The 57,671-nt window shown below is 39.3% G+C and carries 58 protein-coding genes and 2 pseudogenes (2 of these 60 cut by a window edge); 30 read left to right on the plus strand and 30 right to left on the minus strand.

Annotation, left to right across the window (positions count from 1 at the left end; all coding sequences use genetic code 11):
* The 3 genes from H6G68_RS13315 to H6G68_RS13325 form a co-directional block, all read right to left on the minus strand.
* Nucleotides 1-1,149, minus strand: partial view of a pyridoxal phosphate-dependent aminotransferase gene (locus H6G68_RS13315; RefSeq protein WP_190907077.1) — the 5' portion only. Its footprint begins 33 nt before the window's first position; only the first 1,149 of its 1,182 coding nucleotides appear in the window; it begins with the start codon at nt 1,147-1,149; its stop codon lies off the left edge, out of view.
* 40 nt (nt 1,150-1,189) lie between these two features.
* On the minus strand, nt 1,190-1,528 hold the full coding sequence (locus H6G68_RS13320) for a carbon dioxide-concentrating mechanism protein CcmK (protein WP_190907078.1): 339 nt from the start codon (nt 1,526-1,528) through the stop codon (nt 1,190-1,192).
* 85 nt (nt 1,529-1,613) lie between these two features.
* Nucleotides 1,614-2,225, minus strand: coding sequence for a DUF3318 domain-containing protein (locus H6G68_RS13325; protein ID WP_190907136.1), 612 nt, complete (start codon nt 2,223-2,225; stop codon nt 1,614-1,616).
* Between the two features lie 409 nt (nt 2,226-2,634).
* Here H6G68_RS13325 and H6G68_RS13330 point away from each other — a divergent pair, with 409 nt between their 5' ends.
* Nucleotides 2,635-2,886, plus strand: a complete 252-nt coding sequence (locus H6G68_RS13330) for a hypothetical protein (RefSeq protein ID WP_190907137.1) — start codon at nt 2,635-2,637, stop codon at nt 2,884-2,886.
* A gap of 135 nt (nt 2,887-3,021) precedes the next feature.
* Here H6G68_RS13330 and H6G68_RS13335 read toward each other — a convergent pair whose 3' ends face one another.
* The 5 genes from H6G68_RS13335 to H6G68_RS13355 all read right to left on the minus strand — a co-directional run bounded on the left by H6G68_RS13335 (nt 3,022) and on the right by H6G68_RS13355 (nt 8,795).
* Nucleotides 3,022-4,644, minus strand: coding sequence for an iron uptake porin (locus H6G68_RS13335; RefSeq protein ID WP_190907079.1), 1,623 nt, complete (start codon nt 4,642-4,644; stop codon nt 3,022-3,024).
* A gap of 143 nt (nt 4,645-4,787) precedes the next feature.
* Entirely contained in the window at nt 4,788-5,381 is a 594-nt protein-coding gene (locus H6G68_RS13340) for a Crp/Fnr family transcriptional regulator (RefSeq protein WP_190907080.1), read from the minus strand.
* A gap of 577 nt (nt 5,382-5,958) precedes the next feature.
* On the minus strand, nt 5,959-6,627 hold the full coding sequence (phoU, locus tag H6G68_RS13345; RefSeq protein WP_190907081.1) for a phosphate signaling complex protein PhoU: 669 nt from the start codon (nt 6,625-6,627) through the stop codon (nt 5,959-5,961).
* 30 nt (nt 6,628-6,657) lie between these two features.
* Nucleotides 6,658-7,989 carry a sensor histidine kinase gene (locus tag H6G68_RS13350; RefSeq protein WP_190907082.1) on the minus strand — a complete coding sequence of 444 codons (1,332 nt, stop codon included), beginning with the start codon at nt 7,987-7,989 and terminating at the stop codon, nt 6,658-6,660.
* Nucleotides 7,990-8,042: 53 nt separating this feature from the next.
* On the minus strand, nt 8,043-8,795 hold the full coding sequence (locus H6G68_RS13355; protein ID WP_190907083.1) for a winged helix-turn-helix domain-containing protein: 753 nt from the start codon (nt 8,793-8,795) through the stop codon (nt 8,043-8,045).
* Nucleotides 8,796-9,302: 507 nt separating this feature from the next.
* On the opposite strand from H6G68_RS13355, the gene H6G68_RS13360 reads away from it, so the two are divergent.
* Both H6G68_RS13360 and H6G68_RS13365 read left to right on the plus strand, forming a co-directional pair.
* On the plus strand, nt 9,303-10,286 hold the full coding sequence (locus H6G68_RS13360; RefSeq protein ID WP_190907084.1) for a coiled-coil domain-containing protein: 984 nt from the start codon (nt 9,303-9,305) through the stop codon (nt 10,284-10,286).
* 95 nt (nt 10,287-10,381) lie between these two features.
* Nucleotides 10,382-11,473 (plus strand): hypothetical protein, encoded by a 1,092-nt coding sequence (locus H6G68_RS13365; protein WP_190907085.1) that lies wholly within the window; start codon nt 10,382-10,384, stop codon nt 11,471-11,473.
* A 268-nt stretch (nt 11,474-11,741) separates the two neighbouring features.
* Here H6G68_RS13365 and hisA read toward each other — a convergent pair whose 3' ends face one another.
* From hisA to H6G68_RS13380, 3 genes are all read right to left on the minus strand, one after another.
* Complete coding sequence (gene hisA / locus H6G68_RS13370; RefSeq protein ID WP_190907086.1) at nt 11,742-12,515, minus strand: 1-(5-phosphoribosyl)-5-[(5-phosphoribosylamino)methylideneamino]imidazole-4-carboxamide isomerase; 774 nt, start codon at nt 12,513-12,515, stop codon at nt 11,742-11,744.
* An 81-nt stretch (nt 12,516-12,596) separates the two neighbouring features.
* The gene (locus H6G68_RS13375) at nt 12,597-12,887 is read right to left on the minus strand and encodes a DUF3593 domain-containing protein (protein WP_190907087.1); all 291 of its coding nucleotides are present in this window, start codon (nt 12,885-12,887) and stop codon (nt 12,597-12,599) included.
* Nucleotides 12,884-13,219 (minus strand): DUF2499 domain-containing protein, encoded by a 336-nt coding sequence (locus H6G68_RS13380; RefSeq protein ID WP_190907088.1) that lies wholly within the window; start codon nt 13,217-13,219, stop codon nt 12,884-12,886. The genes H6G68_RS13375 and H6G68_RS13380 overlap by 4 nt, the downstream gene beginning before the upstream one ends.
* A 92-nt stretch (nt 13,220-13,311) precedes the next feature.
* On the opposite strand from H6G68_RS13380, the gene csaB reads away from it, so the two are divergent.
* The 3 genes from csaB to H6G68_RS13395 all read left to right on the plus strand — a co-directional run bounded on the left by csaB (nt 13,312) and on the right by H6G68_RS13395 (nt 15,670).
* On the plus strand, nt 13,312-14,358 hold the full coding sequence (gene csaB / locus H6G68_RS13385; protein WP_190907089.1) for a polysaccharide pyruvyl transferase CsaB: 1,047 nt from the start codon (nt 13,312-13,314) through the stop codon (nt 14,356-14,358).
* Between the two features lie 45 nt (nt 14,359-14,403).
* A complete protein-coding gene (locus H6G68_RS13390; RefSeq protein WP_190907090.1) occupies nt 14,404-14,856 on the plus strand; it encodes a hypothetical protein in 453 nt (150 codons plus the stop codon).
* A 235-nt stretch (nt 14,857-15,091) separates the two neighbouring features.
* The gene (locus tag H6G68_RS13395) at nt 15,092-15,670 is read left to right on the plus strand and encodes a Uma2 family endonuclease (protein WP_190907091.1); all 579 of its coding nucleotides are present in this window, start codon (nt 15,092-15,094) and stop codon (nt 15,668-15,670) included.
* A 184-nt stretch (nt 15,671-15,854) separates the two neighbouring features.
* On the opposite strand, the gene pgeF is transcribed toward H6G68_RS13395, so the two are convergent.
* A complete protein-coding gene (gene pgeF / locus H6G68_RS13400) occupies nt 15,855-16,634 on the minus strand; it encodes a peptidoglycan editing factor PgeF (RefSeq protein WP_190907092.1) in 780 nt (259 codons plus the stop codon).
* A 77-nt stretch (nt 16,635-16,711) separates the two neighbouring features.
* Here pgeF and H6G68_RS13405 point away from each other — a divergent pair, with 77 nt between their 5' ends.
* Both H6G68_RS13405 and H6G68_RS13410 read left to right on the plus strand, forming a co-directional pair.
* Nucleotides 16,712-17,524 (plus strand): biotin--[acetyl-CoA-carboxylase] ligase, encoded by an 813-nt coding sequence (locus H6G68_RS13405; protein WP_190907093.1) that lies wholly within the window; start codon nt 16,712-16,714, stop codon nt 17,522-17,524.
* Between the two features lie 92 nt (nt 17,525-17,616).
* Nucleotides 17,617-19,290 carry a M23 family metallopeptidase gene (locus tag H6G68_RS13410; RefSeq protein WP_190907094.1) on the plus strand — a complete coding sequence of 558 codons (1,674 nt, stop codon included), beginning with the start codon at nt 17,617-17,619 and terminating at the stop codon, nt 19,288-19,290.
* A gap of 187 nt (nt 19,291-19,477) precedes the next feature.
* On the opposite strand, the gene H6G68_RS13415 is transcribed toward H6G68_RS13410, so the two are convergent.
* On the minus strand, nt 19,478-20,155 hold the full coding sequence (locus tag H6G68_RS13415) for a riboflavin synthase (protein WP_190907095.1): 678 nt from the start codon (nt 20,153-20,155) through the stop codon (nt 19,478-19,480).
* 338 nt (nt 20,156-20,493) lie between these two features.
* Here H6G68_RS13415 and H6G68_RS13420 point away from each other — a divergent pair, with 338 nt between their 5' ends.
* From H6G68_RS13420 to H6G68_RS13440, 5 genes are all read left to right on the plus strand, one after another.
* A complete protein-coding gene (locus tag H6G68_RS13420; protein ID WP_190907096.1) occupies nt 20,494-20,991 on the plus strand; it encodes a bifunctional nuclease family protein in 498 nt (165 codons plus the stop codon).
* A gap of 110 nt (nt 20,992-21,101) precedes the next feature.
* Nucleotides 21,102-22,232, plus strand: coding sequence for an aldo/keto reductase (locus H6G68_RS13425; protein ID WP_190907097.1), 1,131 nt, complete (start codon nt 21,102-21,104; stop codon nt 22,230-22,232).
* Nucleotides 22,233-22,802: 570 nt separating this feature from the next.
* On the plus strand, nt 22,803-23,471 hold the full coding sequence (locus H6G68_RS13430) for a hypothetical protein (RefSeq protein WP_190907098.1): 669 nt from the start codon (nt 22,803-22,805) through the stop codon (nt 23,469-23,471).
* A gap of 38 nt (nt 23,472-23,509) precedes the next feature.
* On the plus strand, nt 23,510-25,417 hold the full coding sequence (locus H6G68_RS13435; protein ID WP_190907099.1) for an ATP-binding protein: 1,908 nt from the start codon (nt 23,510-23,512) through the stop codon (nt 25,415-25,417).
* A 2-nt stretch (nt 25,418-25,419) separates the two neighbouring features.
* On the plus strand, nt 25,420-26,895 hold the full coding sequence (locus tag H6G68_RS13440) for a DUF1802 family protein (protein ID WP_190907100.1): 1,476 nt from the start codon (nt 25,420-25,422) through the stop codon (nt 26,893-26,895).
* Here the strand turns inward: H6G68_RS13440 and H6G68_RS13445 are convergent.
* The 6 genes and pseudogenes from H6G68_RS13445 to H6G68_RS13470 all read right to left on the minus strand — a co-directional run bounded on the left by H6G68_RS13445 (nt 26,892) and on the right by H6G68_RS13470 (nt 30,445).
* Complete coding sequence (locus tag H6G68_RS13445) at nt 26,892-27,161, minus strand: ribbon-helix-helix domain-containing protein (protein WP_190907101.1); 270 nt, start codon at nt 27,159-27,161, stop codon at nt 26,892-26,894. The genes H6G68_RS13440 and H6G68_RS13445 overlap by 4 nt on opposite strands.
* Before the next feature lie 71 nt (nt 27,162-27,232).
* Nucleotides 27,233-27,595: pseudogene (locus H6G68_RS13450) on the minus strand (aspartyl protease).
* On the minus strand, nt 27,592-27,903 hold the full coding sequence (locus tag H6G68_RS13455; protein WP_071187914.1) for a hypothetical protein: 312 nt from the start codon (nt 27,901-27,903) through the stop codon (nt 27,592-27,594). The pseudogene H6G68_RS13450 and the gene H6G68_RS13455 overlap by 4 nt, the downstream one beginning before the upstream one ends.
* Nucleotides 27,904-28,029: 126 nt before the next feature.
* Nucleotides 28,030-29,616 carry a glucose-6-phosphate isomerase gene (locus tag H6G68_RS13460; protein WP_190907102.1) on the minus strand — a complete coding sequence of 529 codons (1,587 nt, stop codon included), beginning with the start codon at nt 29,614-29,616 and terminating at the stop codon, nt 28,030-28,032.
* A gap of 325 nt (nt 29,617-29,941) precedes the next feature.
* Nucleotides 29,942-30,202 carry a cytotoxic translational repressor of toxin-antitoxin stability system gene (locus H6G68_RS13465; protein WP_190907103.1) on the minus strand — a complete coding sequence of 87 codons (261 nt, stop codon included), beginning with the start codon at nt 30,200-30,202 and terminating at the stop codon, nt 29,942-29,944.
* A 45-nt stretch (nt 30,203-30,247) separates the two neighbouring features.
* Nucleotides 30,248-30,445, minus strand: coding sequence for a hypothetical protein (locus H6G68_RS13470; RefSeq protein ID WP_190907104.1), 198 nt, complete (start codon nt 30,443-30,445; stop codon nt 30,248-30,250).
* An 8-nt stretch (nt 30,446-30,453) separates the two neighbouring features.
* On the opposite strand from H6G68_RS13470, the gene H6G68_RS13475 reads away from it, so the two are divergent.
* The 6 genes and pseudogenes from H6G68_RS13475 to H6G68_RS13500 all read left to right on the plus strand — a co-directional run bounded on the left by H6G68_RS13475 (nt 30,454) and on the right by H6G68_RS13500 (nt 33,327).
* Nucleotides 30,454-30,645 (plus strand): hypothetical protein, encoded by a 192-nt coding sequence (locus H6G68_RS13475; RefSeq protein WP_190907105.1) that lies wholly within the window; start codon nt 30,454-30,456, stop codon nt 30,643-30,645.
* Between the two features lie 85 nt (nt 30,646-30,730).
* Complete coding sequence (locus H6G68_RS13480) at nt 30,731-31,864, plus strand: branched-chain amino acid ABC transporter permease (protein ID WP_190907106.1); 1,134 nt, start codon at nt 30,731-30,733, stop codon at nt 31,862-31,864.
* Nucleotides 31,865-31,924: 60 nt separating this feature from the next.
* On the plus strand, nt 31,925-32,698 hold the full coding sequence (locus tag H6G68_RS13485; protein WP_190907107.1) for an ABC transporter ATP-binding protein: 774 nt from the start codon (nt 31,925-31,927) through the stop codon (nt 32,696-32,698).
* Nucleotides 32,699-32,896 (plus strand): annotated as a pseudogene (locus tag H6G68_RS13490) (ABC transporter ATP-binding protein C-terminal domain-containing protein); the annotation flags it as partial.
* Nucleotides 32,880-33,110: a type II toxin-antitoxin system HicA family toxin gene (locus tag H6G68_RS13495; protein ID WP_190907108.1), complete on the plus strand. Its 231-nt coding sequence runs from the start codon at nt 32,880-32,882 to the stop codon at nt 33,108-33,110. The pseudogene H6G68_RS13490 and the gene H6G68_RS13495, both read left to right, overlap by 17 nt.
* Complete coding sequence (locus H6G68_RS13500; RefSeq protein WP_016950201.1) at nt 33,103-33,327, plus strand: type II toxin-antitoxin system HicB family antitoxin; 225 nt, start codon at nt 33,103-33,105, stop codon at nt 33,325-33,327. The genes H6G68_RS13495 and H6G68_RS13500 overlap by 8 nt, the downstream gene beginning before the upstream one ends.
* Nucleotides 33,328-33,419: 92 nt before the next feature.
* Here H6G68_RS13500 and H6G68_RS13505 read toward each other — a convergent pair whose 3' ends face one another.
* A complete protein-coding gene (locus H6G68_RS13505) occupies nt 33,420-34,706 on the minus strand; it encodes a glutamyl-tRNA reductase (RefSeq protein WP_190907109.1) in 1,287 nt (428 codons plus the stop codon).
* A gap of 122 nt (nt 34,707-34,828) precedes the next feature.
* A complete protein-coding gene (glpX, locus tag H6G68_RS13510) occupies nt 34,829-35,866 on the minus strand; it encodes a class II fructose-bisphosphatase (protein ID WP_190907138.1) in 1,038 nt (345 codons plus the stop codon).
* A 275-nt stretch (nt 35,867-36,141) separates the two neighbouring features.
* Between glpX and H6G68_RS13515 the strand changes: the two genes are divergently transcribed.
* From H6G68_RS13515 to H6G68_RS13535, 5 genes are all read left to right on the plus strand, one after another.
* Nucleotides 36,142-40,116: a Calx-beta domain-containing protein gene (locus tag H6G68_RS13515; RefSeq protein WP_339327860.1), complete on the plus strand. Its 3,975-nt coding sequence runs from the start codon at nt 36,142-36,144 to the stop codon at nt 40,114-40,116.
* A gap of 300 nt (nt 40,117-40,416) precedes the next feature.
* Complete coding sequence (locus tag H6G68_RS13520) at nt 40,417-41,082, plus strand: hypothetical protein (RefSeq protein ID WP_190907111.1); 666 nt, start codon at nt 40,417-40,419, stop codon at nt 41,080-41,082.
* Between the two features lie 45 nt (nt 41,083-41,127).
* Entirely contained in the window at nt 41,128-41,451 is a 324-nt protein-coding gene (grxC, locus tag H6G68_RS13525; RefSeq protein WP_190907112.1) for a glutaredoxin 3, read from the plus strand.
* A gap of 65 nt (nt 41,452-41,516) precedes the next feature.
* Nucleotides 41,517-42,008 (plus strand): tRNA adenosine(34) deaminase TadA, encoded by a 492-nt coding sequence (tadA, locus tag H6G68_RS13530; protein WP_206757408.1) that lies wholly within the window; start codon nt 41,517-41,519, stop codon nt 42,006-42,008.
* Between the two features lie 114 nt (nt 42,009-42,122).
* A complete protein-coding gene (locus tag H6G68_RS13535) occupies nt 42,123-42,890 on the plus strand; it encodes a lysophospholipid acyltransferase family protein (protein WP_190907140.1) in 768 nt (255 codons plus the stop codon).
* Nucleotides 42,891-42,978: 88 nt separating this feature from the next.
* On the opposite strand, the gene H6G68_RS13540 is transcribed toward H6G68_RS13535, so the two are convergent.
* Together H6G68_RS13540 and queG are read right to left on the minus strand one after the other, a co-directional pair.
* On the minus strand, nt 42,979-43,614 hold the full coding sequence (locus H6G68_RS13540) for an HAD-IA family hydrolase (protein ID WP_190907113.1): 636 nt from the start codon (nt 43,612-43,614) through the stop codon (nt 42,979-42,981).
* On the minus strand, nt 43,589-44,563 hold the full coding sequence (gene queG, locus H6G68_RS13545) for a tRNA epoxyqueuosine(34) reductase QueG (protein WP_190907114.1): 975 nt from the start codon (nt 44,561-44,563) through the stop codon (nt 43,589-43,591). The genes H6G68_RS13540 and queG overlap by 26 nt, the downstream gene beginning before the upstream one ends.
* Nucleotides 44,564-44,873: 310 nt before the next feature.
* Between queG and H6G68_RS13550 the strand changes: the two genes are divergently transcribed.
* Both H6G68_RS13550 and H6G68_RS13555 read left to right on the plus strand, forming a co-directional pair.
* Nucleotides 44,874-45,392 (plus strand): orange carotenoid protein N-terminal domain-containing protein, encoded by a 519-nt coding sequence (locus H6G68_RS13550; protein ID WP_190907115.1) that lies wholly within the window; start codon nt 44,874-44,876, stop codon nt 45,390-45,392.
* A 236-nt stretch (nt 45,393-45,628) separates the two neighbouring features.
* The gene (locus tag H6G68_RS13555; protein ID WP_190907116.1) at nt 45,629-46,078 is read left to right on the plus strand and encodes a nuclear transport factor 2 family protein; all 450 of its coding nucleotides are present in this window, start codon (nt 45,629-45,631) and stop codon (nt 46,076-46,078) included.
* Here H6G68_RS13555 and H6G68_RS13560 read toward each other — a convergent pair.
* From H6G68_RS13560 to H6G68_RS13575, 4 genes are all read right to left on the minus strand, one after another.
* Complete coding sequence (locus tag H6G68_RS13560) at nt 46,075-46,515, minus strand: hypothetical protein (RefSeq protein WP_190907117.1); 441 nt, start codon at nt 46,513-46,515, stop codon at nt 46,075-46,077. The genes H6G68_RS13555 and H6G68_RS13560 overlap by 4 nt on opposite strands.
* Nucleotides 46,516-46,806: 291 nt before the next feature.
* On the minus strand, nt 46,807-47,232 hold the full coding sequence (locus H6G68_RS13565; RefSeq protein WP_190720059.1) for an ATP-binding protein: 426 nt from the start codon (nt 47,230-47,232) through the stop codon (nt 46,807-46,809).
* Nucleotides 47,233-47,235: 3 nt separating this feature from the next.
* Complete coding sequence (locus tag H6G68_RS13570) at nt 47,236-48,909, minus strand: SpoIIE family protein phosphatase (protein ID WP_190907118.1); 1,674 nt, start codon at nt 48,907-48,909, stop codon at nt 47,236-47,238.
* A 172-nt stretch (nt 48,910-49,081) separates the two neighbouring features.
* Nucleotides 49,082-49,801 (minus strand): response regulator, encoded by a 720-nt coding sequence (locus tag H6G68_RS13575; RefSeq protein ID WP_190907119.1) that lies wholly within the window; start codon nt 49,799-49,801, stop codon nt 49,082-49,084.
* An 857-nt stretch (nt 49,802-50,658) separates the two neighbouring features.
* On the opposite strand from H6G68_RS13575, the gene H6G68_RS13580 reads away from it, so the two are divergent.
* On the plus strand, nt 50,659-51,426 hold the full coding sequence (locus H6G68_RS13580; protein WP_190907120.1) for a WecB/TagA/CpsF family glycosyltransferase: 768 nt from the start codon (nt 50,659-50,661) through the stop codon (nt 51,424-51,426).
* Between the two features lie 198 nt (nt 51,427-51,624).
* Nucleotides 51,625-52,374 (plus strand): cell division ATP-binding protein FtsE, encoded by a 750-nt coding sequence (gene ftsE / locus H6G68_RS13585; protein WP_190907121.1) that lies wholly within the window; start codon nt 51,625-51,627, stop codon nt 52,372-52,374.
* Between the two features lie 459 nt (nt 52,375-52,833).
* On the opposite strand, the gene H6G68_RS13590 is transcribed toward ftsE, so the two are convergent.
* Nucleotides 52,834-53,580, minus strand: coding sequence for an armadillo-type fold-containing protein (locus H6G68_RS13590; RefSeq protein WP_190907122.1), 747 nt, complete (start codon nt 53,578-53,580; stop codon nt 52,834-52,836).
* Between the two features lie 529 nt (nt 53,581-54,109).
* Between H6G68_RS13590 and H6G68_RS13595 the strand changes: the two genes are divergently transcribed.
* Entirely contained in the window at nt 54,110-55,006 is an 897-nt protein-coding gene (locus H6G68_RS13595; RefSeq protein ID WP_190907123.1) for an alpha/beta fold hydrolase, read from the plus strand.
* A gap of 117 nt (nt 55,007-55,123) precedes the next feature.
* Here H6G68_RS13595 and H6G68_RS13600 read toward each other — a convergent pair whose 3' ends face one another.
* Nucleotides 55,124-55,657, minus strand: a complete 534-nt coding sequence (locus tag H6G68_RS13600; RefSeq protein WP_190907124.1) for a DUF4330 domain-containing protein — start codon at nt 55,655-55,657, stop codon at nt 55,124-55,126.
* A gap of 334 nt (nt 55,658-55,991) precedes the next feature.
* Between H6G68_RS13600 and H6G68_RS13605 the strand changes: the two genes are divergently transcribed.
* Nucleotides 55,992-56,846, plus strand: a complete 855-nt coding sequence (locus H6G68_RS13605) for a M48 family metallopeptidase (protein ID WP_190907125.1) — start codon at nt 55,992-55,994, stop codon at nt 56,844-56,846.
* Nucleotides 56,847-56,910: 64 nt separating this feature from the next.
* Here H6G68_RS13605 and H6G68_RS13610 read toward each other — a convergent pair whose 3' ends face one another.
* Nucleotides 56,911-57,671, minus strand: partial view of a metallophosphoesterase family protein gene (locus tag H6G68_RS13610; RefSeq protein ID WP_190907126.1) — the 3' portion only. 1 nt of this gene lie beyond the right edge of the window; the window shows 761 of its 762 coding nt (coding positions 2-762); its start codon straddles the right edge of the window (only 2 of its three bases are visible, at nt 57,670-57,671); the stop codon is at nt 56,911-56,913.

Below are 57,671 nucleotides of genomic sequence, written 5' to 3' on the forward strand. Positions count from 1 at the left end.
TAAACCCTTGACTAATCTTTCTATCCCTGCTTTTGCGGTGTCTTGTTGCAATGCACCATAAGCAACTCGTAAATAACAACCATCTTCCATCCCAAATGTTGTCCCAGGGATAACGGCTACTTGATGTTCTTGAATCAATTGTTTCACTAATTCAAAAGCATCCATTTGGGTATGCACTTTTAAGAAAAAATAGAATGCGCCATTTGCTGGTGTAACAGTGCATAATCCTTGCAGTTGCTTGAGTTCATTCACAACTACTTGCCGAACTTGTGCGATCGCTCTAATATTATCTTTTAAGTAGTCTTCTTTTGCCTTTAACGCCCCTACCGCAGCATATTGGGAAACCACAGGAGGACAAATCAAAATCGTATCTTGCACTTTTTTGACAGCATTTAGCAGGTGTTGGGGAATTACCATATAGCCAATACGCCAACTTGCAAAACCATAAGCTTTAGAAAGGCTATAAAGGGAAATTGTGTATTCACTACTTCCCGGAAATGCACCAGGAGAAATGTGCTTCACTCCATCATAAGTGAAATATTCATAAGCCTCATCACTAATGTGGTAAATACCCTTTTCTCTACAAATTTCATTAACTTGATGTAATGCTGTTTCTGAATAAACTACACCTGTAGGATTATTAGGAGAAATGGTTACTATAGCGCGGGTTTTGGTTGTAATAGCTTGGGCTATAGCTTCAGGACGTAATTGATAATTTTCATCTGTTCCCACTAATATAGGACAACAACCCGCCATTTTAATCGCCATTTCATGATTAAAATAGTAGGGTATATTTAATATAATTTCGTCACCAGAACAAGTAATCGCTAAAATAGCATTCATAAACCCCATATTGCTGCCGGCTGTGACAACAATACAATTTTCGTTATTAATATCAATGCCGTTAAATATGGATAATTTTGTAGTTAATTCGCTTAATAATTGGGGAATTCCTACAACTGCTTGGTAAAGATGATTATTGGCTTCAGCCAGAAATTTTGGTAAAATTTCTATTGCTTCCGGTGGTGGGCTATAGTGAACTACACCTTGTCCGAGAGAAATTGTACCAGGAAAGTGTTTAATTAATTCCCCAACAACGGGAATAATCGGCGATTGTACCGCATTCATTCGAGATAATTCGTAATTCATAAAATGGGCTGATTTATTTTAATTTTTCAGGTTAAAAGCTTTAATTACTCAACGGTGGAGGAAAACGAATATCAGCATTGAAACGAGGAATATTTGCACTTTGATGAATGGGTAAAACAGATTCTAAATTTTCATGGGGACGAGGAATAATATGATGCGAAAGTATCTCGCCACCATTAACTTTTAAAACTGATTCTAGTCCCTGATCTATTGCCATATTCACTTCACCCACCTCACCACGAATCAATATTGTAATTCTTCCTAAATCAGTGTTTTCATAACCAACAAAAGTGATACGGGCTGCTTTACACATTGCGTCAGCTGCTTCCACTGCTGCGGGAACGCCGTATACTTCTATCATGCCCAGTGCTAATGTCAATGTTGTTTTTCTCCAATTCAAAATTAATAATTTTTTTTTATTAAAAATCTTTACCAATCACCAATTACCAATCACCAATTACCAATCACCCATTACCTATCTCCCGTTCAGGTATACCCACTGGTGACAAAAGTGCTATTGCTCTCAGGTTTTGACAACGAATTAATTCGCTAAAATCTAACCCAGTACGTCCTTCAATTTTGGCTACTGTCTCAATGGCGGTTAACAAATGCTGTGCTGCTTCCGTTTCTGAGTAACCCCGGCGTTGGGCGACACGAATGGCGGCTACATCAGCGTTTAACTGTGACTCTTGTGATTGGTTACTGCGCCAAATGCGAATAGCCGCTAAAGTACTTAATCCCCCAGCTATCACTACACCCACTAAATCAGACTGAGTGGCTTCCACTATTCCACCTAACAACCCTGCTAACACCACACCCTGATAGATATCTGGTTGCAGCCACTTTACTCCTGTTAACCAACTAACCTGATGCAACAGCAGTAAATCTCGTTGCGGTTTCGTCAAGCGTCGCCATAAATCAAAATTAATATAAATCGGTCTTTCCTGATTCCAGGGTAAGGGAAAATCAGCATTTATGACCTTTTTTTGCTCTACTTTACTGACGATTTTCGTCATCATCCGCCCAGAAGCAGGCATTACATCTAACAAACGGCGAATTTCAATATTTGGCTCCATCATATTAATTATTAGGCATAATCTCTAAAAAATTTTAAGAAAAAATTTTAAGTCTCGTAGGGTGGGCATTGCCCACCTTAGCAAGGATTTGGTGCAGGCGAAACCCATCTTATCAATAAAGGCAAAGTATTCTCAATAACGGCTAAAATATTTGCATCAATGCCTATTTATTGACAATACTTTACTCCATCACTATGACTCTGAAAAAATCAATCAAACGATAAATTCGGATTTCTTAGTCAATACATTAAAACTGTATTTTGTTAATCAGATTTAGATGTGTTTCCCCTGGGGTTTGGTGGGCAATGCCCACCCTACATATATTTCAAAAATCAAATATTATTCCTATAATAGTATGTATATTAAATTACTACTAAGGTTAGACTTTTATTATTTACATATAATTTACATGGATGCTTTTGCTCCCACTCCGCCAGAATGGACAAATCAGGCATTTCACGCCTATGAGTTTTGCTGTCCCAAATGTCACTCAACTAGTCGAGAAGCTGTAGAGGTTTGGCTAAATAGGCGATCGCCTGTAACAACAGCAGATCATCGTCGCAAGTGGCAAGAATTCTACCATTGTCATTGTGGTTGTGCTTGGTGGGCATGGAGTAGCGATCGCCCTACCCCCCCAACGAATTTGTCTGAACAAAAATGAGCCTTTAAACAACAATGTAGAGACGTTTTATGAAACATCTCTACATCTGTAAAGGTAATGTAAGATTGCATCTACACAAAAAACCTAACTATACCTTAGTTTGTGTAGATGCGAATTTTATTCGCCTAAGCAATCTTAGAAACTGAAGGTGGTACGAAGTGTACCAACGTAAATTGCGCTATTATTATCGTTGTTTTCAGGGTTGAGAATTACCAACAAACCGGGTGTAACAAGAATGTTGTCAGAAATCTTCATCTTGTACAGACCTTCTATATGGTAAGAAGTGCCGTCTTCTTCTTGAATACCATTACTACCACCAGTAACTCTAGGTGGTTGACCGAACATCAGACCTAAAGTGTTGCCTTCTCTACCGAAGTCTTTCACAGCCACGTTAGCAGCCCAGTAAAATAGGTCTGCATCTTGATTATCAATTTCACTTTGTGCAGTGGTATAACCAACCCAACCGCCAAGAGTCAATTTGGAGCTAGGGCTGAACGCAGCTTGTAAACCGTAGTTGTCAGATGTGGTAGCGTCATTACCAAATGGTCTACGGGCATTAACAGTTCCTGTGCTACTACCAGTACTACCAAAAAGGTCTACTGAACCACCCCGTTGATAAGTCCGAGCGTAGGTTAAACCAACATTGAAAGCTTTGTTAGGTTTGAAGGCTAACTGACCAAAAATGGTACTATTACCATCAAAAATCCCATTCTTGTCTGTAGGTATATTAGGCCCAAAATCATTCCCATTGGATAATTCACCACTGGGAGCTAAATAAGCGGCACTCAAGCTAAATGCACTGCTAGGCTTAAATTCTACAGTCAGACCAGCACCACCTGAACCTTGGCGATAGATGGGGCTGAAACGTCCGTAACGGGAGATAGAACCTGAACCACTGCTCCTAAAGTCAGGGTTGAAAACATCAGTGTTTTCGTACAACTCAGCACCTGTAGCATCAACCTTGACGCGAATCTTTTCACCAAAGTTGAAAGCGTAGTTGACTTTATCAATTTCCACACTGTTTCCAGTGTCTTCTGCAAAGGCCAAACGGGTCATTCTTGTGCCGGTTGTACCGTTATTTTGGACGATATTTCCTGAGTTTAAACGAATTTGCAACTTGTCTGTACCCATGAAGCTGCTCTCTAAACTCAACCGCACTCGATTAGAGAAAGTTGTATTTGCGTCCAAGTCAGCACCGTTGTCTGCTCTCTTATCACCAAAAGCTTGCTCTACAGCAAAAATCGCTTCACCCTTCAGCTTGGTGGTGGTGGAAAATTGATTAGCTTCTAGTTCACTGGTACGAGCTTCTAGTGCGTCTACGCGACCACGCAGAGTTGCTAATTCAGCAGAAAATTCTTCTTGCAAACGCTGTAAGGTAGCCAAGTCTTGCTTGTTTATTATGTCAGCACTAGCTGTAGCAATCAGTTCATTAACCCGGTCTAAGCAGGCATTCAAACCAGCTGCAAATTCATACCGAGTCAAGGCACGATTACCACGGTATGTACCGTTAGGATAACCAGCAATACAACCGTAGCGTTCAACTAAAGACTGTAAAGCTTGGAACGCCCAGTCTGTGGGTTGCACGTCGGAAAACTGAGAAACGGATGTTACCTGACCAATGTTGTTAGCTTCTTGGGATAACTGAGCAACGCTTGTTGCTTGTTCGTTAACTTCACCAGCCAAAGCGCTGTTAGCAGACAGGAAAGTGGCTGCAATAACTGGACTGACCTTCAGAACATTCCAAAATAGTTTGGTCATGTTTTTAATCTCTCTCACACCTAAACAAACTCAAAGTTATGATAAAGTCTCTCTTCTATCAGAGAATTTACACATAAATTTTCTGTAGCTACTATACAATATCCTTCCTAGTTAGCACAACCCCCTCCGCTAACCTTTAATACTCAATGCTTGGTTAATTGAGTAGGTAAATTCAGCACGATACTACGTTTATGACGTAATATCTTTCCTTCTTCTTCAAATTTCTGCAACAGACGTGTTATTGTGACTCGCGTTGTGTTGAGAACTTCCGAGATATCCTGATGAGTAACATTCAAATCAATTAATTTACCCTGTTCTAAATCCCGACCAAATTTTTCACTTAACCAGACTAAAAATTGCCATAATTTTAGTGATGTTGGTTTACGATGTAATATGCTTAAAAGTTCTTCGGCTTGCTGGATATGGCGTAATAAAGCATCGATATCTTCATGCCAAAGATGAGGAGGAAGAATGGTTGCTTCCACACTTGTTAAGCATTCTATTTGATAGGGATTAACTGTTGATAAAGGATAGCCAACAATATCACCTAAGCCCCAATAACCCAAGGTAATTGATGTTCCATCTTCACTCCAGGTTAAGGTACGAACTATTCCTCGCTCAATACGCCACAGTACATCCTTTCGGACTGGAATAACTGCTCGACGAGTGAATAAATGTTGGGTTAACTGCTTGTTTATAGTGGATTTTAGGGTGTGATTTGTAGTAGAATACGTCATTTTAATGTTAGATAAATAATAAATTGAAATGAAGTATCCTCATAATTAATCATTAGGCAACATCGTTAACATAATTCGTAATTGATAATAATGCCGACCGGAGGCTACCGCCAACGTAATTCGTAGTTACAATCAATGGGGGCTTGAACCCTCTTTAATTACGAATTACGAATTACGAATTATGAATTAGTAATTATTTGGTTAACTGATTTAAGCTAAGTATCTCAATTTATCAAGACAATAAGATGTGTTAGCAAGAAAACTTGTAACACACAGTCAACTGAGAATCATACTTACTTTCAGCCTTTTAGGGTAGCCATGGACGCAAGGACTATACTAAGCCTAAAAAGATTTTGTGTTTAACTAAGTTGAGTTACTTATATTTTGATACTTTAATGGTGAAAGTTTAAGAATAGGTAAGCTTTTAGTGAAATGTATGTTGGTTAACTTATTAGTTTGAATTATATGTTATTATTAATACGTTGGCTATAAAGGGGAAAAAGTAGTCAACAGTAAAAAATTAAATTCAGTGAACAGACTGATAATTGATCACTGAATAACTTTTCACTGATAACTGTTAATGGCGTTGACCGGTGACGATATAAGCCACTCGTTGACCAATATTAGTAGCATGATCTGCCATACGCTCTAGGCAACGAATTGCTAATGTTAAGAGTAGAATTGGCTCAATCACGCCTGGGACATCTCGCTGGTATGCTAAAATTTGATACAATTTGTCGTAAGCATTATCTACAGTATCATCTAAGTATTTGATCCGTAGCCCACTAACTTCATCTAAATCCGCCAAAGCTACTAAGCTAGTTGCTAACATTGCCTGGGCATGGTAAGACATGAGGGCAATCTCTGGTAAAGAAGCATGAGGTGGATAAGGAAAAATTTTTATTGCTATCTTCGCTAAATCTTTGGCGTAATCCCCGATCCGTTCTAAGTCTCGTACTAACTGCATGAAAGCACTTAGACAACGCAAATCTTGAGCCGTAGGTGCTTGGGATATCATAATCGATGTACAGTCAGATTCTATTTGTCTATAAAAGCGATCAATTTTTTTATCTAATCGGGGAAGTTCCTCAGCCGCTGTCAAGTCGCGGGCAAATAATGCTTGGTGACTAAGACGGAATGATTGTTCCACCAAAGCTCCCATACGCAACACATCACGTTCTAATCGCCTGATGGCGCGATCTGGCTGTGCTTTTTCAGGATTGGGATTATGAACAACAGCTTTCACACTTGTAATCTCAAAATAGAATATATTTTTTTAACTATAGTCTTGCCGGGATGAGTTTGCCATGACTCCAGGGAGTTGGATTTGCATCCAGGCTCCACCTGTTTCTGGATGATTCATAGCCTTAATGTCACCGCCATGAGCTAGAATCATTTGCCGGACGATCGCTAAACCTAAGCCACTACCGGTAATAGCGGTTGTTGAACTACCTTCCGACACTGGGGAGCGATATCTCGCTTTGTCCCCTCGGTAAAATCGCTCAAATACGTGGTGTAGATCTTCAGGGGAAAAACCAACACCGGAGTCAATGATATTAATTTCCAAGATTTGAGAATTGCGATCGCCTGGAAAAATTTCTTTTGCTGTTATCAATTTAGCTTCAATATGAATAGTTGTTGAAGGAGGGCTGTATTTAATGCTGTTATCCAATAGATTGACAAATATCTGATACATCCGCGATTTATCTGCCTTAATGCAGATGCTTTCGGAACTAGAATAGGTCATGTTAAGGGAGTTAAGCTTTGCTAGTGGTTCGAGCGTTTCCCATACCGATGCAATCAGAGATCGCACTTCCACTGTTTCCAGTTGCAATTGCATGGTTGACTTGGTCTCCATTTGCGTCAGTTCCAGCCAGCTTTGCACCAAATTAATCAGCCGATCAACTTCCTGCATCAAGCGGTTAACCCAACGGTCGAAGGGCGGCTCTAAGCGAGATTGAAGGGTTTCTGCCACCAGACGAATGGAAGTGAGAGGGGTTCTGAGTTCATGAGCTAAATCAGAAAAAGAGCGATCGCGCTGCTGATTCATATCTAGCAACGGTTGGTGATTTTCTAAGAATACTCCCACTTGTCCTTTAGGTAAAGGCAAGCTAGATGCCTGTAAAGCCAAAGATTTTAACTCTGACATGGCTGTGGCATTTTCACGAGAGGGATGAAAAACCCACTCTCTCACTTGGGGTTTTTGCCAATCACGAGTTTGCTCAATTAACTGATCAAGTTCATAAGACCTCACCAACTCCAGCAACAAGCGTACCTGTCCGGCTTGCCACCTTTGCAGATGCAACATTTCCCGCGCTTGCTGATTGCACCATAGCAGCTGATTTTCTTCGTCTACTTGCAAATATCCCAAAGGTGCAAAATCTAGCAATTCTTTGTAAGTTTGCAAGGACAGTTGCAAATCCTGCTGCTGTCGCTTCACCATTGATATTTCTTGCCTTAATCGACCAAGCAATGGCAACTCTATTCTATGAGAATGGGAGGTTAAAGGTTGGAGTACTCCCTCCAAATAGCCGTTTAGTTGAACCTGTTGCCAAAGCCAAAATCCCAGTCCGACTGCTAAACCCAGAAAAAATCCTAATAAGAGCATTTGAGTCGTTAGTTGCGGTGTAATTATTAAAAACTAACAACTATCGCCAACAATTAGCCAAATCTATAGCCAAAACCTCTCACAGTCACAATATATTCTGGATGGCTGGGGTCTTGCTCCAACTTTTCTCGCAACCACCGGATATGAACATCCACAGTTTTGCTATCTCCAACAAAATCGGGACCCCAAACCTGATCTAGCAATTGCTCTCGTGACCATACCCGTCGAGCATAACTCATAAACAATTCCAGCAAGCGAAATTCTTTAGGCGAAAGATTCACCTCTTGTCCGCGCACCAGTACACGACATTCTTGGGGATTGAGGCTAACATCTTTATACTTTAGGATTGGGACTTGCGGCACAATACTTAAACGTTGACGACGGATGAGGGCGCGACACCGAGCCACTAGTTCCCGCATACTAAATGGTTTAGTTAGGTAGTCATCTGCGCCTACTTCTAAACCCAGCACACGGTCAGTTTCACTACCCTTAGCACTCAGCATCAAAATCGGTACTGAGTTGCCTTGATGACGTAACAGACGGCAGATATCCAGTCCATTAATTTGCGGCAGCATTAAGTCTAAAAGTACCAAATCAAAAGGCAATTCTCCAGAATTAGATTCGCAGCTTTTGAGGTATTCTATGGCTGCTCGTCCATCAGCAGCAGCAATTACCCCATAACCTTCTTCTTCCAAGGCCACAACTAGCATTTCCCGGATGAGTTCTTCATCTTCCACTACTAGAATGCGGCTGGTTTGTCCGATATCCGCTTTAGCAGAATACTTAGTTAATTCGCTGGTATACATTGATAACAAAATATGTTGAGATTATGCTTGTATCGATAATTCTTTGACTGTGGATTTATCTTTGGTAAATTGTATTGTATATAACAAACCGAATATATTATAAATCACATTGACTACCTGCGTCCAAGTATTTTTGACGACTTTGTATATTATTTTAAATGATTTGGATTCCTTCTTGACAAGAGTAAATTGCTTGAGTAGAATTAGTTAGTACAAAAATACTAATAACTTTCACCAAAGAAACTTGAACTTAACAAATCTTGACTACAAGATATGTATATATTCTCTTGTTCAGTATTTTTACTGTAATCCAAGCGATCGCCTAAAAGCTAACCTTATGTCTGCATAGGTTATATATTCATATGGCTTAATCATGTGATTTTATAGGTAGGGGTTTAGCAGTGCTAAACCCTTACACATCAGGGTTTTTTCGCAATCTTATAGAAGTTCAACTTTGAGCCGTTTACACTACTCAATTAATCATTACCTATTCCAGGGAATTGAAAGATGACTACAGGTGCAATTAAAGACAGCAAACAACAACTTGTGCAAGCATTTCAACAAATTCGTGCTGAAAGAAAAACACTAGAATCCAAAATAGCCACTAAACAAGAAGAAGCAGAAAAAGCTAAAAACCAAGAAATTCTGGCAGTAGCTTCTACCTACACAGTTGATAGTATTGTTAAAGGTTTAGCAGATTTACAGTTAGAGTTTGGCAGTATAGTCAATGCACTTGCTGAAAAATTAGCTCAAGAAAATGCTAAATTAGATGAACTCAATCAGGCGATAGAAATTGAAACGCAACGCCTACAAGAGCTACAGCAAATTAGAATTGTAGCAGATACTCTAGATATTTTTACTCAAGAACATCAAGAAAAATTAAAAGTTTTAGAACAAGATACGACAAATAAACGAGAAGCATTAGAAAAAGAAGTTGCTCTGAAACGGAAAGAATGGCAAAAAGAGCAAACAGAATTTGAAGAAAAACTGCAAACTTACAATGAATTATTAGAGAAAGAACGCCAGCAGGAAGAAGAGGAATTTCAATATAAATTAGAAACCACTCGTAAACTCAATACAGATGCATATGAGGCGAGGAAACGCAAATTAGAATTGCAAATCCAAGAAAGTACACAACAGAAAGATAAAGACTGGTCGGAACGAGAAAAAATTCTTACTGAACGTCAAACTGTATTAACTGAATATCAGCAAAAAGTAGCTACATTTCCCACTGAACTGGAAGAAGCAATTAAGAAAGCTAGGGAAGAGGCTATTAAAGACACCAGCCAAAAAGCAAAAGTTGAGGCTGATTTATTTGAAAAAGAATGGGAATCTACTAAACAGAGTTATGAGTTTAAAATTCAATCTCTGGAAGAAACAATTACTAAACAAACTGAGCAAATTGAAGGTATTGCTGCTCAATTACAAACTGCACTGAAACAAGCTCAAGATTTAGCAATGAGGGCTTTTGATACTTCTAATAGTAAATAAAGTGTGACTAAAAATCGCAGAGATATAAATTAAGTCTTTGAAAGAGATTTAATTCTTTTTTGACCTAGTGAATTTTGAATTTTAGGAAGTTTATAATGGCAGTCAAAAAACCGAACGATAAAAATACTAAAGCCGAAATTCTTCAAGCTTATGAAGAATTAGCAAAAGAACAAACAGCCCTGAAATCTCAACTGGAACAATCACAAAAGGGAACTCAATCTGTTCCTCAAGAAAAACCCAAAGCAGAAGCCAAAACAGAACCTAAAATCTCTATGACTCAGACTACTAGCATTCAACAAAAGATGAATAATACTATTGAAAGCTTATCCAAAATACAGCTAGGTTTTGGTAGTGCTGCTAATGAATTGTCAGAACAGCTAAGTACAAAAGCTTCCAAGTTGGCAGAAATTGGTGAATCTGTGACAACTGAAATTCAACAATTAGCCCAACTGCATAACTTAGAGGTATCTGAAAATATTTTAGATACTCTTATTGCGTCTTATGATAATAATGAAAAGGCTTATCACGAAGAGTATAACCAACGGTATGAAGTCTTATCTCAAGAAATATTAGAACTTAAAAACACTTGGACAAAAGAACAGGAAGAACATCAACGAACAATTAAGGAACGCAATGAAAATATTAACAGAACTAGACAAAGGGATACAGCCGAGTATAAATATGATTTAGAACTCCAGCGTAAACTTTGGCGTGATGAATACGAACAGCAGCAGAAACTTTTATCTAAACAATTAGAAGAACTGCAACAAGAAACAGATAAACAGTGGACTGAAAGAGAAAAAGCAATTGCTGAAAGAGAAAAACAATTTGAAGAGTTGAAAACTAAGGTGGAGGTATTCCCGAAAGAAAAAGAAGCTGCGATTAAAAAAGCTACGGAAGAAGGTAAAGGTATTGCTAGTTATCAGGCTAAAGTGAAAGCAGATTTATATGGTAAAGAAGTGGAAGGACAAAAGCGGTTTTATGAACAAAGATTGCAATCTCTAGAACTGACGATTACTAATCAGCAAACACGACTTGAGAACCTTTCTAGACAACTGGAATCTGCACTCAAACAAGTTCAGGATTTAGCAGTTAAAGCAATTGAAGGAACTGCAAATGTAAATTCCTATCAGGCTATTAAAGAAATAGCTTTAGAACAAGCAAAAAGTCAAGTAAAAAATAAATAACTTAATTAAAAAAAGGGGTTTAGCACTGCGCTTTACCCCTACGGACTTCTGAATTCTGCAATTATTCTGTTTTTGGTTTTCCTAATCCTGGAGGTGGTTGTCTTCTTTTATTTTTTGTGTTTTTGTTTGTCTGGCTTTGGTTGGAATTTTGGTTAGAATTGCTGTTTTTATCAGACATAAAAAGTTAACTGTATAATCGGTGACGATTTTAGCTACACCAAGAATTTCAATCATTCCAGAAATTGGTGCAGCTTTACGGAGAGACTTATTAAGCGAAGTTAGAAAAATCTAAATTGGGAGGAATATCTTGAAGTCTTCCTGGTCCAATAGCTTTTAATCCTTCTTGGAGAATAATATCGCCGGTATACAAGGCTTTCCCCACTATCACACCTGTTACACCTTGAGGTTCTAAAGCTAATAAACTTAACAAATCGGTGACGGAACTCACACCACCAGAAGCAATTACGGGTATGGAAATCGCCGCAGCGAGTTCTCTTAATGCGTCTAAATTTGGTCCTTCTAACGTCCCGTCACGGTTGATATCGGTGTAAATTATGGCTGCTGCACCTAATTCTTGCATTTGTGTGGCTAGTTGGGTGGCTAATACTGCTGATGTTTCTAACCAACCGCGAGTGGCAACTAAGCCGTTACGGGCATCTATCCCAATGATAATCTTTTCGGGAAATTCTTGACAAAGTTCTTGGACTAGCTGCGGTTGTTCGACTGCGACAGTTCCGAGAATTGCCCAATTTACACCCAGATTAAATAATTGTTGCACACTTGAGCGATCGCGCAATCCCCCCCCAACTTCAATGGGAATAGAAAGATTATTTCTAATGGCTTCAATTGCGGCTAAGTTGACGATTTTACCAGCTTTTGCGCCATCTAAATCAACTAAATGTAATCTGGTTGCGCCTTGGTCTGCCCACATTTTCGCAACTTCAACAGGATTTTCGCTGAATACTTGCGATCGCTCGTAGTCTCCTTTATATAGTCGCACACAGCGACCTTCTAGTAAATCAATTGCGGGTATTACTTCCATAATTGGTAATTGCTAATGGGTAATTGGTAATTCTTTCTATTCCCTATTCTTTCTTAACTGTCACCTGTCACCTGTTCCCTGTCACCTATTCCTTAATTCTTGTACTGCTTGGCGAAAACCTAAGACTAGTAAGATGTTAGAAAGAGTTAAAAAGACTTCTGCGCTACCATGTAACCAGTCTATATTAGCTAACTGTTCTCCATAATGAACTTTGGCGTAAATGCCGGCGGGAATGGTGACAGCGACAAATACCAATGTGCCGTAAAATCCATATAGGGCTAAACGTGGCATTTGTGGACTGCGGCTGATAAACCACAAGAAACCCAAATAGGGAAATAGAGAAAGAGCAAATAGGGTTTCTTTTGATATCATTGTTCTGATTTCATAGATTGTGCTTCAATTGTGTTTGCAGACTTAGTGGAACGCCAAATTAGATAAGCTGCTGCCCACAAGGTAAAATTACCAACTAATGTCATGGTAGCTTGCAGTGTCACTAACCATTCTAATGATTCAGAATTGTCGAAATAATGCCAAGTACAAGCACACATAGCGCTGATTAAAGCTGGTAACATACCAAAGGATAATCCCCACCAACTACGATTTTTTGTCAGTTCACCATAAGTCCAGATTAGCCAAATAGCGGCTATCCACTCAATGACGCTAGAAATATGAATTATCCAGGTAGGAATCGAAAGTGCGTGCATAATTAATAGTCAGTTGTCGGTTGTTAGTAGTAGATAACTAGTTTAAAAAAATTGGTAATCCAAAATCTAAAATTTAAAATCTAAAATTCAAAATGGGGAAAATGCGAGTTTTATTGTCTGGGTATTACGGTAAGGGTAATGGTGGTGATGAAGCTTTGTTAGCCACACTTCTGCAAATGCTACCACCTGATGTCACTCCTGTGGTGCTTTCTGGAAATCCTGAAGAAACTCATCAGCGTTATGGTGTGGAATGTTACAACCGCATGGCGTTTTTACAGGTAATCAAGGCTTTGCGTTCTTGTGATGCTTTTATTTGGGGTGGTGGGAGTTTAATTCAAGATGTAACTAGCGTGATTAGCCCTTTTTATTATGGCGGATTGATGGCGTTAGCTCAAGTTATGGGTTTGAAAACTGTGGCTTGGGGACAGGGTATTGGTCCTCTGTTGCGTCCCCAAACTCGGTTTTTAGCGAAGAGGAATTTTGCAGGTTGTATGAAAGTGAGTGTGCGCGATCGCTCTAGTTCTAGTTTATTATCAGATTGGAGTATACCCCATATCCTTGCACCAGACCCGGTTTGGGCGTTAGAGTCGAAGCCAGTACCGGAATTAGCAGATTTACCAAAACCTAGAATTGCGGTTACTTTAAGAAATCATCCTCAACTTACAGAAACGCGGTTAGCAAATTTAACTCAAGCTTTAGTTAAGTTGCAAAAATCTACTCAAGCTTTTATTTTATTATTGCCATTTCAAAAAAGCGAAGATTTAGGAATTGCTGAAAAAATTCAACCTCAATTACAAGACGTTAGTAAAATTATCTGTTTGGAAGATCCACAACTTTTAAAAGGTGTGTTTTGCGGTGTAGAAATGTCTATAGGAATGCGGCTACATAGTTTAATTATGGCAGCATCTGAAAGTTCTCGTTGTTTTGCATTGAGTTATGACCCCAAAGTAAACCGATTAATGGAAGATTTAGAAATACCTGGATGGGATTTAAAGGATTTACCAGATGATGTAGATTTAATTAGTAAAACTTGGATTGATTATTATAATAATGGTGAATCTTTGTCATCTGAGAAAATTAAATCTTTAGTAAATGAAGCATTTTTGCATCGGGATTTGTTGAAGGAAGCGTTAAAATGAAATTTCAGAATATGTTAGTCACGCCCTAGTTATGAGGTGATATAGATGTATTATGCTGATATGGCAGTACACAGAAAAGATGGACATTTACAGCTTTTAGTGGAAGTTAAAAATAAACGGAGTGCATCTAAAATTTGGGCTACTAAAATGCGACGCAATATGTATGCTCATGGTTTACTTCCAGAAGCACCTTTTTTTCTATTAGCACTCCCAGATAATTTTTATTTGTGGAAAAACATAGGTTTATCTACTGATTTGATAGAGCCAGATTATGAAATTAACCCTGAACCTTTTCTTAAGCCTTATTACCCTAAAGCATATACTCCCAACTATGAAATTAGTAGTGAAGGTTTTGAGCTAATAGTTTCTGCTTGGCTTCATCAAATATTAACAATCCCATCTGTTGATTTACTTCCACCAAATATGGATTGGTTAGTGAGTTCAGGTCTATTTGATGCTATTCACCACGGACACATAAAATTGGAGGAACTGGTTTAATTGTAATGAACAAAGATGTTGCTTTATTAATAGAAACTCTAAAGACTTTGATCATCCAGATATTCAAGAAGCTTTAGATAGATATAGTTGCCGAATATTATTTAAGTTTGATGCTGGATTTGGCTATATTAAAAATCAAATTGAAATTATCTAATTAACTGAAGTTGTGATTACAAGACCTGCAACTTACTTTATAATTAAGTTAAGGTTGATATCATCCATAAGGAAATTTATTATGACAGCTATCACCGTCAACTTAAACCCCATTATCCAACTTACCGACAACCAATTTTATCAACTCTGTCGGGAAAATCCTGAAGTCAAATTTGAACGCAATGCAGACGGAAAATTATTGATTATATCACCTACAGGAGGAATAACAGGAAATCAAAATGCTGAAATTGCAGCAGATTTTGGGATTTGGAATCGTCAAACTAAATTAGGAGTTTGTTTTGATTCTTCCACCTGTTTTAAACTTCCCAATGGTGCAAATCGTTCTCCTGATGTCGCTTGGATAAAAAAAGAAAGATGGGATGCACTTACACCAGAAGAACAGGAAAAGTTTTCACCCATTGCCCCAGATTTTGTTTTAGAATTAATGTCACCCAGTGATAGTTTGCAGGAAACGCAAACCAAAATGCAAGAATATATAAATAACGGAGTTAAATTAGGTTGGTTAATTAATCGAAAAATGCGTCAAGTTCAAATTTATCGTCTTGATAAACCCGTGGAAATATTAGAATTTCCCCAAGAATTATCAGGTGAAGATGTTTTACCAGGATTTATTTTAAATATGCAAATTGTTTGGGTATAAATACTAAGATTCTGTGTATTAAAATTGTAAAATTTTGACAGACAAGACTTGTACTGAGCTTGTCGAAGTATGCCCGTACCACAGGAGTTTTATTGTAAATAATTCAGGGGTTAAAGCAGACAGCTTCTATAAGCTACAAGTATGTTAAGCGGGGTCTAAATCTCCATTACGAATTATTAGCTTGTTATTTACCTGCACTCACAATTCCTGACCATTGCACCTTTTTCTCTTTCTCTCGACGGTAAGAAAAGAAGTGTTCTGGAGTTTGGTATGTACAATAGGGTGCGATCGCAATTTGTTCTACACTGATTCCTAATTGCTCCAACTGCAAAGCATTCACTCGGCGCACATCTAAACGCACCTTTCCTGGTTCTGTATCTGCAAATAAAGGCGAATCAGGTAAATCGTGTAAAGCAGTAATAATTTTTTGTGGATCATTGTGTGGTATAATCGTGTTTCCAATTTCAGCAGCAACTTCCACTGAAACTTGGTAAACTTCGCCAGCGATAGCAGGCCCCATCGCAATTCGCAAATCTTCTAATTTGCTACCTTGGGATTGCATTCTCTGAATGGCTTGGGGAACAATTTTCGCTGCTGTACCCCGCCAACCAGCGTGCAAAGCTGCCACCTGTCCGATTTTCACATCCCCAATCAGCACGGGTGTACAATCGGCAGAAGCCACCCAAACAGCTTGTAAAGGTTGCTCACTGATTAAACCATCTGCCAAAGCCAAGTTATTTTCACCTGTACTTAACTGGATATCAACCTCTTGGGGAGTCAGCACAGTATTGCCATGTACTTGTTGCAAACGATAAGCTAAAGCCTGTGGTTGCAGCACTTTTGTTAACTCATGTGGCGGACGAGGCCAAAACTGCTGTGTAAAGAAACCGTGAGGCCAAGATTCTAAAAGATTACAAGTCAGGTAGGGTAGACCTTCCCAATTGTGCCAGTGCCAAGTGTGCATCTTTAACCAAACCTAAACAAAAAATTTAAAACCGCCAATCAATGCTAACGTGAACAACTGGATTTAGGGGAACCGCTGTGGAACTTGATCAGCAACTTGTGGTAAATGCTCTGAAATCAGAGCGTGAGTATACAGATTTACCATATTCTCTACATATTTTTGACAGCCTATCCTCAACTAATCAAACTGCGTGGGACTTGCTCAACCAAGGAGCAAAACCAGGATGTGTAGTTATTGCAACTCAACAAACTGCTGGTAGAGGACAATGGGGTCGTCAGTGGGTATCTCCTACTGGCGGACTATATCTGTCGGTTGGCATTTCTCCTAAACTAATAGCTGCGGATGCTTATCAGCTAACTTTAGCCAGTGCTTGGGGAATTGCCGCCCAGTTGCGAAAGTGTGGCGTAAGTGTAGGCATAAAATGGCCGAATGATTTAGTATTGGATGGTCGCAAACTAGGCGGCATTTTGACGGAAACCAAAGTCCATAAAGAACAAATTACCCAAGCTGTAATTGGTGTTGGTATTAACTGGTCTAACCCAGTACCTGAAACCGGTATCAATTTAGAATTGTGGCAAAAGTTCCAAAACTTGCGACCAATTTCTTGTTTGGAAATGCTAACCTCAACAGTGTTGCTGGGAATAGAATCCGGTCTAGAGTGCCTGAGTGACGAAGGAATAGGCATACTATTATCTCGTTATCTTGATTTACTAACAAACATGGGTGATCAAGTGTATGTGAATAATCTTTTAGGCACTGTAGTTGGGGTGACACCTCAAGGAAATCTCCGTTTAAGAATGGCTGCATATGATACCCAGGAACTCATAACACCAGAAATTTCCGTCGAACCCGGTACAATCAGTTTAGGTTACTGTAAATCTTCTGTTTAACTTTTTAGGTTTGTTAAAAATTCCGCTCTTTGGGCAAGACAAACCACTGACATCATCTCTTTAAACTTAATTACACACAACTGAGAGAACAAATGACTCAGCGCCATAAATCTGCCCATAACCGCTTGCATAATTTGCAGACAGAAGGTTTAAAAAAGAAACGCTTTGCATCCACATTACCAGCCCAAAGTCTCTGCTGGTTGAGCAGCATTAGCCTCATTGGTGGTGGCTTTGTGTCTGCTCAAATGGAAACATCGGTAGATAACATTGTTCCTACCAATGAGAATTCCCAGCCAGCAGCGGTTGCCGAGCCTGTAAAAAAAGCTACTAATGAGCAGGAAGCAGTGCGATCGCCCTCGGCACCGTCCTCCACGCAATCGCAGCCAAATTTTGTTGAACGTCGCGCTAGACTCAGAAAAAAACTCAACCGAGAAAAAGTTTCCCAATCAAAACAACCAGTCATTATTTCTCAACCTAAAGTAGAGAATTCTGAACCTGCGCCTACTGTCAGAATCTCTAAACCCAAAGTAGAGAATTCTGAACCTAAGGCTACTGTCAGAATCTCTAAACCCAAAGTAGAAAGCTCACAGGCTGAAAAACCCCAAAATACTGCTAATTCAGTACCTGAGAAAGCCGTAGAATTTGTTAAACCAGCAAATAACTCAAACGGAACTGCTAGTACCAGCGCGAGGAAAACTCAGGATTACAATAACACCCTCATTGACCCCACGAATTACAACAATACTGCTACAAGTAACTATGAAGCACCCAGTTCTGTAATAGTCACAGAACGCGCTGGTGGCTGTCGAGCAGTTTTCTCAGAACGAGAAATTGCTCGTGGTGCTTGTGGTAAAAAAGCAATTGACAATCCTCGTGTAGCTGATTCTCCCAGTAAATCAGCACCCACTTGGCTCAGAAAAAGTGAAACCGCTAGTTTAGATAAAGCGCCCATAGTCCAGCAAATAGCGACTGAGTCCAGCCCAAAAACCCAGAGTGTAGTTCGGACTGTTGCTAGTGCTGTAAATAATAATAGAAGTTGGAGTAATTCCAACATTGGTCGTAGCAGTAATACAAAAACTGCATATCGTTCCAATCGGTTTATCCCTCAACCAAGTGAATTCGCCACTACAAGCGTGAGTGCTACTCCCATTGCGCCTAGTTTTGGTAGTTTACCGGCACCAATGGCAGAGGGTAACATTGCACCTCGCCCTAGCAATGTGTCTTATGAGTTCTCGCTGGCATCAGTCTTACCACAAATTCCTTATACTGGTGCAGTTGCTTATGGTGGTGGTATGGGTAACGCCACCTTTAGGGGAACAGGAATGATGTACCCCTTGTCTTTCTCCGCGCCGATTACTTCTGTGTTTGGCTGGCGGATTCATCCCATTACAGGCAATAGACGTTTTCACGCTGGTACAGACATAGGTGCGCCCACAGGAACACCAATTTTGGCAGCGGCTAAAGGTCAAATCGAAACTGCTGACTGGTTAGGTGGTTATGGTTTAGCAGTAGTTATTAATCATAGTTCTGCTCAACAAACTCTTTACGGTCATATGTCAGAAATCTTTGTTCGCCCCGGTCAGTGGGTAGAACCAGGTAGTGTGATTGGCCGGGTTGGTAGCACTGGAAATTCAACAGGGCCTCACCTGCACTTTGAAGTCCGCCACCTAACAGCAAACGGTTGGGTTGCGGTTGACCCAGGTGTACAGTTACAAGCTGGACTCAGCAACTTGGCACAAAGCACAAGGACAGCGCCGGCGCAGTAGGTTGATGGGGAGAGGGGAGAGTAGGAGACGCGGTGATGGGGTGACGCGGTGATGGGGAAAAATAATTACCCCCTGCACCCTGCACCCTGCCCCCTGCCTCCTGCCCCCTGCCTCCTGCCCCCTGCCTCCTGCCCCCTGCCCCCTGCCCCCTGCACCCTGCCTCCTGTCTCCTGCCTCCTGCCTCAGTTTACAAATACCCGTGTTCTGTTAAAAATGCGGGTGTAATCATATCAAAACCAAGCTCATCTGTATCTTTATTGGGTTGATTGCCAGGATATAAGAATTTTTCGACGTATTTGCCGAGAATGTCTCCTTCAAGATTCACCCAACTACCAGGAACTAAATAGTTGAGATTAGTTTCGGCATAAGTAACGGGAATCACTGCTACAGTAAACACAGAGTTTTCTGGTTGATATGTGGCTACGGTTAGGCTAATTCCATTGACAGCGATGCTACCTTTGGGGACAATATATCGAGCGATCGCATCTGATGCCACAAAAGTCATTTCCCAAGAAGTCGCAGTCTGTTCTGCTGACAGTAATTTCCCAATTCCGTCTACATGACCCATGACAAAATGACCACCGACTTTGCCGCCAACTCGCAGTGATGTTTCTAAGTTAACATAGCTTTCTTGGGTTTCTTCTCTACCTAAAGTCGTGCGCCGCAGGGTTTCTGGTGAAGCAGTGGCAATAAACCCATCTTTTAAAATTTCTTCTACTGTGAGACATACTCCATCTACAGCCACACTGTCACCATAGGCCAAATCCTGCATAATTCTCTCAGACTGGCTGACCAAACTAATCTTCCAAGAATCATTCCCTAAGGGTTTGATAGTACCTAAGCCTTGAATCAATCCTGTAAACACTGTTTTTTACCAAACTAACTCTATTTATTGCTTAATTTTGGCGGAAATCAACTGTTAATTCTGAAAACAATGTAAAACCTTTCAATATAATTTTCAGATTTTTTGCCAGATGAACATTAACACATTAACATCAATCTCAAGGCATACTTGGGTAAGAAGAATATTGTTTCGGTAAAGCAATTTGACTTACTCTGGCATTCACAACAAGTTCGGAGTTTAATAGAAGCAATTATAGAGAAGAAAAGCCCTATGTTTACTTCTGTCCCAGAAAAACCCAGCCAAGGGTATTATTTACAACTTAGTACTCAAGCAATTAAAGGATTGTAGAGGGTTAGCCAATGATTGAAATGAGAGTCGCTGGTATAGCATTAGATGCCATAACCCGCAGCCCGATTGTACTTCTAAAAGATGGCTCAGATCGTCGGGCTTTACCAATTTATATCGGTCAAGAACAGGCTAGGGCAATTATGGGGGCGCTAGAACACCAAAAGCCTCCTAGACCTTTAACCCATGACTTAATTGTTAATATGTTGGAAGCATGGAATATGATTCTAGAAAAGGTCATTATTCATTCTTTGCAGAAGGATACATTTTATGCAGTTTTGATTGTTCAACAAGGGGAAATTAAAAAAGAAATTGATGCCCGTCCTAGCGATGCGATCGCAATTGCCCTCCGTACAAATACACCTATTTGGGTTATGGAAGAGGTAGTAGCTGATGCTTCTATCCCAGTTGATAGAGATGCGGATGAAGCTGAACAGCAAGCTTTTCGCGAATTTGTTTCTAATCTTCGTCCTGAAGATCTGATTAAACGATTTGATAATGGTGAAAGTTAAGTAAGTAATAAATGCTGATTATTGATACTAGTTATCGATGATTCTGCACTTACATATTTTAATTGTAGAGACGTTTCATGAAACGCCTCTACAGGATTTACAACTGATTTATGCAATATCGGCGTTTTGGTAAAACTAATTTACACTTCTCGGTTTTTTCTTTGGGAACAATGCGTTATTTAGCTAACGCAAAAACTGCTCAAAAAACCATTGAAAAAGCTTTATCTTTGGGAATTAATCACATTGAAACAGCTAGAGGTTATGGTAAAAGTGAAGAGTATTTAGGTGCAGCGATAAAAGCTGGGTTGTCAGTACCCAGAAATCAACTCTATATCACTACAAAAATTGCTCCCACACCCGACGCTGACACTATGCGTCACTGTATTGATGAATCATTACAACGTTTGAATTTAGATTATCTTGATTGTTTGGGTATTCATGGTTTAAATACCCCAGAACATCTAGAATGGGTACAAGCTAAAAACGGCTGTATGCAAGCTGTACAAAAAGCAGTAAATGATGGTAGAGTAAAACACGTTGGTTTTTCTACCCACGCTTCATTAGATATAATTCTGGCAGCAATTAATACAGAATTTTTTGAATTTATTAATTTGCATTATTATTATTTTTTCCAACGCAACGCTTCAGCTATTCAAGAAGCGACAAGAAAAGATATGGGTGTTTTTATTATTTCTCCTGCGGATAAAGGAGGAAGATTGTATACACCACCCTCAACTTTAAAAGAACTCTGTCAGCCATTTACACCTTTAGAATTAAACTATAGATTTTTGTTGAGTAACAACCGCATTACAACTTTAAGTGTAGGTGCTGCAACTCCAGAAGAATTAATTGCACCTTTGGAATTTGCTGATGATGTTGGTGAGTTAACTTCAGCAGAAATTGCTGTTTTTGAAGAATTAGAAAATCAGCAAAACATGGTTTTAAATACTGATAAATGTAGTCAGTGTTATGCTTGTTTACCTTGTCCTGAAAATATCAATATTCCTGAAGTTTTAAGATTAAGAAATTTAGCAGTTGCTTACGACATGAACGATTATGGAAAATATCGTTATGGAATGTTTGAAAATGCTGGTCATTGGTTTCCTGGAATGAAGGGAAATCGCTGTACAGAATGCGGTGATTGTTTACCTAAATGTCCTGAAAACTTAGATATTCCGGCTTTGTTAGCAGATACCCATGAGAGATTAAATGGGAAAGCTGGGAGAAGATTGTGGGGTTGATATAGTAAGAATTTGTCAGAATCAGGATATCCAGGATTTAAAGATTTTCAGGATGAAGATATTCAATATATTTTTGTCAGAATCAGGATATCCAGGATTTAAAGATTTTCAGGATGAAGATATTCAATATATTTTTGTCAGAATCAGGATATCCAGGATTTAAGGATTTTCAGGATGAAGATATTCAATATTTTAAATAACACCCACATTCTGTTAAGCTAAATCAGCATGACCATGATTTAATTATTTTCAACACAAAATCTTTTATTGATAAATACTATATTCTAAAAATCTGCAAATCATCTCCATCATCATCCAATAAAAATCCTGTAAATCCTGATTCTGACAATAAAAATATGAGAAATTCGTTAATCAACTATTACAACATTTTTATATTCAGTGTTATGTAACTGGTAAATTTATAATTTACGTAAATTCTCTATTGCTTTTTATATCGATAAATTGAGCTATTTATCGACAAAATCGAGAAAATAAAGAATATTTTGACTTTGGCGCAATAAAAAATACAATCATTATTATAATAATCTTAGTTATTTAACACACATCATCATGAGTTCAAAAACAAATGAATTACAGGCGGGTTACGCTCAAACTCGCTTGCTGCTTGCGTTGTGGGATTTGGGAGCAAATAAACAGGAAGTGAAAAAAGGCTTGCTGACGAAGCGGATAGTGGCTAAGGGTCAGAAGATGGCCGATTATAAAGAGATTTTAGAGGATTTGCAAACGCAGGGGGCTGTTAATGTTTCTAGGACTGGTTATACTCTCATCTCACCAATAGGTTTAGAAGTGTTGGGTGCGGGTTTGCGTAGTGAGGAGTTTAAGTTTGAGGGGACTATTGTTGGTACTTGGGCTGCTAATGCGTTGTTGCGGTGGATAGGTCAGATTGATGTTGTGGTTACTGCGCCGGTTGCGTCTGGTGGTGAGGTGATTGGTTCTTATGAGGAGTTTAAGTCTGTCGCGTTGGATGTTTATGACAAGTTGAATTATGAATACAACTTAGGTGATTTAGTGCCAATTTATCGGATTAGAAGAGAAATAGGTGAGCGTTTAAGTCGTACAGATTTTAATAGCTGGCTATTGGAGATGCAAAAGAACGATATTGTTCAGCTAATCGGTGGGGAAATGACAGATATCACACCAGACAAAGCTGAAGACTCAATTACAACTAAATTAAGCGGATTGCGCTATTACGTCAAACGTCTCAATTCTGTAAATTAACCTCAATTCCTTTGTTCCTTCTTACACACCTAATTATTATGACTACTTCTCCTGTTTCCTCAATTGAAGAAATTAATGCAGCTTTACAAGAGCAAAATCCCTTTGCCAAGCCCCCAGTAGTTTGCATAGATGAAGTTTGGGGTAAGGAATTTCCAGATGTAAAAACACTCAATGCTCATGCTTCAGATGCTGTGTTTCAAGCACTAAATCAAATTCGTAGTGGTCAGTATCTAAAAACTTCAATTGCCATTACTGCTGAACCAGGAACTGGTAAAACGCACATTATTAGTCGTATTAGGCATCGTCTTCAAGCTGAGGGTGGCGCTTTATTTGTTTATGCTAATCAATTTAACGATTTAAACAATATTAAGCAAGGATTTCAGCGCACTTTAGGAGATAGCCTTGGGCGTATAGGCAGTAAAGGAGTAACACAGTGGCAAGAACTTGCTTCAGAGATTGCAAATCAAGCTCTGAAATTCGTTCAGCCTAATGCTAAAACTTTGTTACCACACCAGTTATTTCAGTTGCTTAGTGAAGCTGAAATTAAGATAACAAGAACTCGAATTAGACAATTAACAGAGGCATTTAGAAAAACTAAACCCAATCTCAGAAATCCTGATCTAGTTCGAGCTATACTTTGGACTCTTGTTGATTCAGAATCTCTTTATGCAGTCAATTGGTTATCTGGTTATGAGCTTGCTCAATATAAAGCAAATGAACTTTTTTTACCTAGTATTAGTGGCGAACCTTTTGATAATATCCAGCAAATATTTGATTTAATCAGTGATTATAATCAACTAGTAATTTGTTTTGATGAACTAGATGATCCTACCCAATTTAATGATGCTGGATATACAAAAGCTCAGGTTGTTGCTGGCTTAGTAAAAGAATTATTTGAAAATCTTAGTAAAGGTCTCATCTTAACTGTAATGATACCTGCTACATGGCAAAATAAGATTAAACAGTTACCCGTTGGTGTACATAGTAGAATTATAATTTATGGTAATCCTCTTGACTTAAAGTATATGGATGGGGATTCAATTATTGAGCTAGTAGCTTTACGCTTAAAAGAGTTCTACACTGACAGAAACTTACTACCTCCGCATAAATTGTATCCATTTACAGAAGATCAACTAAGAGATTTAAGTAGTGAAGAGAAACCACCAGTGAGGAGGATTTTACAATGGTGTAGAGAAAATTATAAGCGACTGCCAATTGTTGAAGAAGATCAAGTAGAACAAGCTTTTAAAAAAGAGATTGAGCAAAATATTAATAGTTATTTAGATGATAATTATTTGTTAGCTGATGCTTTATTACTTAGTTTTCAATCATTGATAAATCAAACAATAGAAAGAGTAACTATTAAACAAGTTACATCAAAAATAAAGAAAAATGGGAGAAAAGATAATCATATTAATTTTAAAATCATCGGACAAGAAGACACAAAAGAAGTAAGCATTGGAGTTGCAGTTCTACAAAATCCTAGTGGTCAGTCATTAGGAGCAGGTTTGAAAAAGTTGAGAGATTACGAAAAGCTAGATTTAACTCGTGGTTGCTTAGTTCGCTCTAAATCTAAAGACAAAGAAATAAGCCCTCACTTAGATAAAACTTATATTCAGCCGATCATATCTCAAGGGGGAGAATTTGTAGAACTCAAGGAAGAAGAGATAAAACCACTTCTAGCAATTCTATCTGTTTATAAAAAGCGCGGAGACTATAACTTAAAAGAAGAGGATATTTTTAAGTTTATTGCTAATAAAAGTACAAACTACCAGCTAGGTATAAGTAATCTTTTGTTGAAAGAAATTTTGAGTGATCCATCTTATCAAATACCTGATGGTATAATTGGCAGTGAACCACAAATTACAGATGAAATTAACTATTCTGACTTATCTGATTCATCGGATTTTTCTGATATTACTGAATTAGCAACAGCAGGCGATTAAGTATGAGTAACTCGGTTTTTATTGATCAGGCCATATGTCTACCTGCTCCAGATATTGAAGCATTAATACAAGGGCGAATAATTACAGTAATACCCCGAATGTTTATTGATCCAGGGCGACAATTTGCCCTTTATCCCGTTGATACTTCAAAAATTACTCTTTCAATTCAGCAATATTACCGCGCAAGTTTTTTACCCTCTGCTCAAACTGCTATCAAACAGGTTAATTCTGATAAAGTCTTAATTAAAGCTTGGGCTAAATGTGAACTTTGCCAAATTCCAGATAGAACTAAACCATTAGATATTTTATCTCAATTAACAATCTGGAAGCCAGAAACATTTGAGGAAATATTACAGAAACAACCGCATTTTTTTCTGGCTTATTTGCGCGTTTATCATTTACATGAACCTTATGAAATTCCTGCTATTCCTAATATTCAAGATAAACTAGGTAAATTTGTCGGTTTACCTAATATTTCCGCTTCTGAAGCTAAACCCGTATTAAGTGATCATATATTTACTCGACGCAAACGCCAATTAGAAAATTTAGAACCTCCCTTGTATCCTGAACTAGAAGAATTACAAAGTGCATTATCACAAATAGCCAACAATAACCCAGCAGCACAGCAATTAGAAACTCAAATCAAAGTATTTTTAGGTTGGAGTAATGCACCAACTATAAATACACTAAATTCTGATTTAGATTGGATAAAAACAATTGCAGCATTAGGAGATAGAAGCATAGAACTAGAAGAGAAAAAAAGTAACTATCAAGCAGGTACAGACTTTGAAAACATCTCACGTCAAAGCCTTGATTTCTTAGGATTTAAAGTTGAAAATGCTTATAAAGGTGGTGCTGGAGGTTTAGATTTATATTGTTCACAACCTTATCCTTTAGTTTGTGAATGTAAAGCAGGTAGAAGTATTCCAGATCGTGCAGTAGAAGAATTAGATAGAATTGGTAAAAGACATCTTCAAGAAAATTATCTTCAAGCTGTACGTTTAATTATTGGGCCTGGTGAACCTACGAAACAACTCAGACAATCTCTCCAGAAATCTGCCAAAATATCTAAAACCAGTATTATTAAAGCTATGACATTACAAAAATTAGTAGAACTGAAAGCAAAATATCCAGGTGCAATAAATTTAATTGAATTACAGAAATACTTAGAACCGGGACAAATCGATGATAAAATTAATGAATATATAGATAAAATTGAAAAAGATATTAAATTGCGATCGCATATTATCCAACTCGTCAAAAAACATCTAGAAAAAACAGGTGATAAAGATGCTCAAGTTGGTAATCTTTGCATAGCATATCTTTATGATCATCCACCTCAAAACTTAGAAAATAGAGAATTATATGATATTCTCATAGAACTTTCATCACCATTAATCGGCTATTTAGGAAGAATTAAAGCAAGTAATTGGGAAAATGATAAATTCTATTATTTACGCGACTTAGTAATTAATTAAAAATAACCCTCTTCTTCTTGTTTACCCTGAAGATAATCAGCCATTCTTGTTTTATAAGTAACAGATAAATCGGAATCACCATTAAAACATCCAACTAAACCAAGTTCTTTGAATATTTGCAATGGCGGTTTATTATTCGTGTGAATTTGGTTATAGTATTGTTCGATAGCTTGTTTAATGGCTTCACTAAAATCTTGATTAGTCTGTTCCTGAATATAAGCAAGTTTTTGAACAAAGTCATCATCAAGTTGAATTTCCAATTGCATAAAATTACCTCTGCTGGAACGGTTAACTATCTACTTATTTTAATATCAAATTATCTAATAATATCTAAAACTCATCCCAAAGTCAAAACACCAGCTTGAAAATTCACCACCAAAGGCAAAAACTCTAACCACGCTGAACCCAATAAAATCTCCGTCAATTCATCTCCAGCATAAACAGGAATGTCATACTCTTGATTATCTCAAATAACCTTACCAGAATAAAGATCAAAAGATTTTAATCCCTGTGCTGTTATCAATTCTTGGTCACGAATGAACTGCCAATCTAGTGATTCTAAATCTTGTTTATTAATAGCTAGAAACCCTGTAAAGCCAGTATCTAACATTGTCTCTACAGGTAAGTTTAAACCATCAGCATTAATCAAATCAATTTCAAAAAATAGCTGCCCCCCATCACCGAAATAACCCTGTATCATATTCTGCCAACTGCCCCAATTTCATTTAACCGAAACATACAATGTACAGCATGAGGGTGTTTATCCCGTGCTTGCTGACTAGCAACTTCTATATCTTGATCAATGAAATAATCGCCGCTATCCGGTTCTACGGCAATATACCAGTTATAATGGTCTTTTATCAACTCAGGACGGACACGCTCAAAAATTGCCCGACAACGTTTATGAAAGGCTTCTTTTTCTGCTTTACGTTTAGCTAACTCTTCTGGTGATAAAGTCAATTCAGGAAAAATTCTTCCTCTTCTTCTCGGTTGTTCTGACGTTAACATATTTGTACTCGCTTTTTACAACTATGTTAATAATAACAAATAATCATCTCAACATCAAAATTATACAAAAACAAAATCCCCGACTTCCTAAAGAAATCGAGGATTTAATTAACAAAGATAATTTTATTAACCGAGAGAAACAGTTAAACTACCAGGTTTAGCTAAATCACCAGTTAACACTACACCGCGATTATTAGCGTGTAAATGACGAAGAATTTTGTAAACCGCTTCAACTTCATCAGCAACACCGGCTTTATCAGCAACTTCAGTAATAGAAAGTGCTTTTTGCTCTTTTTGCAAAACTTCCAAAACTCGTTTTTGTAAATCGAGAATAACAGCAGCGGCCTTTTTACCAGCTTCTACACCTGGTTGGTGATAAGCGTTGACATTTACTAAACTGGCATATAAACCTACAGCCCTTTCATACAAAGCAATTAACGCCCCAACAGTACGAGCATTAACTTGAGGAATGCTGACTGTAATCGAATCACGGTTATTCTCATACAGTGCTTGACGAGTTCCTAACAAGAAACCAGATAAATAATCACCAGAAGTCACACCAGGATCAACTTCTATCGATTTACCTTGACGATCTTCCAAAACTTCTATCAAGGTAGCAAAGAAATTGGGTACACCTTCCCGCAACTGCTGTACATAAGCGTGTTGGTCAGTTGAACCTTTGTTACCATAAACAGCAATACCTTGATAAACGGTTTTCCCGTCTAAATCTTTTTCCTTACCCAAAGATTCCATTACCAGTTGTTGCAAATAGCGGCTAAATAGCAACAAGCTGTCTTTGTAAGGAAGAACAACCATATCTTTTTCACCTTTGCCATTTCCAGAGAAATACCAAGCAAGGGCTAATAAAGCGGCTGGGTTATTTTTGAGATTAGCGACGCGGGTAGCGTCATCCATTTCTTTTGCACCATCCAGCATGGCACGCACATCAATGCCCTGTAATGCCGCAGGAACTAGCCCTACAGAAGACATTTCCGAGGTACGTCCACCTACCCAGTCATACATCGAAAACCGGGCTAACCAATTTTCTGATTTTGCTACCTTATCCAGGTTGCTATCTGCACCAGTAATAGCGACTGCATATTTAGCAAATTCTAAATTTTGTCCTGCGTAGGCTTTTTTCACCTCAATCATGCCGTTGCGAGGTTCGGGTGTTCCTCCAGATTTGGAAATCACCAATACCAAAGTGCTGGAAAGATGGTTTTGTAGTTGGGAGAGAACCCGATCAATTCCTGCGGGATCGGAATTGTCGATAAAGTGAATTTTGAGCGGAGGAAAATCAGGTGCGAGGGCTTCAGCGACAAATTGTGGCCCCAAAGCAGAACCACCAATGCCTATAGAAATAATATCGGTGAAGCGGCTAGACTTAGGCGGATGAATAGCACCAGTGTGTACTTTTTCCGCAAAAGCTTCGATTTGTTCTAAGGTTTGGACAATTTCTTGCGTCAGTTCTGGAGTGGGTGCTAAATCTGGATTCCGCAACCAGTAATGTCCTACCATGCGGTTTTCATCTGGATTTGCGATCGCACCTTTTTCCAGTTCCGCCATGTCCGCAAACGCTTTGTCAAACTTCGGCTGCAACGATTCTACAAAGGCATCATCAAACCGCATCCGGCTAATATCTAGATACAGTCCCAATCCCTCGTGGAAATATAACCAATCTTGGTATCGTTGCCAAAGTGCCTTAGCATCCATAAGAGGGAAATCTCAAATATATTGGTCAAACACCAGTTTAATGTATGGTTCTGGCGATCCCTGCTTTGTCTTATACAGTTTACATTTAAGAGACAATAAGGAACGGCGAAGGGGGAACAGTTAGAAGGTGATTCGTAATTCGTAATTCGTAATTCGTAATTCGTAATAGTGCCTACGGCAGGCTATCGCCAACGTAATTCGTAATTAAGTTATTCTTGATTTTCTCCCTGTCTCCGCGTCCCCGCGTCCCCGTGTCCCCCCATCTCCGTGTCCTCATCTCCGCGTCCCCGCATCCCTCCATCTCCCCATCCCCCCAGTCTCCAGCTTAGACATCGGGCATCGGGACTACACGCAAAAATTTGACTAGTTCACCCCTGATTTCTATGCCAATAAGATAATTATCTATGGTAAAGCGATAAAAAATACCTTGTTCATCAAGCTGTCGCAATTCTGGTAGGCCATGCAACTGCCACTTATGTGCGGCACACTCAACAAAGACAAAATCATACACCCGTTCATAAGCAACGGCTTCTAAACTTTTCAGGTCGATTAGAAAAGACCTAGCATAACGCACTTCCAGATTCACTCTTGCTCACCAAATTTATTTTTTTGCTAACTTTGATGTCTAAACTTAGAGGAACATTAATAATCGTATCGCCTCGTCATGGGTTAATATATCCCACGGTTGCTGCAATGACTTGACTTGTTCCATACTTTTAAGCATATAAGAGTCAAAATATACAGCTTGGACTAGTTCCCAAGCGGTCTGTAAATCCTCATCAGCTAATTGCTCAATCAGATGATGCATTCTAATTCGCAGTAAATTCATAAAATTTAATGACGATCAACACTCTATCTAATAAAAATACTTTTTCCACCAGAATAGCAATGATTTACAGCAATCTCCGACAATACCCAAGTTACACTACAATCTATTCGCCTGCATGGGAGACGCGGAGACGCGGTGATGGGGAGACGCGGAGACGCGGTGATGGGGGGACACGGGGACGCGGAGAAAATGAAGAATAACTTAATTACCTATTCCCAATGACCAATCACCAATGACCAATCACCAATCACCAATGACCAATCACCAATGACCAATAACTAAATTATGATTGAATATCTGATTTTTCTGGCTATTTCTACCGCAACCTTTGCCCTGTTTGCACTAGGGCTGAATTTGCAGTGGGGCTTTACAGGGTTAATTAACTTCGGTCATATTGCTTTTATGACTTTGGGAGCATACACCGCTGTCTTGTTAAGTTTAAAAGGTGTACCCTTATTATTTTCAGCGATCGCAGGGGCAATTGTTGCGGCTTTGTTGGGTTTAGTGATTGGTTTTGCGACTCTGCGCTTACGGGAAGATTATTTATCAATTGTCACAATTGGGACAGGGGAAGTGATACGCTTGGTTGTGAATAATCAGGAGTTACCTGTGGGAGATACTTGGGTAGCTGGAACGTTTGGTATCCAAAGTTATGCCATCCCCTGGAATGAAACTCCCAGTTTATTTTTGCGACTGCTAATGATTGGGGTACTTACCCTGTTAGGAATTGTCACTATTTTTTATTTAGGACGCTGGGTAAAATCAGCGAAAACATCCCTAAGTAACGATGTAGCTAAAACTAACAGTAGCAAACAAGAATTTTTATCCCGCATAGGAGTGGGTATCATCCTGGGATTGTTGACATTAGCAATTTATGTTTCTGGTGTGACGGGACTTTATAACTACAACCCTAAAGCGGGTTTGATGCTTTTAGCGTTGTTGGTACTGGCCTTTGTATTTTGGCGGTTAGAAATTTTAGTGCGATCGCCTTGGGGTAGAATTCTTAAAGCTATCCGTGAAGATGAAGAAATTCCCAAAGCACTGGGGAAAAACGTTTTTTGGTATAAACTACAATCATTAATGTTAGGCGGTGCGATCGCAGGTATTGCTGGTGCTTTCTTCGCTTGGCAACTCAGCGCCATTTACCCTGATAACTTTCAACCCCAACTCACCTTTGATGCTTGGATTATGGTGATTTTAGGCGGTTCTGGCAACAATGTCGGTACAATCGTAGGTGCAGTAATTTACTTTGCTTATGATGCCCTGACACGAGAATTTTTACCAAAAATCGTCCCCTTAGATGTAGAACGCATTGGTGCATTCCGCGTCATGTTTATCGGTTTAATTCTGATGGTACTTATGATTTGGCGACCTCAAGGTATATTAGGGAAAAAGGAAGAACTCACTCTTGGTAAGTGATTAGTCATTAGTCATTCATAACTGTTAAGAAAAACCGAAAAAATTGCAAATAAATTCATTATGGTAAATAACCAACTTCCCCTATTAGCAGCTACTGGACTTTGTAAAAGTTTTGGTGGTATCCAAGCCGTTAAAGATGCGAATATTGAAGTTGAGAAAGGCCGCATTACTGGATTAATTGGCCCCAATGGTGCTGGTAAAACTACGTTATTTAATTTACTTTCCAATTTTATCCATCCTGATCAGGGAAGAGTGATTTTTGATGGTGAACCTATTCAGAATTTGCAACCATACAAAATCGCCCAGCAAGGATTAATTCGCACCTTTCAAGTAGCGCGGACTCTTTCGCGGTTATCGGTGTTAGAAAATATGCTGTTAGCAGCGCAAAAACAAATCGGTGAAAATTTTTGGCAAGCACAATTCCAACCCCACGCTGTCGTTCAAGAAGAAAGGCAGCTAAAGGAACGAGCGATGTTTTTATTAGAGTCTGTGGGGTTAGAAAAAAAAGCCAATGATTATGCTGGTTGTTTGTCTGGGGGACAACGGAAACTGCTAGAAATGGGAAGGGCTTTGATGACTAATCCCAAGTTAATCTTGTTAGATGAACCAGCAGCGGGGGTAAATCCGCGATTAATTGATGATATCTGCGATCGCATTCTCAAGTGGAACAGGGAAGACGGTCTAACATTTTTAATTATTGAGCATAATATGGATGTAATTATGTCCTTGTGCGATCGCGTTTGGGTATTAGCAGAAGGGCAAAATTTAGCTGTCGGTACTCCCGCAGAAATTCAAAAAGATGCCAAAGTTTTAGAAGCTTATTTGGGACAATAATTAATTATTGAGCATAATATGGATGTAATTATGTCCTTGTGCGTTCGCCTCTGGCGCGGCGTAGCCCATCGCGTTTGGGTATTAGCAGAAGGGCAAAATTTAGCTGTCGTTACTCCCTCAGAAATTCAAAAAGATGCCAAAGTTTTAGAAGCTTATTTGGGACAATATAGTTATATTAGATATGCCCAAGAAAATTAGAGAACTGAAAAGTTTATTACTTCAATCAGGGTTTACTTGTCGTACTGGAAAAGGTAGTCACACTAACTGGTATCATCCCTTGTTATCTGGGAGAGTTACTATATCAGGTAATGATGGAAAAGATGCTAAAGAATACCAAGAGAAAGACGTTAATAATGCAATCAAAAGAATAGAAGAAATCAAAAAAGCTCAACAGGAAGAACAGAATGAATAATCATTACACGATAATTATTCAATGGTCAGAAGAAGACAAATGTTTTGTAGTAAGTCTTCCTGAATGGGGAGAGTTTTGTCATACTCATGGAGACACTTATGAGGAAGCTTTAAAAAATGCTCAAGAAGTGTTAGAAATGCTGATTTCATCTTATTTAGAAGATGGACAACCTTTACCAGAACCGCAAATATTAGGAAAGTCATTAAAAGCGGCTTAATAGAGACAGGGATATGGGGATATGGAGACTGAGAATAAGGTAATTCTCCCCCTGCCTCCCCTTTCTCACCTGACTCCTGCTTCCTGGAGATTTCAGCTAAATTGCTCCCCTGCGTCTAAGTTAAATAACATTTGCAGAGTCTGCATACAATTTCGTCTAGCTTCCACATCTTGCTGTGCGCGTAACTGCACCATCGGGTCATGTAAAATTTTATTAACAATCCCTCTGGTTAAAGCCTCTATCACTTCTTGATGCTTCTCACCAAATTCTGAACCTAAGCGGGACAAAGCCTTTTCTAGTTCTTGTTCACGGATAGTTTCGATTTTATTCCGTAAAGAACTAATTGTAGATACAGTTTCCAAACTACGCCACCAGACATCAAAAGCTTCCACTTCTTCATCTAGAATTTTTTCGGCTTCCTGTGCCATTTTCCGGCGACTTTCGTAATTTTGGGCGACAACAGCCTTCAAATCATCCACATTAAATGCTTGCACATTAGCTAAGTCATTCACATCTGCATCGACATTACGAGGTACAGAAATATCAAATAGCATCAACCGTTGACTAGGTTCTAAAACCATTTCTAACTTAGCACGATCTAGAATTGGCTCGGTTGCAGAAGTGCTAGTAAAGACAATATCACTTGCGGCAACTACTGTCATCATTTCCGGAAGCAAATGGATTTGGATTGGTTGTTCTGGGAACAACTTCGCCAATTCCTCAGGACGTTGACGGGAACGATTAACAATACTAATTTGGTTTGCACCTTTAGAAATTAGGTGTTGTACCAATAATCGGGACATTTTCCCAGCACCGAGAATACAGATACGGTAAGTAGATAAATTTTCTACTTTAATCTGTGCTAATTCTACAGCCGCCGAACTAATTGAGACTGCACCAGTACCAATGCTGGTTTCAGTACGAACCCGCTTACCTGCTGTCAAAGCTTGTTTAAATAAGCGATTTAAAATTGTTTTTATACCGTTGTATTGCTGTCCCAGTTTGTGAGTATTTTTCACCTGAGCCAGAATTTGACCTTCACCCAGAACAAGACTATCTAATCCAGCGGAAACCCGCATCATATGAGTCACTGCGTCATTATGCAGCAACATAAACAGGTGCTGTCGCAGAGACACAACAGGCAATTTACTATATTCCGACAAAAACTGAGTAACTTCCTGAAGACCTTGGGTAATTTCACTGCTAACAATGTAAATTTCCAAACGGTTACAGGTGCTGAGGATAGCTACTTCATCAATATGAGGATAACTGAGAAGATGAGCGATCGCACTTTCGGTTTGAGGTTCGGGAATACTCAGCTTTTCTCTAACTTCTACAGGGGCTGTTTTATGGCTTAACCCCACCACTGCAATATTCATTTTTTAAATTGGTAATTGGTAATGGGTAATTGGCAATGGGTAATTGGTAATGGGTAATTGGTAATGGGTAATAGTTTTTTCTCTTCCCCAATCACCAATCACCTATCACCAATCACCAGTTTCTAACGAAGTTGAATAACCTGGGGTTCGTCAACCAAGTGAACTGTATCCACAAACCGAGCGGTTTTGGATTGGCTAGAAATAACCAAGCTTTGGGTTCTAATACCACCGTGGAAGAAGCGCACACCATCCATGAGAGTTCCAGGAGTGATACCACAACCAGCGAATAGCACGGTTTCACCAGAAGCTAATTCGTCAGCGTTATAAACCTTGTCTCCATCAGTAATACCCATTTCATTTAAACGGGCAAGATTACCTTCTCTGCTTTCACCAATCAAACCTGTTTGGACTACAGCTGGATCATAAATCAATTGTCCTTGGAAGTGTCCACCCAAGCAACGTAAAGCAGCGGCAGAAATTACACCTTCGGGTGCAGCACCGATACCCATTAACGCATGAATATTAGTACCAGCAAAAGCGCAACAGATAGCGGCAGAAACGTCACCATCGCTGATCAGTCTTACTCTTGCTCCAGCGGTGCGAATTTCTTGAATTAGGTCTTTGTGACGGGGACGATCCATCACTACGACCACCAATTCTTCAACAGCACGGTTTAAGCACTCAGAAAGGATTTTCAGGTTTTCTGTAGCAGATTTGTTGATATCAACTTTACCTTTAGCTGCTGGTGGTGCAGCGAGTTTCTTCATGTAGAAGTCAGGAGCAGCAAATAAACCGCCTTTTTCGGAAATTGCCAAAACTGCCATTGAGCCATTTTGACCATAAGCAACCAGGTTAGTACCTTCGCAGGGGTCAACAGCGATGTCAATTTCTACAAGTTCATCAGGGTTACAGAAATTTTTTGCATCTGCTTGGGTACAGATACCTACTTCTTCACCAATGTAGAGCATGGGGGCTTCGTCGCGTTCGCCTTCACCGATGACGATGCGGCCACGCATATGGATTTTGTTCATCCGTTCGCGCATAGCTTCCACTGCTACTTGGTCAGCAATGTTCTTTTCACCTTTACCCATCCACTTTGAGGAAGCGATCGCTGCTTGCTCTACTACTTCAATAATCTCTAGCCCAAGTGTATTTTCCACAGTATCTACCCTTTCAATTGCTTGTTTTAGCGTCTTTTTATCGGCTATTTCAGTTTTCAAGTCTACCAAAGTGCGGATACAGATGGAAAAAAGTCTTGCCGAAACCCTGTGTTAAGTTTTGCGACTAGGGTTGCGGTCAGCTAGACAAATATTAGGATTCATTGTTGTGAACCCAGGGCATAGATGCGGATAGAGCCAACCTAAAACTAGATGCTTAGTATAAATTTATTGATAGAAAAGTCCCTCTTCACTTTCTCAAGCCTTTCCGATTATCTATTGCATCAGTAACTACTGCCCAGCTTGAAGGAGACAATGGTAATACTCCCTTTACCTTCACTGTAACTAGAACTGGAGATACAACTGGTATTAGTACAGCGGATTTTGCTATTGCAGGTATTGGTGGTAGTCAGGCAGATGCAGGAGATTTTGGTGGTGTTCTACCTACTGGAACAGTTACCTTTAACCCAGGTGAAGTTTCTAAAACTATTGCTGTGAATGTTAGTGGTGAAACTGTACTTGAGTCTGATGAATCTTTCTCAGTTACATTAATTAATCCTACTAATGGTAGTATTAGCAATCCCACTGCTACCGCAGTTATTCGTGATGATGATCCTGCACCCACATTAGCGATCGCCCCAGTTAATATCAGTCAGTATGAACGTAACAGTGGTAATACTCCCTTTACATTCACTGTCACCAGAACTGGAAACGTTAGGAGAGCAAGTGCAGTCAATTTTGCCATCACAGGTAGTGGTGCTAATCCTGCTAATGCGGCTGACTTTGGCGGTACTTTACCTACTGGAACTATCAACTTTGCATCAGGTGAAATTTCCAAAGTAATTACTATCAATGTCAGTGGAGATAAGACTCTTGAACAGGATGAAAACTTTACCGTTACACTGAGTAATCCCACTAATAACACTAGCATCACCACAGCCACAGCCATAAGTACAATTCTCTATGATGATACTCCCCTTGTATCATTGTCTCTATCGTCCATTTCTTTGAGTGAAAATGCTGGTAGTGCCACTCTTAGAGCCACATTATCTGAGCCTTTCTTCAAAGATGTCACTGTTAAGTTGGGGCTGTTTGGTGGAAGTGCTTCCAGAGGAATAGACTACAACGTTGTTGATACACTGGTTATCCCAGCCGGATCAACCACTGTCACCACCCCAATCACCATTCTGAATGATATTTTGAGTGAAGGTAATGAAACCTTCTCCATAGATATTATCAGTGTAGTAAATGGTGTAGAACAAGGAATACAAAGAGTTACAGGAACTATCATTGATGATGATCCAGCAAATATTTCTATTGTTGCTACAACCAACTCCGTTAACGAAGATGGCTCTCCCAATCTTGTCTATACTGTCAGTCGTACTGGAGAAATTACTACTCCTTTAACGGTCTACTACACTATTAGCGGTACTGCTATCAATGGACAAGACTATAGTCTTATAGGCAATTCTGTAGTGATTCCCGCAGGAAAAAGAACTACTACAATTAGAGTTGATCCTACGTTTGATAGGATTTCTGAACCGAATGAAACTGTAACTTTAACTCTTCAGGATAGGTTGGAATACAACTTAGCAAGTTCCAGTTCTGCCACAGGAACTATCGTTAACGATGATACAGTATTCATTTCCGTTAACGATTTAGAAGTTATCGAAGGAACAGGTGGTACTAAAAATGCAGTTGTAAAAGTTTCCCTCCAAAATACCAGTTCTAATCCGATTATTGTCTCCTACATAACAGCCGATAATACAGCTACTTCTTCTAACTTACTTAATGATTTCACAGCTAGTTCAGGAAGTATTACTATTCCTGCCTATGCCACAGAAGGTAATATTGTCATACCCATTAACCCTGACAATGTAAGTGAAAAAAACGAGAATTTCTTTGTCAGAATTACTAATATTACCAACAATACTCGGTTTTCTATCGTTAAGAATCAAGCTGTAGTTACCATTGTTGATGATGATACACCTCCTTTCCCTGACACTAAAGATTTTAAAAATGTAGATTTAGACTGGACAAATAATATGTATTCCCTCAGTGGTAACGTTGAGGCACTGGATGGGTTCTTGTATGGCAATGCGACTTTGAAGGCTGGAAACTTTACAGTTTACTATTTGGGGTTCTTTCCATTCAGACTTTATGAAGAAAACCACTTCGGTATTACTTCCTCTGGTAGCATCGGGGTTCGCGTACCAAACTCAGTTGACTACATTGGAGGTAGGACTCTTTCATCTGTAAACTACTATCTATCCTATGTGAAGGATAATTCCACATCTAACGATTTTGCTTCTGCTTGGAGAAGCGTGAATCTTCTGTTCAAAACCGTTACTGTAGGAGCTAAAATCAATTTCAATTCTGGTAGAATTGACTTAATCGGTTCTGCTCCTTCTCGTCCCATAAGTAGCTTTGAAATCACTAGTAATGCTGATGGCAGTAATCGTGACTGGATGTTGATGTCGGCTGACTGGACTAATATTACTGATAATGTGCAAGTGCGGGTGCAAAAACCTGATGGTACTTGGGTAGAAGAGTCTGATTTTGCGGTAATACTCAAAGGCAACTTAGCAGAAAGTCTGACTAATCTAGTAACCAACATAGGTAGTATTGATGCCAACAAATTATTAACAGCTAACTTGGGTGATATCGAAGCAGGTCAATCCAAAACAATAACTGTTCAAGGGATCGCTCCTAATAATCTGGACAGTATATTCAATGTCCTGAATGTGAGTTCTAACGAAGAAGACCAGGATCTGATTGATAATCTTGTTACTCAAGATATCTTCTTTACGAGTAATATCAGGGTTGCCGAAAACAGCAGCACGGGAACAGTGATTGGTTCTCTAGTCTCTGCCAGTGATAATTTGACTTTGAGTTTGTTAGATAATGCTGGCGGTCGTTTTGCTATCTCTGGTACTGATTTGGTAGTTGCTAATGGTAGTTTGTTGGATTATGAAACGAAGACCAGCCATGACTTGACAGTTCAATCGATTGATGCTCAAGGTGCTATTTACAGTCAAACCTTCACCATTGACCTCGTTGACCAAGCTGTGTTTACCATAGCCAACCAGACTATTACGGAAGGGAATAGTGGCAGTCAAATTATGTCATTTACTGTGAGTTTGACTGATCCAATTAATGCCCAACCTGCATTAGTGAACTATGCCACTGTGGATGGTACTGCCTTTGCTGGATATGATTACACAGCCAACAGTGGAACTTTGTTCTTCAATCCTGGAGAAACTAGCAAAACCATAGATGTGGAAATCCTGGGAGATACTATCTATGAATCTAATGAAACTTTCTCTATGGTTCTCACAGGTGCAGGTAATGGAACGATCGCTAAAAATACTGCGGTAGGAACAATTGTAGATAATGATCTTCCAGTTACCTTGAGTGTTGTGAATACTAATGTAGTAGAGGGTAACAGTGGGACTAAAAACTTACTGTTCCAAGTTGGTCTTTCTGCTGTAAATGGACAACAGGTAACAGTAAATTATTCCACAGCCAATGGAACTGCAATTGCGGGTTCAGACTATACAGCTACCACTGGTACTTTGACCTTCTTACCAGGAACAACTGTTTTAAATGTCGCAGTTCCCATAGTGGGAGATGTGGTAAGTGAATCTGATGAAACATTGTTCCTTAACATCAGTAATGCTACAGGTGGAACAGTCATTTCTAAGGCTCAAGGAACAGCAACTATCATTAATGATGATGGTTTGAGTGGTGGACTAAATCTGATCGGTACTACAGGTAACGATATTCTGTCAGGTGCAGGTACAAATGATACCTTAAAGGGTTTAGTAGGGGCGGACGTATTAGATGGTCAAGGCGGTGCTGATAGATTTGTTTATAATGCGTTGACTGATTCTTTACTTACTGGACGGGATGCCATCCGCAGTTTTAATCCTGGTGAAGGCGATCGCATTAATGTTGGTTTTATCCCAGGTTCAGTATTTAATCTTGGTTCTGTAGCTACTTCCATTGGTGTATCCGCAGTCACAGCCGCCTATACTGCTGCTAATTCTGGTTCAGGTGTGGGTGCTAATGAAGCAGTGTTCTTTACTACAGGTTCAGGTCGGACTTCTCGTTTGTATCTATCTGTCAATGATGGTACTGCTGGATTTAATGCCAATAACGATTTAGTAATCGAAGTAACTGGCATGATCGGCGCGCCCTCTAATGTTGGAGCTTTAACAGCAAATAACTACTTTGCTACTTCTCTCATTTAGTGTTTAATGATATCCTAAGTACTAGTGAAAATACTAATATTAAGGATATTGTGCTAATGCTGAGTTGATCTTGATAGGGTGTATCAGATAGAGAAATTTGGTTCGTTATTACTGATTTATCTGCTCTGATTTACCCTAATTATGTCAGGACTTACGCTTTCATCATGAAGAAACGAACCGCAGAGGACACAGAGGAATAGGAGTTTGGGAGAGTTTTTGCGTAAGTCCTATATGTATGAGTTTACTTGCATCATTTGTATGTTCATCAAGACTAAATAGTAATGAGGAGACTTTGAAATAATGCTGTTGAAAACATTTGCATATTCTATGATTGGTTTTAGTAGTGCGATCGCTCTAACTTTAGGAAATGTGAAATCTGCATTTGCATTAAGCGGATTTACAGGTGCTTTTGATGTCAATAACTTTACTTTAACTTCTACTTCTAGTAGTGGAAACATAACTGAAGCAAACAACTTAAATACCTCTAATGCAGCCGCAGGTGAGGGGATCATTTTTGGTCCTGATAATAATGATTCTCCTGGTTACACCGGAAATACTTTGGGAACTAAAACAGTAAGAATTGATTGGCTTATTAATATTACATCTGCTAGTGCTGGTAATATTAGTTTTCGCTGGGCTTATGATTCTCTTGATAGTTTTCCAGATGATGAAGCAGGATATTTTGTAAATAGCACTTACACTACTTTGGGAACTATTCCAGTAGAAACAAGTGCTGCTCCAATAAAGATTCCATTAGTCAATGGAGACACCTTTGGATTTTGGGTATCTAGTAACACTAATACAGGTGGCTATGGTTATTTAACCATTAGTAATTTTGATGCTACTCCAGTTCCTTTTGATTTTTCTCCCTCTACAGCAACGGTAGTCTTTTTAGGAGGATTTTGGGGCGTTCGGAGGTTTCGTAAGTCCTTAATGAGGCAAAGAGGATCAATTACCCAGGAGTGAGTAAAGTTATAAGATCAGAATTAATGTGTTGAATGATGTTTCTTTATGCTCAACTTTCTCAACTCTTTATTAAATCGCCACCCTGAGCGCGTTCAAGCCAACGTAGAAATATATACCTGGCAAACCTGCCCTTACTGCATTCGCGCCAAACTGCTGCTGTGGTGGAAAGGCGTAAAATTCACCGAATACAAAATTGACGGTGACGAAACAGCCAGAGCCAACATGGCAGAACGCGCCAATGGTCGCCGCAGCGTCCCCCAGATTTTCATTAATAACCAACACGTTGGCGGTTGTGATGACCTGTATGCAATGGATACAAAAGGTCAACTCGATTCCTTGTTAATTCAGGAGTCAGGGAATAGGCAATAGGCAATAGGAAAGAAAGTTTACCAATGACCAATGACCAATGACCAATGACCAATGACCAATGACCAATGACCAATGACCAATTACCACCAGAATATTTAAAACACCGTCAATGGATGAATCACGCCCTAGAATTAGCACAAATAGCAGGAGAAGCGGGTGAAGTTCCCGTGGGAGCCGTGATTATTGACCCAGATGGCAAATTAATCGCTGAAGGGGAAAACAGAAAAGAACGGGACAAAGACCCCACCGCCCACGCAGAAATTATCGCAATTCGGGCTGCTGCAAAAAATTTGCAAAGTTGGCGTTTGCATCAATGTACTCTTTACGTCACTCTAGAACCTTGCCCGATGTGTGCGGGTGCGATCGCTCATGCACGTTTGGCAACGATTGTCTATGGAGTAGACGATACCAAAACTGGCGCAATTCGTACTGTTATCAACATCCCTGATAGTCCTGCTTCTAATCACCGTCTGCAAGTAGTTGGAGGTATTCTAGAATCAGCCTGTCGGCTGCAATTGCAGACTTGGTTTGCAAATAAACGGCGACCGAAAAATTAACAGACAAAGGTTAAACTGTCCAGATCGCAAGACACAAGTTACTCAAGAAAATATACGGTGGACATAATCCAGTTTGCGTCACATTCTACCCGCTAACTACCAGCCACCGTCATGATGGAAATTTACTCTGATTCTCATACCTCTCAATCCCAATTAACAAATACACCTGTAAACCATCAGGTGGTTTCTAGTACTTCACGGGTTTCTCCTTGGTTAACTCCTCTTGCGTATTGTTTGGGACGTAACGTCGTTTTACCATTATTTTTTGGTCACATTAACATCACCGGACAAGAAAATATCCCCAAACACGGGCCGATAATTCTTGCACCTACCCATCGTTCTCGCTGGGATTCGTTATTGTTACCTTACGCGACAGGTCGTTGTGTCACTGGTAGAGATATGCGATTTATGACGACTAGCACTGAGTGCCAAGGATTACAAGGCTGGTTCGTTCTACGGATGGGAGGTTTCCCGGTTGATATTCAACGTCCGGCGATCACAACTCTGCGTCATGCAGTAGAGTTAATGGCAGAGGGAGAAATGTTAGTTATTTTTCCCGAAGGCGGAATTTATCGTGATCACAAAGTTCAACCTTTAAAGTCGGGAACTGCACGTTTGGCTTTAAGTGCTGAATCTAGTCACCCAGGCTTAGGAGTAAAAATAATACCCGTTGGCATCAATTACAGTCAATCTTATCCCAATTGGGGTACAGATGTGAACTTGCATATTGGCGAACCCATTCAAGTTACAGATTATATGAATGGGAGTTTAAAAAAAGGTGCTAAACGTCTCACGGCAGATTTAACAAATAAATTGCAACAATTAACCCATCAACAATCAGAAATATCCTGTAGCAGCTTTGTTGAAATTACCAATTCTTAATTAAGTAAGCCGACGAAAGAAAATCAACTTAATTACGAATTACGTTGGCGGTAGCCTGCCGTAGGCATTATAACGAATTACGAATTATTTAACAATTTTTGATTATCTCTAATAACTCACTGGGATGATCAATTAAAAAGTCTGGCTTTTGCTTCAATAATGCTTCTGCTGAATTAAATCCCCAAGTCACAGCAATCACCTTAATATTAGCTTTTTTTGAAGCTTCGATATCTCTGGTTTCATCTCCTACATAAATCACAGATTGAGGTTTAATTTGTCTCTGCCTTAATACATTATTAATAATTGTGGTTTTACCAAAAATTGTTACTCCCGAATGGATAAATTCAAAAAGATAACCTAAATCATGACAATTAAGAAATTCGGTAACATTTTCTTGAGAGTTAGAAGTAATAATTCCCAGCCGAAAATCTTGATTTTTTAGTTCTATTAAAACTTCTTTCATTCCAGGTATAGGCTGGAAATCTTTGATTTTGTCCTTTAATTCTGATTTAACCTTTTTTACTAAAAAAGGTATTCTAAACAGAGAGATACCTGAATATTTAATAATTTCTCTAGAGGTTAAATTCCTCAAAAGAGCAAGTTCATTAGGAGTGATTTGTACATAACCGAACTCTAAAGCTAAACGATTAGCAAGAGTTACAAGTGCGTCAACTGTATCAGCAATTGTACCGTCAAAATCAAATATTATTACTTTCTGAGTCATTCTTTAGCCTAGATGCATCAAGATTAGCACGAGCATTCCGTCGTAACATTTCAGGTTTAATCCGTCGTAAGGCTGATGCTGTAAATTGTCTATCCCACTCCTGATCTGAGATTTGCGCTAATTCTACCAGCTTGGGTGCTAAATTCCCAGCATAAGGGCGAAAATCTGTTACATCACTAACCTTAGCAAAACGCTGATTCCAAGGACATACATCTTGGCAGATATCACAACCTGCAACCCATCCCTGTAAATGAGGTGTAAGGGTTTCCGGCAATGTTTCTGCCCGGTTTTCAATGGTATGATAGGCGATACAGCGATTGGCATCTACTACAAATGGTTCGGTAATTGCACCAGTAGGACAAGCCTCTAAACAACGGGTACAAGTTCCACAATGTTGTGTGGCTGGGCGATCGCTCTCTAGTTCTATATTAGTCAATACTTCTCCCAAAAATACCCACGAACCATACTCTCGCGTAATTATATTACCATTTTTAGCAATCCAACCAATCCCTGCTTTTTGCGCCCAAACTTTATCTTGCACTGGTCCTGTATCTGCGTAATATCTAGCTTTTACACCTTCATCCAATGATTTTAACCAGGTAGCTAATTGCTTGAGTTTCTTGTGCAACACCTTATGATAATCACGTCCCCAGCCATAACGAGAAATTTTAGCGTATTCTTCACCTTCGGGACGTTGATCGGGTGTGTAATAATTTAGAGCCACACAGACAAGCGATCGCACTTCTGGCATTACTAAACGAATATCTTGGCGCTTGGGGTTAGCCATCCATTCCATATCACCATGATAACCAAGTTCCATCCAAGCTTGCAGCCTTTGTACTTCTGTCGCATCTACTCCATCTACAGATGTAATACCAACTTGATGAAAACCTAACTCCCTGGCTTTTTCTTTCACCACACTGCTGCTGGTTGAGGCACAATCATTCATTTTTCTGATTCCGAATTCTGCCAGTAAGTTGACGGTGATTATACATCATAAATTTAATATATAGGACTCCTATTTGATTTTTGAACTATACGTAGGGTGGGCAATGCCCACCCTACACTACTTAATATTTTTCAGGAATCATTTAGGAGTCCTATATTTATTAGATTTTGTTAATGAAACTATATGTAAATATTAATGTGAAATTGTTAAGAAATAATGCACAATAGTTCTCAAGAGGTCAAGCAACCCAGAGTGATGCAAACCTCCCACTAGTTAACAGCTGATTGAGTTAATAAATTGTGGTGACAATATGACATTCACTTCTGATTCAGCTTCAACCCGCTTTCCTAAAGCTTTTAACTACGGCATCCAGAGTGATGCTGTGGCTTCAACCACTGCTGTATTCAAAGCCCTCAGCGTGGATGATCAACTAGCTGTACTTTGGTATGCATACACAGAGATGGGTCGTTCCATCACCCCAGCCGCTACAGGCGCTGCACGTTTGCAACTAGCCGAAGGTCTTTTGAATCAAATTCAACAGATGTCTCATGCAGAGCAGTTAGAAGTAATGCGGGACTTGGCTGCTCAACGAAATTCACAAGTTTCTCGTGCTTACGGTATTTTCAGTGTCAATACAAAGTTAGCTTTCTGGTACGAGTTATCAGAATTAATGGTGAAAGGATTGGTTATTCCTGTGCCAGCAGGTTATCAAATCTCTCGTGATGGCGCACAAGTGTTAGAAACACTCAAGCAATTAGATTTTGGTCAACAAATCACAGTACTGCGGAAAGTAGTTGCTGACATGGGTGTTGATCCTCTGGCTGACTAAGCAAGTTTAAAAAATTCGTAATTTGCGGATTTAATTATCCCTTGTCCATACCTAATTTTTTTACAAGGGTCTAAATCAGTACCTGTAAGCCTTAAGCCTCCAATAAGGCATTACTTTCTGAAATTACGAATTATTTTGATATCCTTCCAACCTCAATGTCTGAATGAATAGTTCTCAGGTACTTCTCTGGGGACTATTCTTTATTAAAAATCCCCAATCCAAAATCTAAAACGGCTATGACATCTGCTGAATTTTCGCTGTCAACAGAATTTAAGATTGAAGGAATTACAGAAACCAGTATCCTCCGTTATTTTTCCACTTTAAACGCTGGAGACTTTACAGCTACTGCTGCGTTATTTGCTGAAGATGGTGTGATGCACCCACCATTTGAGTCGGGTATTGTGGGAAGAGATGCGATCGCTGCATACTTACAACAAGAAGCCCAAGACATCAAAGCTGAACCCCGTCAAGGAATTACCGAAAACCTGCCAGATAACTATATCCAAATCCAAGTAACAGGAAAAGTACAAACTTCTTGGTGCGGTGTCAATGTTCTCTGGCTGTTTATCCTTAACCAACAAGGGGAAATTTTAGACACTCACATCAAACTCTTAGCCTCTGGGAAAGAGTTACTTTCTTTGCGTCCACCTGACAAAGAATATACAATTACTTCAGAAATCATTTAACCTTTAGTAGCAATAGTTTGCTCTAAAGAACGCAATAACAATCTTCTTCCTAGCTCAACGTCTGATGGCGAACATTGCCAATCTGGATGTGCTGTCATTAACAGACTATCTAAAGTTTCCTGATCAAAAAGATGCCATACAGGAGCATCATTGATTCTACTTTCTAGAGCAAAACAGTTAGGAGAAATGCAGCGAATCATACAACGGCTGGAAACTCTAGCCAAACTCATCATCTCCCCAGGTTGTAGAGAGCGAAATTTGCGGATCACTTCTTTGAATTCATCAAAAGAAGAGACTATTAACCCAGGAAGAGCCAATGTAACCTTTTTCTCTCCATTCACCGCAATCCAGTAATGACGACTGGGATCAATTCCTTGTAACCAGGGTGATTCATCATCAAGACGATAGCGAGGCGACAAACAAAATAAAGGTTGCATAGTATAAATTTGGTATTAATTTCAAGATTTCTATTACCCAAAAGGAATTTCAAGACTATGGAATTAGCCTTTAATAGCCTTTAAATAAATTATTTGATAAATAACACTGATAAAGCAAATAAATTTAGCAAAAGTTATTAAATTACTTAATAATTCTTAATATGTTTCTTAAATCTATACAAATAAATTGATCAGAAATTAATTGGATAAATCGATGAATTTTCGATATTGCACCCTATTTTGACAAAAGATTAATCATACACCCTGGGTAAAAAGGTAAATGGTTTTGGGCTATTTTACTAATTTTGGTAGAGTTGCTTCTAGCTTGAGACAATTAGCACCATTAACTTGCAACTTATACTCTACCTTATCCATCAGGCGATTCATAATCAGCCACCCATAACCACCTTCTTGCTTTTCTGTGGGATTGGGTGCAAAATAAGTGGACATATCAAAGCCTTCTCCATAGTCCCAAACTTCGATGGATAGCTCACGGTCTTTTAGTTCCAGACGCAATAACACTGGCAAATTTGGCTTGTCTTTGTGAGCATGACGTACTACATTGGAGTATGCTTCCACCAACGCCAGCCGCAAACGACCTGATTGCTCTGACCAATCCACAGATTCTCCTAGTTGGATTTTCAAGCATCCCAGCAACCAAGTTTCGACGATGTTTACGAAACTCAAATCACTTGGTACGTGAAGCTCACTTTTCATTACTTACAAAACCTCCAGAGAAAGTATAGTTTGGTCATCTTCTTGAACATGATTATCTGCTTGAATATGAGTTAGTAAATGTTCAAGAGACAGAGGTTCAGGTTGGTTTTGTATGAGTAGCCACAAACCTTCTTGATTTAACATAGAACCTTTTATTGTTCCAGAGCTATTATCGGCTTTTACATAGTCGTTTATTTTATCTAATACTCTCACTTCCGTAATGCCGTCACTAGCTAGTAGTAATGTGTCCCCTGATGTAAGTGTCAATCTTCCCGACTGTGCCTGCCAGTTCGGTAAAATCCCCAAAGGTACGCTGCGGACTTTAAGGTACTCAGGTTGAGTGACTAAATTTGCTGGACGTGACCACAGCAGAGGATATATGTGACCAGCATTAGCATAGACAAGCTCCTGAGTGGCAGGGGTATAAGATGCAATAACAAGAGTAATAAAGTAATTGTTACTGATTAAGTCATCAGCGAGAGCGTAGTTGAGATTTTGCATGACAACATTCGGCTCGGCTGGTGATTCTTGCGATAATTCCCGACGCAACAAGGAAATAGCGCTGGCCATGAATAGAGCCGCTGGAACACCTTTACCGGAAACATCACCTACGGCTATCCACAAGTCACCTTTAGGATGAACAAACACTTCAAAAAAATCTCCTCCCACTTCCCGTGCGGGGTGGCAGCAAGCTTGTACCTTGACACCTTCAAGATGAGGTAAAGTTTGGCGAAGCAGGTTGTTTTGGATTTGACGTGCTACTTGTAATTCAACCCGGATTTGCTGTTGTTTTTCTTGCAGACTTTGGTAGAGTTTGGCTTGGGAGAGAGCTAAGGCGGCTTGTTCTGCCACACCTGTAATTAGTTGAATGTCTTCTTCTTGCCAAGGATGCTCATTTCCCCAATGATAAAGAGACAGAATCGCTAGTAAGTGCTGCTGGTAGGTAAATGGTACAACTAAATATTGACAGGGGTGTCCATTATGTTTGTCTTGAGTTAATTGATAATGCTGGGTTTGCAGGACTGCTTCAATTAAATTAATGGGGTCGCTGGGTAGACTGACGGCTGGGGATTTAGGATCTTGATAGGAAAACTGGTTTTGTGTCAGGCGATTATCCTCTACTAGTCTCAGTAGACAACTGGTAGCGGTAAATGTTTGTCCAATAGTGACAACAATATTCTGTAAAATACTGTCATAGTCTAAAGATTCCCTAATTGCTGTTGTGACAGCGTTAAATAAAGATTCGCGTCGTAGGGCATGACGCAGTTCTTTTGTCCGCTTTTTTACTAGACGATATGTATCGCGGGCTTGCTCAACTAATGCCTTTAGCTGTTCGGGCTTCCAAGGTTTAGTGATGTACTTGAATACCTGACCAGAGTTAATTGCATCTACTAAATCTTCGACATCAGTAAAACCAGTTAGCAAAATCCGAATTGTATCGGGAAAGCGTTCCACTGTGCGACTGAACAATTCTGTGCCATTCATCTCTGGCATTCTTTGGTCAGAGATAATCACCGCCATTTCCCCTACTTGGTCTAAGATTGCCAAGGCATCATGGGCATTATCTGCTCTATATACTTTGAAGTCTCGCCAAAACGTGCGGTAGAGTAGGTCTAAGTTGTCTGGCTCGTCATCTACCACCATGAGCTTGAGCTTTTCTACCTCTGGTTCAGTCATATTTGACTATAATTTTCAGTTCGTTTCATGGCAAGATAATACCAAGTTTAGATCACTATAATCATCAACTAACCATCAAAAAACATTCCTTTACATTTATCAAAAATTAAACAAGTCAAAAGGCTATTTCCAATCTATCATCTGCCTAAATTCGGAAAATTACAGTGATCTATTATTCCACTAACCCAGAACGTAAAGCGTGTACCGCTGCCTGGGTGCGATCGTCAGCACATAGCTTGTTGAGAATATTGCGAACGTGAGTTTTTACGGTGCCAATAGTGATGTAAAGTCTTTCGGCGATGACTGCGTTGCTACAACCTTCTACTATTAATTGCAACACTTCTAATTCCCTGTCTGTGAGGGAGTTAGATTCAATAGACTGTTGATGTTCGGTGGATTCTGAAGAATCTACCAAATATTTAGGGTCTGAGGATTTAGATGCTGGGTTAGGTAGGTTTTGTTGGGCTTGTTGCAAGACTATGCGAGCGATCGCCGGATCGATCCATGCATTGCCATTATAAGTGACTCGCACAGCTTCTAGTAAATTATCAAATTTGATATCCTTCATGCAGTAAGAGTCTGCTCCTGCCGCAAAAGCTGCCAACACTGCCTCTTTATTATCCCGTAGTGTCAAAATTAACACTTTTGTATCTAAATCTTCATCTTCAATAATAGCTTTTACCTCTCTTGTTAGCTCAATACCATCCTTATCTGGTAAACCGATATCGACAATCGCAATATCGGGGTGTAATCTTTTTAACATTTTTAGCCCTTCAGCGGCATTGGTCGCTTCTCCTACAACTTCAATTTCGTCCTTTTGTAGTAGTGCTGTCCGAATGCCCACACGAGTGAGATCATGATCTTCAATTAGCGCGATCCGAATTTTACTCATAGTCAACTTACAACAGTTACACTCAGTTTTACACTGCTCACGCTTAAAAAGCATGAGACTCTTAACTTACAGTCAGTTTAACTAGTTTGCTTAACTTCTATGTCCGTAGTGTTGCGGGAATTTTCACCATTATGAATACTTTAAGACTTACGTCATAAAAGCTAAAAAATGCGAATATTAGGAGAAATGGTATAAATAAATGCGCTAGAATTTGGGTAAAAAAGTGATTAAAGAACAAAAATAGGCTAAAAGAGTCCCATAACGCCAAGAGTACCAAGGACTTTTCCCGCTTTGGTAATACATCAACTTTTATTGGATTCAATCATATTCAAACTGGCAATTAATTACTTTAACAACACTAACTTGCACTACCCCATATGACACACAACATCGGAGATATTGTGAACGGGATTGATTGGTAATCGAGTAAGTTTGATATAACATCATTACAATACTTTCAGGTTGAGTTGATACCAATGAGCAATGCTCAACCCCTACGACAAATGTAGTTTGTCTGTCACACATATTTTGTGTTTTCTATCAATATACATCTGGTAAAGATTAAATATGCTTGATCTAGAATCCTTATAGAAACTTTCCCTGGGTAGGTATTATTGGCTCTACATTCTTTACTAGAGATGTTTACTACGTAAGTACTAATCTATTTAAAATACCTAAAAGCTTGTGTAATCTGCCTTTTTAACTTTTAATTTTTAATTCCGAGAAAGTAATACAAAATTCTTGAGCTTCAACGGGGATAAAACCAAAAGTAAGCTGATATGTACAATCTGCCTGGGAAAAAATTTGATAAACTAAGCTTCAATATAATTTGGTGTAAGTCTAATTAAGAATAGACTATGTATAAATCACTCAAGGTATCGTCAGTATTAGGTTTACCAGTTCATGTAATGACAAATTATACAGACTGGTTACTAGAATGCCTACAACAAGGCAAAGGAACTCATGTAGTCACCCTCAATGCAGAAATGACTATACAGGCAGAACGAAATCCATCTCTAACAGAGGTAATTCAAAATGCTGACTTAGTAATTCCAGATGGTGCAGGGGTTGTTCTGTATTTGCAGTGGCTGTTAAGGCAAGAAGTACAACGCTGTCCTGGAATTGAACTAGCAGAAAAACTGTTACAAGAACTTGGTCAAAACCAAACCGCACCTAAGGTATTTTTCTATGGAGGAGCGCCCGGAGTAGCCGCCACAGCAGCAAATTTATTGCAGAGGGAAGTTCCACAACTGAATATAGCAGGTACTTACTCAGGCTATCATTGCTCAGAAGAAGAAGAAATATTACAAAAAACCCTGACTGAGTTGCAGCCACAAGTTATATTTGTCGGTTTAGGAGTACCGCGTCAAGAGTTATGGATTGCCAAAAATCGGCATTGGTGTCCTCAAGCAATTTGGATAGGAGTTGGTGGTAGTTTCGATATTTGGTCAGGGACAAAAACTCGCGCTCCCCGTTGGTTAGCGAATAACAATTTAGAATGGCTGTATCGTTTGTATCAAGAGCCTTGGCGTTGGCGACGAATGCTGGCGTTACCGGAGTTTGCCCTAAAAGCCTGTATTTATCGTTTGACGGGAAGAAGGAGCGTTAATGGTGTTGAGTGTTGATTAGAGATTAGATATTTAGATATTGGTAATTAGGGAAGAGGTGATTAGTACACAAGGGATAACTTATACAGCAGATTGCAGGTAACTGATGTACAGATATGAATTATAAAACTCTTGTAGTGTGGGCATCTTGCCCGCTACAGATGTACCTCACTCAGATGAAATCCGCTGTAACTGATAACTAATAACTTATAAGCGATGCCAATATTAAAAACTCCAGAAAAGACGGACACATCTGTTCATAACGAGGTAAACGATAGTCAACAGCAGGCTAGTCAAGCCCAGACAATAGTAGAATTACGCTCTGTAACTAAGACTTACAGCACAGGCTATCATGCCCTGTTGGATGTGAGCCTACAAATCAAACAAGGAGAATTCCTGTTTATTACAGGCCCTAGTGGTTCTGGGAAATCGACTTTTTTAAAATTATTGTATGGACAGGAGTTACCTACACAGGGAGAGGTCATTGTTGATGATTTGAATGTAGCAAACTTGCGGGGTGATCGCTTGTCATGTTTGCGCCGTCGCATAGGCATTGTCTTTCAAGATTATAAATTGATTCCCCAGCGCACAGTAGCGGAGAATGTAAATTTTGTACTGCAAGCTCAAGGCTATACTCGTAAAGAAATTCAACGACGTTTGGAACCAACTTTAAAATTAGTAGGTTTATTATCTAAAGCTGACCGCTTTCCAGATCAACTTTCTGGGGGAGAACAGCAACGGGTAAGTATTGCGCGAGCAATTATTGCTACTCCTCCATTGATACTGGCAGATGAACCAACAGGGAATCTTGATCCTGATAACTCCTGGCAAGTAATGCAGATTCTGCAAAAGTTAAATACCTTTGGGGCAACAGTAATTGTTACAACCCATGATGAGCAACTAGTAAGGCGGTGTAATCAACCAGTTGTGCAGGTCAAAAATGGACGACTGTATCGAAAGTATTGATTGGGGATTGAGGAGAGGTGTGGAAAAATCAAGAATTATCTGTTCCTCTCACCTCTTCCCAATTACGAATTACGTTGCTGTAGCGTTCCGCAGGAAAGGAAATATTATGAATTAAGCAGTCGTGGTGTAAAATAAATTGCACATTTCGGGAAGGGAACAGGGAACTCTTAACAGGGAACAGAAGAAGATTACAGGGATGTCTATTTTGTCAAAAAATAGACATCTGGTGGAAAAGAATGTAGAGCCGAGAATCCCTACCGATGGAATGTCTCTACAAGGGTTCTAGGAAACGCACATTTAATTTTCACTCCTATGTCTAATGTATAGCAGGAGGCAGGAGGCAGAGGGCAGGAGGCAGGAGGAAAAGCCTTATTATATCTAAGTTTCAAGGATTAATAATGTCCTAATTATCCTGGCTACAGCTATATAATTAATTTTGCTGAGGTACTTTTTTATTGTTTAACTTTTGCAGATAACTTTTGCAGATATAGGTACAAAAGGTTTGGCACTGCTAGATAATAGAACCTGTAGCCCTTCCAAGTTTTGTAAACTATTCAAAGCTGCCTCACGAATCACTGTTTCCTTTTCTTGACTTAATAGGAGTTGCAAGCATTCGATAACTTCTTGCTTTACTAAAGTATCTACTTGCTTACGAGTGATGAATTTAGTGAGTTGACGCACGGTTATTAAGCGTTTTAAGGGATCTGTTTCTGTTAAGTTGTTCAATAATTGATCAAGATCATCCTCCTCTCGATTTCTTTGAAGGCTGAAGATTTGCCAGACTAACAAGATTAAAGTTAACAGCGTCCCCAAACCTTGGACAATAGTACCAATAGCAATCCAATGACTTGGGGAATCAACCCAGATTGCAGCAGTCATGTAAGTAATGAGTGTAGCAATACCACCGCTAAACACTGATAAAGCTAATCGAATGTTGGTACTGTTTAAAAACCTATATATTTTTAACCAACTTAGTTGCCAGTTCCATTTTGGTATTGAGTAAGCCAAGATCATTACTCCAATGCCAACTGCAAGTGCTAACAGCAACTTCCAGTTCCAAAACAGCATGGCAACGAAGATTGTCAGAAACCCAAGAATGCCTCCAGGTTCAGAGAAACGTTTTAACGTGTGCTGTTTTGGGCTTCCTGTCTTGATTTCTGGAAGTCGGTTAATTAATTGCCGCCAAGAAGACGAAGCCTGAGTCACAGATTTTACCTACTTGATTACAAGATTGCTTATTGATACGAGCTTTTCGTTGATTGAGAATGGGTACTCTATTTAACTCATGTTTTACTAAGTGTATTTCAACAATAAAATAGGAATCCTAATATGGTGGATGTTGGGGTTTTAGGTCAGCTTTGCGACTAGCTTTAAAAAGCTCAAAATTGACCGTGATTTTTCTGGTACATTAACATAAAAACTTATGTTAGTCTTTATTTAGCTGTAATATTCACTAATATCAAAAGACCTTATTATATACTGGTTCCAGTATAATTTTTTTGAATCATAGAAAAAACCATAATAAAACAGCAGTAAATCTTGATAAGTCATTTAATGATTTTACATTTACTTAATCTACTTAATCTAACAATAGTCGGAAGTTATGGTGTTCTCTGTTCGCTGATAATAAACAAGTATGGGGGAACTATGGGGAGTTGGTACTGAATAAGTAAGAACTCTCGATCTACCTTGGTGATACAAATGCTCATTAGTTACAAAAAAACAAAGAAGATTTATGTTGCAACAACTGGGATTTGAGCAACGCTCTATAAATACCTCACTAGGTAGGATGGTATACTATACTGCTAGTGGCGTACCTTGGCAGGATGAAAGTGAAAAAACTGACAGGGAAACTTTGGTATTTCTACATGGCTTTGGTGGTGGGTCTTCTGCTTATGAGTGGTCGAAGGTATATCCGGCTTTCGCGGCTGAATATCGGGTGATTGCACCAGATTTAATCGGTTGGGGTAGATCTGATCATCCGCAACGCAGTTACAAAATTGAGGATTATTTGACGACGATTCGAGAGTTTATTGAACAGACTTGTACAAGTCCAGTCACAGCGATCGCATCTTCTTTGACGGCAGCGTTTATAATTCGAGTTGCCATCGCTCATCCTGATCTATTTAAGTCGTTGATTTTGGTCACTCCCTCTGGACTTTCGGACTTTGGTCAAGACTACTCCCGCAGCTTTTTTGCCCAGTTGGTCAGTGTTCCCATAGTTGACCGCTTGCTGTATAGTACGGGAATTGCGACGGATGCAGGTATTCGCACCTTTTTAGAGCAGCGGCAATTTGCTCAAGCTAATCGAGTTTATCAAGAAATTGTGGAAGCTTATTTACAATCTGCACAAGTACAAAATGCCGAGTACGCTGCTTTGTCCTTTGTCCGGGGAGATTTATGCTTTGATTTATCCCTTCACATTCAACAGTTGACAACTCCCACTGCGATTATTTGGGGACAGAAATCACAATTTACTGGGCCAGAAATTGGTCGTCGCTTTGCGGAAATCAATCCTCAATTTATTCGCTTTTTCCAAACTTTAGAAGATGTGGGATTAACACCTCAATTAGAATTACCAGCAGTGACAATTGGATTAATTCGTAAATTTTTAAATTTGCTAAATGGGTGATTGGGGAGATGAGGATTGGGGATGAGGGAGAGTATTTATATTTATTCTGTCTTGCTGTCACCTGTCACCTGTAACCTGTCACCTGTCACCTTCTTCCAATTACCCCTTACCAAAATGTTATTTATCCTTTAACCGGATATCAATTACGGAAGCGTTGAAATTATAGTTAAAACCTTCTAATTCAAAAGGCATTCCGATTTTTACTTTATTTTTACCTAAAACTGGACCGCTGTCCGTAACTTCAGCTTTTCCTTCTAAGGTCAAAATAAAATCTCTACTAAAATTATTGGATCTGGGGTCTGGTAATTCTTTAACAGAACCATCTGGTTGGGGAACAGTAATTGTTCTGGGTAGTTCTTGAATGGATTTAATTCCGATTTGACCATAGGGTTGATTGCGAATAATTACATTTGTTTTACCACCTTTGCTAAATCCTTGTTTAAATAACTGCTCAGGGTCACGGACATTTAAACCACGAACTACTAAGTCTACTTCCATAGGTAGTGTTTTTGTACCTAGTTGAGCCACAGAACCGTAAGTTCCAGGAAATATAAAGATGCCAAATATAACTAGCAAAATTACCAGTGCAGCACCTAAATCGAGTAAGTTGATTTTGCCGAATAAGCGACCTTTGGAATCTAAAATAGGCATAACAAGTTTTGTCAGTGATTGTAAGAGCAAGGTTTGGGAGGAAAGTAGCAATTTTATCTATTTGGTAATAAGTTAAAGCGGCTTGGTGTTGCGGTCATGGGACAGTCTATCATGTCTGGGACAGTTCCCAGCAATGGCAGCCGAAAGCCAACTAAGTTGCAATTGAGAATTTCTGATTTTTAATCATAGCTCAGACTTTGAGGGTTTTCCGCGTGGTAATCTGGGAGTTGATATAGTTGTTGAGATTAAGGGTATTAAGTTGAGAATGCAACTTCAGTAGCTATAAATACGTCCCCTATTTTAAGTTCTCACACAATGCTATTTTCTGAAGATTATGATTAACTGGAATGGATTTTTGAGAAATTACCGATTATGGCAGCGACGCTGGTTGTATCCGTTGATTTCGCTAAGTGTTGCTCTAAGTCTGTGCTTGAGTACACCTCTACCAAGCAAAGCTTTCGATTTGTTACCGCTGTTATTGCAAGGTGTACAAGTATTTCAGTTGTCTAATATGTCTGCTCGTCAGGAAGTTGAGCTTGGTAAGCAGATGAATGATCAATTGCGCCAAGAAGTTAGAATTTCCCGCAATCAACAGCTTAATAGTTACGTAGAGCAGATTGGTAGACGTTTAGCAGCTAATAGCGCTCGCCCAAATATCCCTTATACTTTCCAAGTGGTTGAGGATAAAGCTGTGAATGCTTTTGCCACTGTGGGTGGTTTTCTTTATGTTAATACAGGGTTGCTAGAAGCTGCGGACAATGAAGCAGAACTAGCGAGTGTTATTGGTCACGAAATGGGTCACATTGAGGGTCAACACTTAGTCAAGCAGATGCGACAAAGAGCGATCGCTAGTGGTGTAGCTACAGCAACTGGCTTAAGTCGCAGTCAAGCAGTAGGTATAGGTGTTGATTTAGCTCTCAATCGTCCACGCAGTCGTCAAGATGAATATGATGCTGATAGCAGAGGACTAGCAGTTTTAACACGGGCTGGTTATTCTCAGTTAGCAATGGTTTCGTTTATGCAAAAGCTACAGGGAAGGAGTTCTGTTCCCACATTTTTGAGTACACACCCTGGAGCAAGCGATCGCGTGAAGGCTCTTCAACGTCAAATCAATAGTCAACCTAGTAAGGGAAATTATGGCTTGGATAGTACGACTTATAAAGCTAATATCCGAGCCTTTTTACCCTAGAAATACTGCTTTCGCTAGTCAAAAACCCCCCTTATTGTCATTTCTCTAAACCTGAACTTTCATCTCAAGCTCGTTGCTTGTGACGGTGACTAACTTTTACTTTCTTTGGCTCAATGATAGTTACTGCTTTTTCCAAAGGCAGAGTCCGAACGCAGTGGTTAAAAACATTGGCTTGATAAACTAGTTTATTGGTAATATCCAGTCCGGTTAACCAACCACTGCGAGGATGATAAGCACCAGTATCAATATCTAGCCAGCCTTGTCCTTGTGCTAATTGACCGGGAGCCACCCCTGGTAGACTAAAGGTGATAGTATGACCAACGATAATTAATTTATCGTGAAAGTACGGCTGTTCAAGACTGTGAAATTCATCACGTATCCAGCAAAGCTCATCTGCGGTTTGTTCTGATACAGATTTGCTGGGATCTACACCTGCATGAGTTAACCAAACGTCGCCCAAGTCAAGATAGATTGGTAAACTCTGAAACCAATCAATATGCTCTTGGGGAATTTGGGCGGCTTGATAACTAGTAATAGTTGCTTGTCCGCCACTATACAGCCATGCGTGCATTGTTTGATTAGATTTATATTTATTACCAAGCACGCTCAGTAACATCTGTTCATGATTACCTAGCAGACAAGAATAGTTATTTTGTTTAACAAAATCTACTACCTGTGCGCTTTGAGGTCCGCGATCTATTAAGTCTCCCAAAAAATACACTTGATCTGTTGATATGGGAGCAATTGCCTTGAACAGAGTCATTAAGCCTTGATAGTAACCATGTACATCCCCAATAATAATTCTTCGTGGACTATTTTCGCTCA

The sequence above is a fragment of the Anabaena catenula FACHB-362 genome (assembly GCF_014698735.1).
GTDB classification, from domain to species: domain Bacteria; phylum Cyanobacteriota; class Cyanobacteriia; order Cyanobacteriales; family Nostocaceae; genus Anabaena; species Anabaena variabilis_A.

Coding starts and splice junctions, on each gene's coding strand:
- H6G68_RS13555 (WP_190907116.1), top strand. CDS start 45,629: ATGACATCTGCTGAATTTTCGCTGTCAACAGAATTTAAGATTGAAGGA.
- H6G68_RS13330 (WP_190907137.1), top strand. CDS start 2,635: ATGGATGCTTTTGCTCCCACTCCGCCAGAATGGACAAATCAGGCATTT.
- tadA (WP_206757408.1), top strand. CDS start 41,517: ATGACCAATGACCAATTACCACCAGAATATTTAAAACACCGTCAATGG.
- pgeF (WP_190907092.1), bottom strand. CDS start 16,634: ATGCACACTTGGCACTGGCACAATTGGGAAGGTCTACCCTACCTGACT.
- H6G68_RS13435 (WP_190907099.1), top strand. CDS start 23,510: ATGACTACTTCTCCTGTTTCCTCAATTGAAGAAATTAATGCAGCTTTA.
- H6G68_RS13520 (WP_190907111.1), top strand. CDS start 40,417: ATGCTGTTGAAAACATTTGCATATTCTATGATTGGTTTTAGTAGTGCG.
- queG (WP_190907114.1), bottom strand. CDS start 44,563: ATGAATGATTGTGCCTCAACCAGCAGCAGTGTGGTGAAAGAAAAAGCC.
- H6G68_RS13470 (WP_190907104.1), bottom strand. CDS start 30,445: ATGAATTTACTGCGAATTAGAATGCATCATCTGATTGAGCAATTAGCT.
- H6G68_RS13580 (WP_190907120.1), top strand. CDS start 50,659: ATGTATAAATCACTCAAGGTATCGTCAGTATTAGGTTTACCAGTTCAT.
- H6G68_RS13600 (WP_190907124.1), bottom strand. CDS start 55,657: ATGCCTATTTTAGATTCCAAAGGTCGCTTATTCGGCAAAATCAACTTA.
- H6G68_RS13350 (WP_190907082.1), bottom strand. CDS start 7,989: ATGCTCTTATTAGGATTTTTTCTGGGTTTAGCAGTCGGACTGGGATTT.
- H6G68_RS13380 (WP_190907088.1), bottom strand. CDS start 13,219: ATGCACGCACTTTCGATTCCTACCTGGATAATTCATATTTCTAGCGTC.
- H6G68_RS13460 (WP_190907102.1), bottom strand. CDS start 29,616: ATGGATGCTAAGGCACTTTGGCAACGATACCAAGATTGGTTATATTTC.
- H6G68_RS13535 (WP_190907140.1), top strand. CDS start 42,123: ATGGAAATTTACTCTGATTCTCATACCTCTCAATCCCAATTAACAAAT.
- H6G68_RS13540 (WP_190907113.1), bottom strand. CDS start 43,614: ATGACTCAGAAAGTAATAATATTTGATTTTGACGGTACAATTGCTGAT.
- H6G68_RS13485 (WP_190907107.1), top strand. CDS start 31,925: ATGGTAAATAACCAACTTCCCCTATTAGCAGCTACTGGACTTTGTAAA.
- H6G68_RS13475 (WP_190907105.1), top strand. CDS start 30,454: ATGACGATCAACACTCTATCTAATAAAAATACTTTTTCCACCAGAATA.
- H6G68_RS13550 (WP_190907115.1), top strand. CDS start 44,874: ATGACATTCACTTCTGATTCAGCTTCAACCCGCTTTCCTAAAGCTTTT.
- H6G68_RS13410 (WP_190907094.1), top strand. CDS start 17,617: ATGACTCAGCGCCATAAATCTGCCCATAACCGCTTGCATAATTTGCAG.
- H6G68_RS13570 (WP_190907118.1), bottom strand. CDS start 48,909: ATGACTGAACCAGAGGTAGAAAAGCTCAAGCTCATGGTGGTAGATGAC.
- H6G68_RS13365 (WP_190907085.1), top strand. CDS start 10,382: ATGGCAGTCAAAAAACCGAACGATAAAAATACTAAAGCCGAAATTCTT.
- H6G68_RS13395 (WP_190907091.1), top strand. CDS start 15,092: ATGACAGCTATCACCGTCAACTTAAACCCCATTATCCAACTTACCGAC.
- hisA (WP_190907086.1), bottom strand. CDS start 12,515: ATGGAAGTAATACCCGCAATTGATTTACTAGAAGGTCGCTGTGTGCGA.
- H6G68_RS13445 (WP_190907101.1), bottom strand. CDS start 27,161: ATGCAATTGGAAATTCAACTTGATGATGACTTTGTTCAAAAACTTGCT.
- H6G68_RS13500 (WP_016950201.1), top strand. CDS start 33,103: ATGAATAATCATTACACGATAATTATTCAATGGTCAGAAGAAGACAAA.
- H6G68_RS13325 (WP_190907136.1), bottom strand. CDS start 2,225: ATGGAGCCAAATATTGAAATTCGCCGTTTGTTAGATGTAATGCCTGCT.
- H6G68_RS13425 (WP_190907097.1), top strand. CDS start 21,102: ATGCAATATCGGCGTTTTGGTAAAACTAATTTACACTTCTCGGTTTTT.
- H6G68_RS13390 (WP_190907090.1), top strand. CDS start 14,404: ATGTATTATGCTGATATGGCAGTACACAGAAAAGATGGACATTTACAG.
- ftsE (WP_190907121.1), top strand. CDS start 51,625: ATGCCAATATTAAAAACTCCAGAAAAGACGGACACATCTGTTCATAAC.
- H6G68_RS13430 (WP_190907098.1), top strand. CDS start 22,803: ATGAGTTCAAAAACAAATGAATTACAGGCGGGTTACGCTCAAACTCGC.
- H6G68_RS13575 (WP_190907119.1), bottom strand. CDS start 49,801: ATGAGTAAAATTCGGATCGCGCTAATTGAAGATCATGATCTCACTCGT.
- H6G68_RS13455 (WP_071187914.1), bottom strand. CDS start 27,903: ATGTTAACGTCAGAACAACCGAGAAGAAGAGGAAGAATTTTTCCTGAA.
- H6G68_RS13560 (WP_190907117.1), bottom strand. CDS start 46,515: ATGCAACCTTTATTTTGTTTGTCGCCTCGCTATCGTCTTGATGATGAA.
- H6G68_RS13340 (WP_190907080.1), bottom strand. CDS start 5,381: ATGACGTATTCTACTACAAATCACACCCTAAAATCCACTATAAACAAG.
- csaB (WP_190907089.1), top strand. CDS start 13,312: ATGGGGAAAATGCGAGTTTTATTGTCTGGGTATTACGGTAAGGGTAAT.
- H6G68_RS13360 (WP_190907084.1), top strand. CDS start 9,303: ATGACTACAGGTGCAATTAAAGACAGCAAACAACAACTTGTGCAAGCA.
- H6G68_RS13355 (WP_190907083.1), bottom strand. CDS start 8,795: ATGTATACCAGCGAATTAACTAAGTATTCTGCTAAAGCGGATATCGGA.
- H6G68_RS13480 (WP_190907106.1), top strand. CDS start 30,731: ATGATTGAATATCTGATTTTTCTGGCTATTTCTACCGCAACCTTTGCC.
- H6G68_RS13605 (WP_190907125.1), top strand. CDS start 55,992: ATGATTAACTGGAATGGATTTTTGAGAAATTACCGATTATGGCAGCGA.
- H6G68_RS13565 (WP_190720059.1), bottom strand. CDS start 47,232: ATGAAAAGTGAGCTTCACGTACCAAGTGATTTGAGTTTCGTAAACATC.
- H6G68_RS13440 (WP_190907100.1), top strand. CDS start 25,420: ATGAGTAACTCGGTTTTTATTGATCAGGCCATATGTCTACCTGCTCCA.
- H6G68_RS13595 (WP_190907123.1), top strand. CDS start 54,110: ATGTTGCAACAACTGGGATTTGAGCAACGCTCTATAAATACCTCACTA.
- grxC (WP_190907112.1), top strand. CDS start 41,128: ATGCTCAACTTTCTCAACTCTTTATTAAATCGCCACCCTGAGCGCGTT.
- H6G68_RS13495 (WP_190907108.1), top strand. CDS start 32,880: ATGCCCAAGAAAATTAGAGAACTGAAAAGTTTATTACTTCAATCAGGG.
- H6G68_RS13335 (WP_190907079.1), bottom strand. CDS start 4,644: ATGACCAAACTATTTTGGAATGTTCTGAAGGTCAGTCCAGTTATTGCA.
- H6G68_RS13505 (WP_190907109.1), bottom strand. CDS start 34,706: ATGAATATTGCAGTGGTGGGGTTAAGCCATAAAACAGCCCCTGTAGAA.
- H6G68_RS13420 (WP_190907096.1), top strand. CDS start 20,494: ATGATTGAAATGAGAGTCGCTGGTATAGCATTAGATGCCATAACCCGC.
- H6G68_RS13375 (WP_190907087.1), bottom strand. CDS start 12,887: ATGATATCAAAAGAAACCCTATTTGCTCTTTCTCTATTTCCCTATTTG.